The following is a 56,859-nucleotide window of genomic DNA, read 5'->3' as shown; positions in this document are numbered from 1 at the left end:
TCGAGGTGCTCGGTGAAGACCCCGGCCTGGTCGGTCATCCGCTCGTACTCCTCAAGCCTGGCCTGGGTGCGCAGCGGCGCCGCGTCGGCCATCGCCTCCACCAGCACCATGGCCAGGGCGAGAGGGCCTGCGTGCGAGTCGAAGACGAGCCGCTCGCCGACGGGGGCGGCCAGGACCACGTCCGCCGCGAAGGGCACGTCCCGCCGGTCGGTGATCACCGCCGTACGCAGGCCGAGGTGGCGGGCGTCCCGCAGGGCCTGCACGGCCTCGGCCGGGTAGCGGGGCAGGACGACGGCGACGAGCCAGGCCGCTCCCGCCCTGCGCGCGGCGTACAGGCCGTCGGCCAGCTCGGAGCCGCCGTGGGTGAGCAGGCGGACATCGGGGTGGATCCGCCGCGCGAAGTAGGCGAACGTGGTGGCGAGCCCGCTCGACACCCGCAGGCCGAGCACCGGCAGGGGCTCGCATCCCGCCAGGTTGGCGCCCAGCTCGGAGAGGTCGGAGGGGTCGCTCAGCGCGTCGCGCACGCTCCGCAGATTGTCGATCTCCACGTCGATCGCGGTCTGCAGCTCGTTGGCCCGCGACGGCCTCCTGCCGCCCACGACCAGGGGGCGCAGCGCCTGCCGCAGCTCGGGATATCCCCCGAAGCCGAGCACCATCGCGAACCTCGTCACCGACGGCTGGCTCACCCCGGCCCGGTCGGCGAGCTCCACGCTGGACAGGAAGACGGCCTCGGACAGGTGGTCGCCCAGGTAACGCGCGATCCGCCGCTGCACGGGCGACAGTCTCCGCCCCTCCAGAAGCCCATCGAGTCCGTCACCCACGCCCCCTCCAACCGCTCGAACCCCCACGAGCATTCCCCTCCCGTCCCGCCCCGCTGTCGTTCATACACCCGCGGAGACGAAAACGAGCGGCACCGGGGGAATTCGCGCACCGCGATCGGGACGCGGCACGCGAATCGGCACCCGTACGTTCCCGCGGCGCCCCGGTCGCGGCGCGTCCGGTCAGGACTCGCGCATCGGGACGCGCACACCCCGCTCCTCGGCCACGGTGACGGCCTCGTCGTACCCGGCGTCGACGTGGCGGATGACGCCCGTGCCCGGGTCGTTGGTGAGGACCCGGTTGAGCTTCTCGGCCCCCAGCCTGGTGCCGTCGGCCACGGTGACCTGCCCCGAGTGGATGGAACGGCCGATGCCGACACCGCCGCCGTGGTGGATGGAGACCCACGCGGCGCCGGAGGCGACGTTGAGCATCGCGTTCAGCAGCGGCCAGTCGGCGATCGCGTCGGAGCCGTCCGCCATGCCCTCGGTCTCCCGGTACGGGCTCGCGACGCTGCCGCAGTCGAGGTGGTCACGGCCGATCACCAGCGGGGCCTCGATCTCCCCCGAGGCGACCATGTCGTTGAACCGCTCCCCCGCCAGGTGACGCTCGCCGTACCCGAGCCAGCAGATGCGGGCGGGCAGCCCCTGGAAGTGGACCTTCTCCCCGGCCATCCGGATCCACCTGGCGAGCGGCTCGTTGTCGGGGAACAACTCCAGGATCGCGCGGTCGGTCTTGGCGATGTCGGAGGCGGCGCCGGACAGCGCGGCCCAGCGGAACGGGCCCTTGCCCTCGCAGAACAGCGGCCGGATGTAGGCGGGCACGAAGCCGGGGAAGTCGAACGCGCGGGTGTAGCCCGCGAGCAGCGCCTCGCCCCGGATCGAGTTGCCGTAGTCGAAGACCTCGGCCCCGGCGTCCTGGAAACCGACCATCGCCTCCACGTGGGCGGCCATGGACTCGCGAGCCCTGCGGGTGAAGCCCGCCGGGTCCTTCTCGCGCTCGTCGGCCATGTCCTCGAAGGCCACGCCGACCGGCAGGTACATCAGCGGGTCGTGGGCGGACGTCTGGTCGGTGACGACATCGATCTCGGCGCCCCTGCGCAGCAGTTCCGGCACGACCTCGGCCGCGTTGCCCTCGACCCCGATGCTCAGCGGCTCGCGCCGGTCGCGGGCCTCGTACGCCAGGCGCAGCGCCTCGTCGAGGTCGGCGGCGCGGACGTCCAGGTAGCGGTGCTCGATGCGCCGGTCGATCGACCTGGGGTCACAGTCGACGCAGATCACCACGCCGCCGTTCATCGTCACGGCGAGCGGCTGGGCGCCGCCCATGCCGCCGAGCCCGGCGGTCAGCGTGATCGTCCCGGCGAGGCTCCCGCCGAACCGCTTGGCGGCCACGGCCCCGAAGGTCTCGTAGGTGCCCTGCAGGATGCCCTGGGTGCCGATGTAGATCCAGGAGCCGGCCGTCATCTGCCCGTACATGGTGAGCCCGGCGGCCTCCAGACGCCGGAACTCCTCCCAGTTGGCCCAGTCGGGCACCAGGTTGGAGTTGGCGATGAGCACCCGGGGCGCCCACTCGTGGGTGCGAAACACCCCGACGGGGCGGCCCGACTGCACCAGCAGCGTCTCGTCGCCCTCCAGGGTGGTCAGCGTACGGGTGATCGCGTCGAAGGAGCGCCAGTCGCGGGCGGCCTTGCCCGAGCCGCCGTAGACGACGAGCTGCTCAGGATGCTCGGCGACCTCGGGATCGAGATTGTTCTGGATCATGCGGAGCGCCGCCTCCTGCGGCCACCCCTTGGCGGTGAGCGTGGTGCCGCGCGGCGCGCGCACGATCCGGCTGCCGGACATGCCCGACCTCCCCCTCAAGAATGAATGAACGTATTCATACTTGGTCACCCGGAGGCCACCGGTCAACCCGGCAAAAGGGGTGCCGCGGGCAGCACGCCCGTGGCACCCCCTGATGTAGCCGTAACGATCGCCACGCCCCGGCTCCTCCGTCCCGCACGGACGGGACCGGGTGATCGAATGCGGCGCGCGCCCGATGGGCGCTCCGATGCGAAGGAGAGGCTTCGCACAGGCGGGGATGCCCGGTTCACCGGACGGCGAATCAGCCCCTCGACTCAGTGTCCGAATTATTCCTTTATGAACGATATGAATTTACGCAACCAAGCCGATCCCCGCAGGACCAGGTGGGAAAGGGAACGGGCAGGCGGCCTCAGCCGGGCAGCAGGAACTGGGTGGTGGCCAGCTCGCGGTAGAGGACGTCGTCGGCGAGCAGCTCGTCGTGGGTGCCCACGGCCCTCACCCTGCCCGCCTCCATCACCACGATCCGGTCGGCCCCCGCCACGGTGGAGAGGCGGTGGGCGATCACCAGCACGGTCGTCTCCGCCGCCACCTCCGCGACCACCTCCCGGAGCCTCAGCTCGTTGACCGCGTCGAGCTGGGAGGTGGCCTCGTCGAGCAACAGGAGCCGGGGACTGCGCAGTAGTGCGCGGGCGATGGCGACCCGCTGGCGCTCGCCGCCGGAGAGCATGATCCCTCGATGGCCGACCCGGGTCTCCAGTCCCTCGGGGAGCCGGGAGACCAGATCCTCCAGCCGGGTACGGGCGAGCACCCGCCAGATGTCGGCCTCGTCCACACCCGGCGCGGCGAAGACGAGGTTCTCCCTGAGCGTGCCGTCCAGCACCGGCGCGTCCTGCTCGACGTATCCGAGGCAGGCGCGCAACTCGGCGAGCGGCCAGTCCGCGATGTCGCGGCCGTCGATCGTGATCGTCCCCGCATGCCGCTCGTAGAAGCGCTCCAGCAGTGCGAAGACCGTGGACTTGCCCGCCCCTGACGGGCCCACCAGGGCGGTCAGGCCGCCCGCGGGCACCTCGAAGGAGACGGCGTCGTGGACGACCGGTCTGTCGTCGCCGTAGCGGAAGGCGACGTTCTCGAAGACGACCCCGGCGGGGGCCCTGCCGACCTCGTACGCCGCGCCGTCCGCTCTCTCGGCGGGAAGCTCCTCGATCTCGCGGATCCTCTTCACCGCGGCCAGGCCGTTCTGCACCTGCGTGAAGCCCTGGACCAGCTGGCCGATGGGGGCGACCAGATAGAACAGGTACAGCAGGAAGGCGATCAGCGAGGAGACCTCCAGCACGCCGGAGGTGACCCGCGCGCCGCCCACGCCGAGCACGGCCACGAACGCCAGTTGCGCGGAGACCCACGCCGAGACGCCGGCGATCGACGTCAGCCAGGCCACGGCGATCCCCCGGTCACGCGCCTCGCGGGCCGCCTCACCCACCGCGGCGATCTCCCGCTCCTCCGCGCCGCTCGCCTTCACGGTACGGAACGCCTGGAGCACCCGGTCGAGGACCGCGCCCATCTCGCCCACCGCGACCTGCGCCTGCATCGAGGCCCGCTGGATGCGGGGCATGATCAGGCTGACGAAGCCGCCGACCACGACCATCACTCCCAGCGTGATGAGCAGCAACATCCCGTCGATGAGCGCCATCATCACCACGGCGCCCACGAGCATGAACAGCGAGCTGACCGTCTCGACCACGCCGTTGGTGAACACCGCCCGCAGCAGCGTGGTGTCCGAGGTCACCCTGGACATCAGGTCACCCGGCTTGAGCCGATCGACCTCGGAGACCCGCAGCCGCAGCATCCGGTCGACGAGGGTACGGCGGGCGGAGAAGACGATGCCCTCGCCCATCCGTTCCAGCACGTAGTTACCCAGCGCGCCGATGACCGCGCCCAGGAGCACGGCGGCGGTCAGGCCGAGCACCGGACCGAGCAGGGAGCGCTGCTCGCCGAAGGCGTCGATGACCGTCTTGGCCAGGAGTGGCATCGCCAGCCCCGCCAGCGAGCCGACCAGGCTGAGCACCCCGCCCAGCAGCAGGGCCCTTCTGTGGGGCCGCATGTAGGCGACCAGCAACCGCCAGGAGGCGGACTTCGGCACGGTGCCGCCGAGTTGCCCCGGTTCGCCGGGGTCTTCAGTGTTTCCCGCGTCGTTTCCAGCGTCCCGTGATACGACCCCCGCCAACGTGTCCCCCTCAGAAACGACGCGATCGGCCTTCGGCCGCTTTTCCTGTCTACCGCGCACGAATCCATCTCGGGCGGCTCGCCCTGGTCTGAGATGAAAACGATGACGTCAATGTAGGTTGACACCCTCGAGGGTGTCAACCTACATTGACGTCATGCGCCGGAAAACCGATCGGAAGGGACTTGGCGAGCGGCAGGACACCCGGGGCGGGAGTCAGCGGCGGCGGACGCCGTACTCCCTGCGCATCTCCGCGACGGTGTCCAGGATCTCGTCCTTGGTCTTCAGAAGCTTCGCCTCGGCCTCCTCCGTCCTCGCCTCGGCCACCTTGCGGCGGTCACCCACCCGACCGGCCAGCTTCAGCTTGGCCTTGGCCTTCATTTCACGCAGGTTGAGCTTCTCCATAAGACCCATGATCAGCACCCTTCGGCAGAGAGGACCCTCACCTGCCCCGCGAGAGGCCGGGTATGCGTCACAGGAGCCCCTCACCCTCCTTGGGTCACCGGCCTCACCGGTTCAGGTCTTCTCAGTCGGGGTCGGGAACGTCGTCGTAGTCGACGTCGCCCTCCTCGGCGCGGCGGAGGCCGATGTCCTCCACCCAGGCGCGGGCGAACCGGCGGATCTCCGTGATCCGCTCGTCGTCCACGCCGTAGGCCTCGAAGTCCTCGTCCGCGATCAGGTCGACGAACTCCAGCCTCATCACCAGCTCGGCGAGCTCGAACTCCTCGTTGTGCAGGCGGGCGAGGTGTTCGAGCTCACGGAAGCCGTACAGGTGGGAGATCGAGGCGATGTCGATGACGTCGCGGGCGAGGCTGCGCTCGTGCAGGGCCCGCATCTTCAGGCCGACCGCGTCGTCCAGGGAGACGACGGAGATGTCGCCGACGATCACGGGCTGCTGCTGGAACGCCTCCCTGAGCAGGTCGAACTCGCAGCTCTGCTCGGTCACCGGGTCGCTGACCACGAGGCGGCCCATCCGGGGCGTCACCTCCGTCATGGTGACCTCCAGCCCGGCCTGCCTGAACGCCTCGGCCATTCCCTCCGCGACCTCGGGCAGCGGCGTCTCGGCGGCGGTGGCGAAGTCGAGGTCGTCGCTCGGGCGCTCGGTGAAGCCGTGGGCGTTCATCGCGTACCCGCCCGCCAGGACCAGCCCGAACCTGCCGCAGGCGGGTAGCGCGGCCTCCAGCATCCGCTGCTGGAACGGAGGCAGGATCACCGCTCCCACCCCGGCGCCGCGGCACCCGTCCCGGTTTCCGCCTCGGCGCCACGATCCGCCTCGACGCCCGTCCCGGTGCCCCACCCCAGGGCGGTGATCTTGGTCTCCCAGGCCCTCCGGTAACTCGGCCCGATGCCCCGGCGCAGGGTCGGCCAGTCGGCGACGAGATGCTCGGCGTTCAGATACGACTCGGCGTCGGAGCGGCCACCGCCGGTGATGACCGTGCGGTAGAGGCTCATCCGTAGCAGCGGGTTCACCAGATCGAACTCGGTGAGCCCGGACCAGCCGAGGTGGACGGGCAGGGCGACCGTCCCCGTCGCCGGGCCGCGCAGGTCGGCCAGCGATTCCGGGACGCGCCGCTCCACGCCGTCCCATCGGGAAGGAAGCGTACTCACGTCCCCCAGTATGCCCGCCGTTCGCCCGAGGTCCACGGGGCGCGCGGGCCCACGACGGACTCGGCGGCGGGCTCAGTGACGGGAACGAAGGCGGGTGGAGGGGAGGTCGTGGCGGCCGGAGAGGAACTCCTGGAAGGCGATCTTCCCGCGGATCACCGGGCGACGCCAGCGCTCCTCGCGGCCCTCCGCCCTCGCCATCTTGCGGGGCTGCGGACGCCGGGAGCCCGGCGCGAAGAACCAGTGGGCCCAGGGCGATCCCGGGCGGGCGAGCCGTATCGCGCCGGCCACCAGGAGGACCGGGACGAACAGCCCGACGAGCCCCGTCCAGATCTTGCCCTTGAGCAACGTGATCACGGCGAGCACGAGGTTGGTCACGATGAAGGAGATCGTGAGCCACATGCCCGGGGACTCGCCGGCGTAGTCCTCCCAGCCGAGGGGACGCAGGCCGATCAGGAGCAGGGCGGTGACCGCGACGGCGACGAACACGGCGTCGACCGAGGCTCTGCCCTCCTCCTCCCAGTAGACGTCGTGCAGGTGCAGGATGAGCGCGAACTCGTCCAGGATCAGGGCGGCCCCGGCGCCGAAGACGGCCGCCGTCACCGCGTACCAGCCTTCCGAGACCCCCGAGACGATGAGGCCGGCCACCCCGCCGAGCAGGGTGAGCACCACGCCGAACACCACGTGGTGGATGTGCATCTCGCCGACGTTGACGTTGCCGAACCAGCCGATCCTGGCACGGATGAGCCGGACGTTGATCCTGGTGAGCAGGAAGACGACGATCAGCGCGACGAAGAAACAGAACAGCGGCAGCCGCCCTGTGTCCATGATCCGCTCTCGGAACAAATCCCCCACCGTCCCCCAGGCTATGCGAGGAACACCGCAGGATCGGCGCGGGAGTCACCCGGCGTCACGACGGCACGGCGGTCTCCCCGGGCGCCCGCGAGGCGCCGTACGAAGCACAGGCCGCCCGTACGAGGCGCGCCGCGCGTCAGGCGAGGAAACCCCGCAGCAGCGCCGCGGTCCCCTCAAGGTGCTCGGCCACGGCGCGGCGCGCGGCCTCGGGGTCCCCGGCCAGGATGGCCGTCACGATCGCCTGGTGCTGGAGGGAGGCGTGCTCGATGTTGCGCTGGAGCACCGGGATCGCGTTGAGCAGGTCGGTGACCCGGAGCCTGGCGTCGGCGCAGGCCCCGGCGAGCAGGGCGGAGCCGGTGAGCTCGGCGATGGCGAGGTGGAAGGCCGTGTCGAGGCGGCGGTAGTCCTCGGGGCCCGCCGAGTTGACCTCGCGCAGCCTCTCGCGCAGGGTTTCGCGCCGCTCCGGGGTGAGGGGGGTGGTGGCGAGCACCTGGGCCGCGCCGCACTCGACCGCCATCCTGAAGGTGAGGGCGTCGGACAGGTCGTCGGTGCCCATGTCGGCCACGGCCCGGCGCAGGTCGTCCCGGTGCGGCTGCGGCGGGACGTTGTGGGTGAGGAAGGCGCCGCCGTACCGGCCGCGGCGGACCTCCAGATAGCCCGCCTCCTGCAGCTCGCGGATGGCCTCGCGCAGGGTGACCCTGCTGATGCCGAGCTGGGCGGCGAGCTCCCGCTCGGGCGGCAGTTTCTCCGACACCAGCCCCAGCTTGATGACCTGGAGCAGACGCTCCACCGTCTCCTCGAACGCGTTGCCGGCCCGCACCGGCCGCAACACGGCCGTCAACCGCGACAGCTCGTCCAATTATCTCCTCCGGCCCTTGACAACGCTCCCCCCGCTGCACGTCAATGGTCTAACACTAGCCCAATAAGACCCCGACGAGGAGGGCGTGTGGACGTCACCGAGCTTCAGGACGAGGTGCGGGCGGGGCGGATCGACACCGTACTGCTGGCGGTCGTCGACATGCAGGGCCGCCTCCAGGGCAAACGCCTGTCGGGGCGCTACTTCCTGGAGGAGGTGCTGCGGCACGCCTCCGAGGGCTGCAACTACCTGCTCGCGGTCGACGTCGACATGAACACGGTCGACGGCTACGCCATGTCGTCCTGGGAGCGCGGATACGGCGACTTTGTCATGAAACCCGATATGTCCACCCTGCGCCGCGTGCCGTGGCAGGAGGGGACGGCCCTGGTGATGGCCGACCTGGTGTGGGAGGACGGCTCCGACGTGACCGCCTCGCCGCGCCAGATCCTGCGCAGGCAGCTCGCCAGGCTGGACGAGCGGGGCTGGGGCGCCTTCGTCGGCACCGAGCTGGAGTTCGTCGTCTTCGGCGACACCTACGAGGACGCCTGGCGCCGCGGCTACCGCGACCTGACCCCCGCCAACCTCTACAACGTCGACTACTCCCTCCTCGGCACCGCGAGGGTCGAGCCGCTGCTGCGCAGGATCAGGCTCGGCATGGAGGGCGCGGGCATGTACGTCGAGTCGGCCAAGGGCGAGTGCAACCTCGGCCAGCACGAGATCGCCTTCCGCTTCGCCGAGGCCCTGGCCAGCTGCGACAACCACTCGATCTACAAGAACGGCGCCAAGGAGATCGCCTCCCAGGAGGGCATGGCGATCACCTTCATGGCCAAGCCGAACCAGCGCGAGGGCAACTCCTGCCACATCCACATCTCGCTCAGGGACGCGGGCGGGGAGCCGGTGATGGCCGGTTCCGGGCCGCACGGGCTGTCGGCGACGGGAGCGCACTTCATCGCCGGGCAGATCGCGCTGATGCGCGAGCTCACCCTGCTGTACGCGCCGAACATCAACTCCTACAAGCGGTACGTGCAGGGCAGCTTCGCCCCCACCGCGGTCAAGTGGGGCGTGGACAACCGGACGTGCGCGTTGCGCCTGGTCGGCCACGGCCCATCGCTGCGGATCGAGAACCGGGTCCCCGGCGGCGACGTGAACCCCTACCTGGCGGTCTCGGCGCTGATCGCGGCCGGCCTGCACGGTGTCGAGAACGAGCTGCCGCTTGAGGACGCCTTCACGGGGAACGCCTACTCCTCGGGCGCGGAGACCGTGCCGAGCACGCTGCGCGACGCGCTGGAGCTCTGGGAGACCTCCGAGTTCGCGGCGGACGCCTTCGGTGAGGACGTCGTGGCGCACTACGCGAACAACGCCCGGGTCGAGCTCACCGCCTTCGACGCGGCGGTGACCGACTGGGAGCTTTTCCGGGGATTCGAACGGATGTGAATGTGAAGATCATCAATCCGGCGACGGAAGAGGCGGTCGCCGAGATCGAGATGGCCGACGCCGCCGAGATCGACAGGGCCGTGGAGCGTGCCGGGCGCGCCTTCGCGCACTGGCGGAACGTCGCGCCGGGAGACCGTGCCCGGCTGCTGCGCCGTTTCGCCTCGCTGGTGCGCGAGCACGCCGAGGAGCTCGCCCTGCTGGAGGTCGCCAACGCCGGGCACACGATCGGCAACGCCCGCTGGGAGGCGGGCAACGTCGCCGACGTGCTCGACTTCTACGCGGGGGCGCCCGAGCGCGACCACGGCCTGCAGATCCCGGTGCCCGGCGGACTGGACGTCACCTTCAGGGAACCGCTGGGCGTCGTCGGCGTGATCGTGCCGTGGAACTTCCCGATGGTCATCATGACCTGGGGGGCGGCCCCGGCGCTGGCCGCGGGCAACACCGTGATCGTCAAGCCCGCCGAGTGGACGCCGCTCACCGCCCTGCGGGTGGCCGAGCTGGCGCTGGCCGCCGGCCTGCCCGAGGGGGTGTTGCAGGTCCTGCCGGGGGCCGGGGAGGTCGCGGGTGCCCGGCTGGTCGAGCACCCGGGGGTGGCGAAGATCGTGTTCACCGGCTCGACCGAGGTCGGCAAGCAGATCGCCGCCACCTGCGCCGGACAGGTCAAGCGGCTCACCCTGGAACTGGGCGGCAAGAGCGCCAACGTGGTCTTCGCCGACGCCGACCTGGAGAAGGCCGCGGCGACCGCGCCGTACGCGGTGTTCGACAACGCGGGCCAGGACTGCTGCGCGCGCTCCCGGATCCTGGTCGAGCGCTCGGTCCACGACGAGTTCCTCGCGCGGTTCGGCGAGGCGGTGCTGAACGTCCGAGTCGGCGACCCCCGCGACGAGGCCACCGAGATGGGCCCGCTGATCAGCGCCGAGCACAGGGAACGGGTGGCCTCCTTCGTCACCGAACCGCCCCACCTACGGGGCGTGTGCCCGTCGGGGCCGGGGTTCTGGTTCCCGCCGACGGTCCTGACGCCCCGGTCGGCCGACGACCGGGCGTTCACCGAGGAGATCTTCGGCCCCGTGGTGTCGGTGGTGCCGTTCGACGACGAGGCGGACGCCGTACGGATCGCCAACGACACCCCGTACGGCCTGAGCGGGTCCATCTGGACCCGCGACGTCGGCCGGGCGCTCCGGGTCGCCAGAGCGGTGGAGGCGGGCAACCTCAGCGTCAACTCGCATTCGAGCGTCCGCTACTGGACCCCGTTCGGCGGTTTCAAGCAGTCGGGCCTCGGCCGCGAGCTGGGTCCCGACGCCCTGTCAGCGTTCACCGAGACCAAGAACGTCTTCATTTCCGAGGAGTAGAAGCGATGCTGCGTTTGCAGGACAGGGTCGCCGTCATCACCGGCGCCGGAAGCGGGATCGGCCTCGCCACCGCGCGCCGGTTCGCCGCGGAAGGCGCCCGCGTCGTGTGCGTGGACCTGGACGAGACGACCGGTCCGGCGGCCGCCGAGGAGGTCGGGGGGCTGTTCGTGCGGGCCGACGTGACCGACGAGGACGACGTCGCCCGGGTGTTCCAGACCGCGTTCGACACCTACGGCAGCGTGGACATCGCGTTCAACAACGCGGGCATCTCGCCGCCCGAGGACGACTCGATCCTGGAGACCGGCATCGACGCCTGGCGCCGGGTCCAGGAGGTGAACCTCACCTCGGTCTACCTGTGCTGCAAGCACGCCATCCCGTACATGCGGCGGCAGGGCAAGGGGTCGATCATCAACACCGCGTCGTTCGTCGCCGTGATGGGGTCGGCGACGAGCCAGATCTCCTACACCGCCTCCAAGGGCGGGGTGCTCGCCATGTCCCGCGAGCTGGGCGTGCAGTTCGCCCGCGAGGGGATCCGGGTGAACGCGCTGTGCCCGGGGCCGGTGAACACGCCGCTGCTGCAGGAATTGTTCGCCAAGGACCCCGAGCGGGCGCAGCGCCGCCTCGTCCACATCCCGGTGGGCCGCTTCGCCGAGGCGTCCGAGATCGCCGCCGCGGTGGCGTTCCTCGCCTCGGACGACGCGAGCTTCATCACCGGCTCCGAGTTCCTGGTGGACGGCGGCATCTCCGGCGCGTACGTCACCCCGCTGTAGACCCGCTGCAGACCTCGCCCCGCCACCTTCGCGACCGGCGGTGGCGGGATTTGCCCAGGCCATACCCCGGCCCCGATAACGTGCGAGGACGTGGGCCCATCTCCCATGTCCCCGGCCTCCGCGTGAGAAAGAGATCATGTCCCGTCCCGTCATCGGCATCACCTGCTACGTCGAGCCCGCGCGCTTCACCGTCTGGGAGACGACCACCGCGCTCCTGCCGTACGACTACGTCGACCACGTGGCCCGCGCGGGCGGGCAGCCGGTGATCCTGCCCCCGGCGGGCGACCCCTGGGCGCTGGTGGGGCGCCTGGACGGCCTGATCCTGGCCGGTGGCGGTGACGTCGGCCCCGAGCGGTACGGGCGGGAGCCGCACGAGCGGACCGGCTACGTCCGGCCGTTCCGCGACGACGCCGAGCTGGGACTGGTCGAGGCGGCGCTGGAGCGGGGCACACCCTTCCTGGGGATCTGCAGGGGCATGCAGATCCTGAACGTCTCGCTGGGCGGCAGCCTCCACCAGCACCTGCCCGACGTGGTCGGCCACGCCGGGCACGCCCCGGCCCCCGGCCGGTACGGCAGGATGCCGGTGCGGCTCGCCCCCGGCAGCCACACCTCGAAGATCTTCGGGACCGAGACCGTGGAGGTGGCCCACTACCACCACCAGGCCCTCGACCGGCTCGCCGAGGGCCTGACCGTGACCGCCCACGCCGAGGACGGCACGGTCGAGGCCGTGGAGGTGGACGGCCACCCCTTCGCCGTCGCCGTCCAGTGGCACCCCGAGACCGACGACGAGTCGGCCCTGTTCGAGGCGCTGATCCGGCACGCCACCCCCTGACCGGCGCGGATCGGGGCCGCGAGGGGATTTCGCTCGGCCGGTGCGGGCGGTTAGGCTGGCCGACGACACCGATGAACCCCGTGCGGGAGAGCGTCCTGACAGCCAGGCCAGGACCCCTGAAGGAGCAAGCCCTCCCCGCGAACCTCTCAAGGCAAAGGACCGTGCGGGTAGGTGCCCTCTGGAAAGCAGGTCCCACGACCTCGCCGAAGGTGAAAGTCCGGTAAAACCCGGATGAAACTCTCAGGCACCCACGACAGAGGGGGAGGATGCTCTCATCTGTCCCTTGTCTGAGGTGCGCACATGTCCCGACCTACGCCGCTGCGCGGCGTCCACGAGTCCCTCGGCGCGACGCTGACCGACTTCGCGGGCTGGCTGATGCCGCTCCGCTACGGCAGCGAGTCGGCCGAGCACAACGCGGTCCGCCAGGCGGCCGGCCTGTTCGACCTCTCCCACATGGGGGAGATCTTCGTGACGGGGCCGCAGGCCGCCGAAGCCCTCGACTACGCGCTGGTCGGCCACCTCTCCGCGCTGGAGCCCGGCCGCGCCCGCTACACGATGATCGTCGACGCCGAGGGCGGCGTGCTGGACGACCTGATCGTCTACCGGCTCGCCCCCGCCGAGTTCATGGTCGTCGCCAACGCCTCCAACTACCCCCGGGTGGCCGCCGAGCTGACCGGCCGCGCCAAGGGCTTCGACGCCGCGGTGGAGGACCGCTCCGAGCGGTACGCGCTGGTCGCGGTCCAGGGTCCGCGCTCCGTGGAGATCCTGGGCTCGCTCACCGACGCCGACCTCGAAGGGCTCAGGTACTACGCCGGCCTGCCCGCCGTCGTCGCCGGTCGCGAGGCCCTCGTCGCCCGTACCGGATACACCGGCGAGGACGGCTTCGAGCTGTTCGTCGCGGCCGAGGACGCCGAGCCGCTCTGGGCCGCCCTCACCGAGGCGGGCGCGCCGCACGGCCTGATCCCCGCGGGCCTGTCCGCCCGCGACACCCTCCGTCTGGAGGCCGGGATGCCGCTGTACGGCAACGAACTGTCGGCCGCCCTGACCCCGTTCGACGCCGGGCTCGGCCGTGTGGTGAGGTTTGACAAACCGGGCGACTTCGTCGGCCGGGCCGCCCTCGAATCCCTCAAGGACGTCCCGCCGTCCCGCCGCCTGGTCGGCCTCGTCGCGACCGGCCGCCGGGTGCCCCGGCACGGGTATCCGGTGGTGGTCGCCGGTGACGGCGAGGTCGTCGGCGAGGTCACCAGCGGGGCGCCCTCCCAGTCACTGGGCAGGCCCATCGCGATGGCCTACGTGGACAACGGCCTGTCGTCAGGACTGGCCGTCGACATCAGGGGCAGCCACGAGCCGGTCGAGGTCGTCGCACTGCCTTTCTACAGGAGGAAAAAATGAGCAGCATTCCCGAGGACCTGCACTACACCAAGGAACACGAGTGGATCTCCGGCATCGATGACGGCCTCACCCTCACCGTGGGCATCACCGCCTACGCCGCCGAGGCGCTGGGTGACGTGGTCTACGTGCAGGTGCCCGAGGTCGGCGCGACGGTCGCCTCCGGTGACGCCGTCGGCGAGGTCGAGTCGACCAAGTCGGTGAGCGACATCTTCGCGCCGGTCGACGGCGAGGTCGTGGAGGTCAACCAGGCCGTCGTGGACGACCCCTCGCTGGTCAACAGCGACTCCTACGGTGAGGGCTGGCTGTTCCGCGTACGTCTTGAGGGCTCCGCCGACGACCTGTTGTCGCCCGAGGAGTACGCCGCGCTCACCTCGGGTGAGTCCTAAGCCTTTCCCCGCTCGCGTCACGGTCACGCGCGCCGGAGGGCGCGCGTGGCCGTCCACGCTGGAAGGATTCAGATGACGATCAGCGTCTTCGATCTCTTCAAGATCGGAATCGGCCCGTCCAGCTCGCACACCGGCGGCCCGATGGCCGCCGCCCACAAGTTCGCCCGCGGCCTCCACCAGGACGGGCTGCTGGAGAAGACGGCCCGGGTGCGCGCCGTCCTGTACGGCTCGCTGGGCCTGACCGGCAAGGGCCACGGCAGCGACAAGGCCGTGCTGCTCGGCCTGTCCGGCGAGAAGCCCGAGCTCGTCGACGTCGACGCGGTCGAGGGCCGGCTCGCCGCCATGCGCGAGTCGGGCACCATCTCCCTGTACGGCTCGCGCGAGATCCCCTTCGTCGTCGGCGAGGACCTCGTCTTCGAACGCAAGATCTCGCTCCCCGGCCACCCCAACGGCATGCGCTTCACCGCCCTGTCCGAGTCCGGCGAGACGGTCCGCGAGAAGGTCTACTACTCGGTCGGCGGCGGCTTCGTCGTCGACGAGAACGCCACCGGCGCCGACCGGATCAAAGCCGACGACACCGTCCTGCCCCACCCCTTCACCACGGCCGCCGAACTGCTCGCCCAGTGCGCGGAGACCGGGCTGTCCATCTCCGGGTTGATGCTGGAGAACGAGCAGGCGTTCGGCCGCACCGAGGCCGAGGTTCGCGACCGATTGCTCGTCCTGTGGCAGGTCATGAGCGAGTGCGTGCGGCGCGGCATCGACAAGGAGGGCATGCTGCCCGGCGGCCTGAAGGTCCGCCGCCGCGCCCACCAGCTCCACCGGCAGCTGCGCAGCGAGTCGGGAGAAAAGGACTCGCTGCAGACGATGGACTGGGTCTCGCTCTTCGCCCTCGCGGTCAACGAGGAGAACGCCGCCGGCGGCCGGATCGTCACCGCGCCCACCAACGGCGCCGCGGGCATCATCCCGGCCGTGCTCACCTACTACGACCGCTTCACGAAGGACGCCGACGACGAGGGCGTGATCCGCTTCCTGCTCACCGCCGGGGCGATCGGCGTGCTGTTCAAGGAGAACGCCTCCATCTCGGGCGCCGAGGTCGGCTGCCAGGGCGAGGTCGGCTCGGCCTGCTCGATGGCCGCCGCCGGGCTCACCGAGGTGATGGGTGGCACCCCCGAGCAGGTCGAGAACGCCGCCGAGATCGGCATCGAGCACAACCTGGGGCTCACCTGCGACCCGATCGGCGGCCTGGTGCAGATCCCGTGCATCGAACGCAACGCGGTCGCCTCGATCAAGGCCATCGCCGCCGCCAGGATCGCGATGCGCGGCGACGGCCGTCACTTCGTCTCGCTGGACAAGGCCATCAAGACGATGCGCGACACCGGCCGCGACATGCTCGACAAGTACAAGGAGACCAGCCGGGGAGGGCTCGCGGTGAACGTCATCGAGTGCTGACCTCGGAGTTTGGGCGGTGGGGCCTCTGACGGGCGCGCGGGAGACTCGGGACCGCGGAACCTTGACGACATACAACTCGATCGCTACCAAATTTCGCATCACGTGCAGCCTCCTCCGATCCCACGCCTATGCTGGGTGGCCATGCGCGGGATTCGGGAGGTCGCGGTGGTCACGGGAACGCCCCCGGCAAGCCGCTCCCGCCGCTCCCGCCGCTCTCCTGCTCCGGAGACTCCTTCCCGCTCCCTGCGGACGCTCCGCTTCCTCGGATCGCACTGGCTCTTCATCACCGCCCTGCTCGCGGGTGGCGGCCTGCGCCTCCTCGCCATGCTCGGCTACCGGCCCGCCCTGTGGTTCTGGGCCGACTCCTTCGTCTACCTGAACGCCGGGCTCGCCCCCCGCCCCCTGGAGTCCCGCCCCGCGGGTTACTCGCTGTTCCTGTGGATCCTCAAGCCGCTGTCCAGCATCCCCGCGGTGGTCGCGGTGCAGCACCTGCTCGGACTGGTCGTGGCCGTCTGCGTCTACCTGCTGCTGCGCAGGCTGGGCGGGCTGCCGGGGTGGGGTGCGACGCTCGCCGCGCTGCCGGTGCTGTTCGACGCCTACCAGATCCAGCTCGAACACCTCGTCATGGCGGACCTGCTCTTCCAGTTCCTCGCGGTGCTCGCGGTCACGCTGCTGCTGTGGCGGCGACGCCCGGCGGCGTGGGTCGCCGCGCTGGCCGGGGCGCTGCTCGCCGCGGCGACCGTCACCCGCACGATCGGGTTGCCGCTCATCGCCGTGGCGCTGGTCTGCATGGTGATCCGCCGAGCCGGGTGGCGGGCGGTCCTCTCCGCGACGCTCGCCGCCGCGATCGGCCTGGGCTCGTACGCGGCCTGGTTCAGGGCCGAGCACGGCAGTTTCGCTCTGACCAGGGGAAACACCTTCCTCTGGGCCCGGACGATGACCTTCGCCGACTGCGCCGCAATCCAGCCGGCCGGCCCCGAGGCGGCCCTGTGTCCCGTCGAGCCGCTGGGGCAGCGCGCGGCGCCGCCCGTCTACATCTGGGACGGCGAGTCGCCGCTGAACAAGGTCAAGGGCAGCTGGGCCGAGCGCGACGCCCTCGCGGGCGCCTTCGCCACCCAGGCGATCATGGCCCAGCCGTTCGACTTCCTGCGGGCGGGTCTGGAGGACGCGGCCCACATCTTCGACTGGACTCGGCGCGTCTACCCGGCTCCCGGCCCGCAGAGCGCCTACGTCTTCCCCGACACCGTGCGGCCCTTCACCTCCGGTGCCGCCTCGCAGGGCAAGACCGCAGAGCAGCTGACCGTGGCCTACCAGGGCTCGTCGGGAGCGCCGACGATGGCCGAACCCTACGCGGGCCTGCTGCGTAACTACCAGGAGTACGGCTTCGTGCGGGGTCCGTACCTCGCGGTGATCCTGCTGGTCGGCCTGGTCGGCGTGCTGATGCGGTTGCGAAGGTTCGGCGGCGCGGTGCTGCTGCCCTGGGCGGCGGGGACGATACTGCTCATCCTGCCGCCCTTCATCGCGGCCTTCGACCACCGCTACGTCGTCCCCGCCCTCCCGCTGCTCTGCCTGGCCGCCGGACTGGCCTTCGGCGTCAGGCACGAGAAGCACGAGGAGAGGGCGCCCGAGGTCGCGGCGGGAAGAGCGGACGAGGAGTCTTCGGACGAGGGACCCGGCGACGAGGACCCCTCGCACGGCGCGACGGCCGAGCGACCGGTGTACGCGAGCCCCTTCGACGAGACGGCGCACGGGTCGTACGACGGGCGGGCTCCCGAGGAGAGCACGTCCGCGAGGACCTCGTACGGCGAGGCGGCGGACCGGCCGAGGTACGGCACGACGGGCGAGACACCCGCGTACGGAAACACGGCGGACCGGATGGTGTACGGAGGGACGGGTGAGCGCCCGGCCTACGGGGAGCCGGAGCGACGGTCGGCGTACGGGGCGACGGATGAACGACCCGTGTACGGGGGGACAGGCGAACGGTCGGCGTACGGAGGCGCGAGTGAGCGGTCGGCGTACGGAGGCACGGCAGGCTCGCCGGAGTACGGGGAGTCAGCGGCGGCGAACGTGAAGGCGAACCACCACGCCGAGTTCTACCTCCCCGAGCGCCCGTCGGACCTTCCCCACCGCGTCTCTGTTCAGCCGGGACACGAGTCTGCCGACATCGGTCGCGGGCGCGCAGCCCACCCCGATGCGCAGCCGCTCGTGCCGTACGTACCTGACGCGGACACGAGTGAGCCCTTCGACTTCTTTAAGAGCGACTCCAAGCATGGCGGTCCCCGTCCCGGTCCGCCTGCCCCACCGTCCCCATCCCAGGGCGTGTAGCAGCCACCGCAGCGCCGCGAGAGCGAGCGTCACCAGCAGCAGCGCGACCAGCCAGCCCGGCAACGGATGCGCGGCCAGCCACCCGGGGAACCCTCGGGGCACGAGCCTGGCACCGGGCGCCTGTCCCGGCAGGTCACCGCGTCCCCGCAGGAAGGCGTAGAGCCCGGCGCACACCAGCACCGTCCCCGTGACGGCCAGGCCGATCCGGTTGCCCAGGTAGGGCCTCATCAGGCCCCCTTCCTGCGCAGCCGTACGACGACCTCTCCCGCGCACATCGCGCCCAGGCCCCCGAGCCGGTCGCCCACCGCCGCACCCACCCGGCGCAGCACGGGGCCTGTCCGCTCGGCGTCGGTGAACACGGTGACCTCGACGATCCGCGACGTGAGCCGGACCCGTGCCCCGTTCACCTCCTCAACCGACTCGGCGGCCTCCCGCAGCGTGCGGCGGAGTCCGGACCTGGTGATGCCGATCACCATGTGCGGGTCTCCCGCCTCCAGCGGCACCAGCCGTGACCGCCCCGGCAGCGCGGCGAGCGCGAGCATCACCAGGCCCACCGCGACGGCGAGCGCCGAGGCGGCGAACACGGCGGGATCCGACCAGTTCCACGCGCCGACGCCCTTGACGATCCGCCGGTAGGGCACCCGCGCGAGCGGAGAGTCCATGAGCAGGCCCACCGTCACCGCGGCCGAGGCCGCCAGCACGGCGGACACCGTCAGCGCGGTGGGGACACCCGCGAGGGTCCTGCCCGGCCTGAGCATCCGCACCGACCTGCGCCGGACGTCCTGGAACCGCTCAGCCCCCGCCTTGCCTCCCGAGCCCGCGGTGTTCCCCGCGGCACCGGTGCCCCCCGAGCCCGCCAGGACGTCCTGGAGAGTAGTCGTCATCCGGCCATGTGTACGCGTTCCTGCAGGGCCGGGCCGGGGATCAACCGCCCACTTGCACGATCTTGAGCCCTCCCTGGGGGGAGCATTGATCACCGACAGGGCAACATGAACAATACTCATCTTTGTCGTATCGGAGTTATCCTGCGGACATGGACGACCGCCAGCGCTACGACCGGGCCACAGCGCACCTGGACCCTCCCTTCGCCGTCCTCGACCTGCGGGCCCTGCGCGCCAACGCCGAAGGCATGGCCCGCCGCGCCCGGGGCAAGCCGATCAGGGTCGCCAGCAAGTCCATCAGGTCCCGAGCCGTGCTCGAACGCGTCCTCGCCATGGACGGCTTCACCGGGATCATGGCCTTCACCCTCCCCGAAGCCCTCTGGCTCGTCTCCACCGGGATGCGCGACGTGCTCGTCGCCTACCCCACCGTCGACCGCGCCGCGCTCGCCGAACTCGCCGCCGAGCCGATCGCGGCGCGGGAGATCACGATCATGGTGGACCGGGTCGAGCACCTGGACCTCGTCGAATCCGCCGTCGCCGGAGTTCGCGACCGCCACGAGATCCGGCTCTGCCTGGACGTCGACGCCGGCTACCTCGCCCTCGGCGGCCGGTTCAGGGCGGGCGTCCGCCGCTCCCCTGTCCGCGAGGTCGACCAGGCCGCCGACCTCGCCACCGAGATCGCCAAAAGGCCCGGCTTCCGGCTCGTGGGCCTGATGGCGTACGAGGCCCAGATCGCCGGGGTCGGCGACGACCCGCCGGGCAACCCCGCCCTCACCCGGGCCGTCCGCCTGATGCAGGCCAGGTCCCGCCGCGAGCTGATCACCCGCAGGGGCCGGATCGTCCAGGCCGTCCGCCAGGTCACCGACCTGGAGTTCGTCAACGCCGGCGGCACCGGCAGCATCGAGAAGACCACCGAGGAGAAGGCCGTCACCGAGATCGCGGCCGGATCCGGTTTCTTCCATCCCCGCCTGTTCGACTTCTACCGGGGATTCACCGGCCGGCCCGCCGCCCTGTTCGCCCTGCCCGTCGTACGCCGCCCCGCCCCCGGCGTCGTCACCGTCCTCGGCGGCGGCTACCCCGCCTCCGGCGCCCCCGGCGACGACCGTCTGCCCCAGCCCTACCTGCCGTGCGGACTGCGCTACGACTCCAACGAAGGGGCCGGGGAGGTCCAGACCCCCCTCGTCGGGCAGGCCGCGGAAGACCTGCGCATCGGCGACCGGGTCTGGTTCCGGCACGCCAAGGCGGGCGAGCTCTGCGAGCGCTTCGCGAGCCTGCACCTGATCGACGGGGACGAGGTCGTGGACGAGGTCCCCACCTACCGAGGCGAGGGCCGCACCTTCCTCTGACGCGAAACGGGCACCCGCCGTCTCACCGGCGAGTGCCCGTTCCCCTCACATCTCGGTCCCGTCCTCCGGGCCCGATGGCCCGCGGTGCTCCCGGCCTCGGAGAGATCTCAGAAGCCCAGGTCGAGCTCTTCCCACCTGCTGCACTTGTAGGTCGACCAGGTACGGTACTTGACCTGGCAGGTCTTGACCCGCACCTCGCTCACGTCGTGCGCCGTGACGCGGAAGCGCTTGGTGTCGTCGTAGCTGCACAGCCTGTCGCGCTTGGCAACGTCCCAGTCCTCGTCCTCGGACGAGGTGACCTGCACCTCGACGTAGGCGCAGCGACCCCCCTGGCGGAGGGTGCGCCTGTCACCGTCGTACAGTTCGCCCCGCAGCCTGAAGGTGTTGTCCTCCTCGTCGTCACCCCTGACCGAGTACACGGCCTCAAACGTGGCCAAGCCGTTCCTGGACTCCTGCTCGAAGCTGTCGTCGAAGTCTCGCGCCGAGGACGCCGAGGAGGCGGCCGAGGCGGACGTCGGTGTCGCGGCGAAGGCGGCCGGAGCCACGGTCAGCATGACGCCCGTGGTCGCCACCACCGCGATCGCAGCGCGAATGATGTTTTTCATGGATTTACCCCTCCTTTTTCCTACTCGCGATGGTCCGCGAGCGGGAAAAAGGTCACATGAGTAAACCCCTACTCAATTCCGGGCAGCCGATCGGTCACCGGCGACATTCGCTCCCCCGGCCGGTGACGGTCAGCGACGACGGCGCCGCCACAGCATGACCACCGCGCCGAGCGCCAGCGCCGCCCCCACCCCGATCAGGATCGGCGCCAGGTCCGGCCGCTCGTCCGCCCACAGGTCCTCGGGCTCGCCGGCGAGCCTGACCGGCTTCGGCCCCGCCGCGCCCCCCACCAGGTCACCGACCTGAGCGGCGAGATGCTCCGCGTTCGCCCGGACCTTCGCCACACCACGCGCCGCGACCCGCTTGGGGCTCACCCGGTCCGCGATGGCGTCCACCGTCTGGGCCAACTCCGCGCGCGTGCGCTCGATCTGTCGTTCCAACTCCGCGGGATCGGTGTCCGCCATGGCTATCCTCCCCTACTCCTTGACATTGATCAGTCTGTCAGGTCCTACCTACCCACGGCACTTCGGGCAGGCCGGTAAGTTGACCGGGGAACCATTCCTCGGAGGAACACCATGAAACTTGAGCCGGGCGACGCCGCCCCGGACTTCACCCTTCCCGCCGCCGACGGCACCACCGTGTCGCTGGAGAGCCACCGCGGTAAGCGCGTCATCCTCTACTTCTATCCCGCCGCGATGACCCCGGGCTGCACCAAGCAGGCCTGCGACTTCCGCGACAGCCTCGCCTCGCTCACCTCGGCCGGATTCGTCGTGCTCGGCGTCTCGAAGGACAGCCCGGCCAAGCTCGCCAAGTTCGTCGAGCACGACGCCCTCACCTTCCCGCTCCTGTCCGACCCCTCCCTTGAGGTCCACAAGGCCTACGACGCGTACGGGGAGAAGACGATGTACGGCAAGACGACCCTCGGGGTCATCCGCTCCACCTTCGTCATCGACGCGGACGGCAAGATCGAGAAGGCCCTCTACAACGTGAAAGCGACCGGCCACGTGGCCCGCCTCCGCCGCGAACTAGGCGTCGACTGACACCCGATTTTCGCCATTTAATATGACATGAGCACGCCCCAAGAATTGTCGGTCCCATTACCTAGACTTGGGGCGTGCCCACCAAATACAAATACACCCCGGAAATGCTGGCGGAGGCCGCGGCCGCATCCCTCAGCATCGCCGACGTTCTCCGCCGCCTCGGCATCACCATCGCGGGCGGCAACCACGCTCATATCAGCCGCCAACTGAAGCGCTTCGGAATCGACACCTCGCACTTTCGCAGGGTCTCCCCCAACAGAGGGAAGCCCTCGCCGCGACGCAGTCGTCCGGAACAGGTTCTCGCCATGCGACCGGAGGGCGGTCCACGCCCGGACCCCGGGCAGCTCAGGCGCTGCCTGATCGAGACCGGGATGCCATACCGCTGCGCGGGATGTAGGATCGAGGGCGCCTGGCGAGGTCAGGCATTGACGCTGCACGTTGACCATATCAATGGCAACTGGCTGGACAACAGAAAAGAAAACCTGCGTTTTCTCTGCCCCAATTGCCATTCACAGACAGAGAATTTTGCAGGAAAAAATAGGGGTCGTAGCCCAACGGTAGAGGCAACGGTTTTAGGTACCGTCCAGAGCGGGTTCGAATCCCGTCGACCCCACAAAACAATCAAGAATCAATCGATCGACATAAAGTCGACAGACACCAGCGTGACAATATCGGCCCAGGATCTATTTTTCATAGAATACTGTCGGAGCGAAAGACGCTTCGCGTCGAGATCCGCGGTCATACGCAGAGCCATTCAATTACTGCGCGAATCCGTCCTCGCGGAGGACCGTGCCGTCGCGTCCGATCCGGCGGGTTGAGGCCGGGGACGCGCGTTCGGCCGGCTTCGCCGTGGGTGGTGCTTCGGTGAGTCGCCCGCGTGGGCCCGGATCGACCGCCCGAGGGACCGGCGTCGCCCGGTGCCGCACGAGACGGCACGATGTTCACCGCCGGACGGGAAGACCCTCGTGGATCCGCACGGGTAAGCGGGTAGGCAGGTGAGCGAGCAAGCCGACGATCCCGGTGAGGCCGCCGAAGCGTCCGAGAAGGCGCCGAGCGGTATGCGGCGAGGGAGCTCTGTCCGATGTGGCGGCTATCCGTCGCGGCGGGGGAACGGGAGAGAAAACGTCAGGTCGCGCGGCCTGTCTTCTTAGCCGCGCGACCCGGCGTCGTTGTGATTGATCACCACAAACTATCTCCCTTTACTCACCCCGGAGGGCGCTCCCAGAAACCATGGTGCCCCAAAGACCGTAAAGGCTGTGTAAGCCAAGCCGAATGTGCGGCTCGATGTGCGACCTGAGTCGTACATCGACCTCCACCTTGAGGGGGAAGGGCTCTGATCTGCGCATACGTATCGTAGTGATGTGTTCGGCAGATTGCGCGCCTGGAGCGTGCGCCATCCCAGGATCACGGACGCCCTGTGGCTGACCCCGTTCCTGCTGGTCTCGCTGCTCAATGTCTGGGCCGTCGGGGTGGTCGACCTGGTGGCCTGGGGGGCGGAGAGGCTGGGGCTGTGGGGGTTCGCGGGGCTGACGCTGCTGTTGTTCGTGCCGCTGTTCTGGATGCGCGAGCGTCCGGTCGCGGTCTTCGCGATCGTCTCGTTCGCCTCGTTCCTCCAGTGGCTCGCCGGGGTTCCGCCCCTGTTCTTCAACGTCTCCGTGCTCGTCGCCATGTACGGGGTGGCGTCGCGGCGCCCGCTGCGCTGGGCGGTCGGGGCGGGGCTGGTGGTGGAGCTGGGGTTGTTCCTGGTGTTCGGGCGGGTGCCTCAGGGACTTGACCTGCGTGCCTTCGCCACGGCCTCGGCGTTCGCGGCCGCGATCTGGATGACGGGGATCTACGCGAACACCCGCCGCCGTTATCTGGAGGGTCTGGAGGAGCGGGCCGAGCGAGCGGAACGCGATCGCGATCAGCAGGCCAGGCTGGCGGCGGCCGCGGAGCGGGCCAGGATCGCCCGTGAGCTGCACGACGTGGTCGCGCACAACGTGAGTGTGATCATCGTTCAGGCCGACGGGGCGGGGTACGCGATCGACCGCGATCCTGAACAGGCGCGCAGGGCGATGGAGGCGGTCTCGGCCACGGGCCGCAGGGCTCTGGCGGAGATGCGGCGGATGGTGGGCGTGTTGCGGGCCGACGGTGTCCAGGAGGAGTACGCTCCGCAGCCGAGCCTGTCGCAGTTGGACGATCTGGTGACGCAGGTGCGGGAGTCGGGTTTGCCGGTGGAGTTGCGGGTGTCCGGTGTTCCCGCGGAGCTTCCCGAGGGGGAGCAGCTCACGGTTTACCGGATCGTTCAGGAGGCGCTCACCAATACCCTCAAACACGGTGGCCCGGACAGCAGGGCCACGGTGGAGATGGAGTACGGCGTGCGGGAGCTGCTCGTGCGGGTGACCGACGATGGTCGTGGCGCGGCGACGCCGGAGCGTGAGGGTGGGCACGGCCTGGTCGGCATGCGCGAGCGGGTCGCGATGTTCGGCGGGAGTGTGAAGGCGAGCCCCGTTCCCGGTGGCGGGTTCCAGGTGGTGGCGCGGCTGCCGATCGGCGATACCGGGGCGGGGCGGGCGGCTTGACGGAGCACACGGTGGGTGACCAGGTGATTCGGGTGATGCTGGTCGACGATCAGGAGTTGCTGCGCACCGGTTTCCGCATGGTTCTCGACGCCCATCCCGGCATCGAGGTCGTCGCGGAGGCGGGTAACGGGGCCGCGGCGGTGGAGGCGGTGCGGACGGTCGCCGTGGACGTGGTGCTGATGGACGTGCGGATGCCGGTGATGGACGGGGTGGAGGCGACGCGGCTGATCCGTTCGACGGCCGGTGGGCCTCGGGTGCTGATCCTGACCACGTTCGATCTGGACGAGTACGCGTTCGCGGCGTTGAAGGCGGGCGCGTCGGGGTTCCTGCTGAAGGATGTGCCGCCCGCCGATCTGGTGAGCGCGATCCAGTCGGTGCACAGCGGGGACGCGGTGGTGGCGCCGAGTACGACGCGGCGGCTGCTGGAGCGTTTCGCGGTGCATCTCCCCTCCGCGGTGGCCGAGCCGGCGGTGCTGACCGGGCTGACCGCGCGGGAGCGGGAGGTGCTGGTGTTGGTGGCGAGGGGGTTGTCGAACACGGAGATCGCCGGTCGTCTGGAGCTGGCGGAGGCGACGGTCAAGACGCATCTGGGCCGGATCCTGGCGAAGCTGAGCCTGCGGGATCGAGCACAGGTCGTCGTATATGCCTATGAATCGGGAATCGTAACCCCGCATTCCGCCGATTAGCATCGTCGTATGACGAACCTTGACGGTCGGCTCCGCGCGTCGCACTCCGATCGTGACGCGGTCATCGAGCGGTTGCGCGTGGCCACCGGAGAGGGACGGCTCTCCCTGGAGGAACTGGAGGAGCGGATCGAGCGGACGCAGGCGGCGAGGACGTACGACGACCTGAGGGCCATCACTGCCGACCTGCCGCGAGACGACGCGGGGCTCGCCATGCTGGGCACCGGGGGTGCCGGGGGCGTCGGAAGCGGAGTCCTGGAGCTGCAAACGAAGTACGGGGCGGTGCAGCAGAAGGACTACTGGGTGGTGCCCGCGCGCATCGTGGCGAGTTGCGGCTCGGGCAGCGTGAAGATCGACTTCACCGGGGCCGTGTGCTCGCACCGCGAGGTGTTGCTGGAGGCGACCTGCGGGATGGGCAACATCCTGGTGATCGTGCCACGGGGGTGGACCGTGCGGATCGACTCTCTCACGACGAACATGGGCACGATCACCAACAAGGCCACCGAACCGGGACACCCTGACGCGCCGGTGCTGCGTGTCACCGGCAAGGTCGGCCTGGGCACCTTGAAGATCAAATACCCGCGGAGGTAATACCGGTTGAGGGCCGGGAACCTTCCCCGCCGGAGACAGGAACCGCGCGAGTCTCCCCGTCGGACACGAGAACCGCACGAGCCTTGGCCGAAGGCGAGAGCCTCGGCCGGAGACAGAGCCCCGGGTCGGGGGCGAGAGCCCCGGGTCGGGGGCGAGAGCCCCGGGTCGGGGGCGAGAGCCCCGGGTCGGGGGCGAGAGCCCCGGGAGAACCCCGCTGGATCAGAAACCCGCGAGCGCCCCGGCCTTCGGGCAGGAATCCCATCGAGGGTGAGGCCCCGTTCGCCTCGCCCGCCTCGTCCGAATGGCCGAGGCCGCACTACGGCGGAGGTCGCGTCCCTCCTTCTCCCGACCCCCTCCGTATCGCCATAAGTCAGGCCTAACGCCTGATGGATCCCTCTTTCCCCATCAATACCGTTTGGTGCGTCATAACATCACACGTTGTTGAGGAGAGCTGTCGTGACCATCACCGGAGAGGTCGGCGCGTGGGACGCGCGGGAAAGCGCGGCGCCGGCCGTGACGGCCAGAGGTCTCACCAAGGTGTACGGCCGGGGGGACACCGCCGTGCACGCGCTGCGCGGAGTGGACGTCTCCTTCGCGACGGGCGCCTTCACCGCGATCATGGGTCCCTCGGGGTCGGGCAAGTCCACGCTGATGCACTGCCTGGCCGGACTCGACACGGTGAGCGGCGGGCAGGTGCGCGTCGGGGACGTGGAGCTGACCGAACTCAACGACAAGAAGCTCACCATGCTCCGCCGCGATCGGATCGGCTTCGTCTTCCAGGCGTTCAACCTGCTGCCGACACTCACCGCCGAGCAGAACATCCGGCTCCCGCTGGAGATCGCCGGGCGGCTGGCCGACCCCGCGCTGTTCGACCGGGTCGTGGAGACCGTGGGCCTGCGCGACCGGCTCGGCCATAAGCCCTCGGAACTGTCGGGTGGCCAGCAGCAGCGCGTCGCGGTCGCCCGCGCCCTGATCAGCAGGCCTCAGGTCATCTTCGCCGACGAGCCCACCGGCAATCTCGACTCGCGCAGCGGTGCCGAGGTGCTCTCCTTCCTGCGGACGTCGGTGCGCGAGCTCGACCAGACGATCGTGATGGTCACCCACGACCCGGTGGCGGCCTCGTACGCCGACCGTGTGGTCTTCCTCCGCGACGGCCTGCTGGTGAGCGAGCTGACAGGGCCGACGCCGCAGTCGGTGCTGGACACGCTGATGAAGCTGGAGGCGTGAGGTGCTGAGGACGACGCTGGCCGGGTTGCTCGCGCACCGGCTGCGCCTGATGCTGACGTCCCTCGCGATCGCGCTGGGGGTCGGCTTCATCGCGGGGACGTTCGTGCTGACCGACACCATCGACGCGGGGTTCACCGAGAAGTTCTCCGCGGCGGCCGACAAAATCGACGTCGCCGTACTCCCTGCGCCCGGGGGGAACGGCGACGAGCCTCCTGTGATCTCCGAGGCCGCCCTGGAGAAGGTGCGCGCCGTGGACGGGGTGGCCGACGCACAGGGGCTGGTACGGGGCACATCCGCCCTGATCGGCAAGGACGGCAAGGCCGCCGGTGACTTCCCCACCGCGGGAATCTCCCTGCCCGAGGGCGACCTGAACCGTATGCCGATCGTGAGCGGTACGGCCCCGAAGACCGCGACGCAGGCCGTGCTCGACGAGGGCACCGCCAGGACCAGGGGCTTCAAGGTCGGTGACACCGTCGCGGTGCTCGACGCGAGCAACGCCAGGCACGAGTTCACGCTGGTGGGCCTGTTCGACGTCGGCCTGGACCAGGAGCTCGGATACTTCGGCGCGGTCGGCTACACCACGGACACCGCCAGGAAGATGACCGGGCAGCAGGGGTATCGGGAGATCGACGTCGCCGCCGCCGAGGGGGTCACCCAGGAGGCGCTGCGCGGCTCGGTCGCCTCGGCCGTGGGCGCGGGTCACGAGGTCAAGACCGGTGAGCGCTACGCGGCGGACCTCGCCAGGAACAACGGCGCCAACGGCGACTTCCTGAAGCTGGGCCTGCTGCTGTTCGGCGTGGTGGCGATGTTCGTGGCCGCGCTGGTCATCTACAACACCTTCAACATCCTGGTGGCCCAGCGGACCCGCGAGATGGCGCTGCTGCGATGCGTCGGGGCGACGCGCGGGCAGGTCTTCACCTCGATCATGCTGGAGTCGGCGGTGGTCGGCCTGCTGTCGTCGGTGTTCGGCCTGCTGCTCGGCTACGGCCTGGGTGCGGGGGCGCTCTCCGTGCTGGCGGCGTTCGACGCGCCGCTGCCCACGGCCGCCGCCGCCACCCTGACGCCGACCACCATCGTCCTTGGCCTGGTCATCGGCCTGACGGTCACGGTCGGCGCGGCACTGCTGCCCGCGCGGGCCGCGACGCGGGTGGCACCGATCGCGGCGCTGCGCTCGCAGACCGAGGAGCGGACCTTCAGGACCGGCCTGGTACGAATGATCTTCGCGGGACTGTTCCTGCTCGCGGGCGTGGGCATCGTGGTGGCGGGGATCTCCACGGATCCGGGCGAGACCGCCCTGGTGACGGTGATGGCCGGATGCTCGTCCGTCTTCCTCGCGGTGCTGATCCTCGGGCCGGTGATCGTCAGGCCGCTCTCCGCCTTCGCGGGGTGGGTACCGGCCAAGCTCTTCGGCGTACCCGGCAGGCTGGCCGTGGACAACTCCCGGCGCAACCCGAAGCGGTCGGCGACCACCACCGTGGCACTCACCGTGGGCGTGACGTTGATGACGGTCATCTCCGTCGTCACCGGCACCGTCCGGGTGACGTTCACCCAGCAGCTCGACGAGCAGTTCCCCTTCGACTACATGGTGCAGACCCAGGGGCGCGACTCCGGCCTGCCCCGCGCGATCGCCGAGGACCTCCGAGGCCGGTCCGAGCTGGACTCGGTCATCGCCTTCCGCGAGACCGGCGCGAGGCTCGCGACCGGCACCACGCGGTACGACGTGGGAACCTTCACCCCGACCCCGGGCTTCAAGCCGCCGCTCGACGCGGGCTCGCTCGACCGGCTCGTGCCGGGGACCGCGCTCGTCACCGACCGCGTCGCCGAGCGGCTCGCGCTCGGGGTCGGTGACCGGATCACCGTACGGACGGCGAAGGCGGGCACGGTCGATCTCTCGATCGTGGGCATCTCCGGTGTCGACGCGAGCCTCTCCGACGTGACGGTGCCCGAGCGGGAGTTCGACCGCTACTTCGGCGAGGTCGGCGACAACCGAGTGATGATCAAGCACCGTGACGGCGTCGACCCGGACCGGGCGCTCGCGGCGGTCGAGGCGGCGACGGAGGCGTACCCGACGGCGAAGGTGGCGAGCTCGACGGAGATGCGGGGCCAGTTCGACGAGGCGCTCGACATGATACTGATGATCATCACGGGGCTGCTCGGTCTGGCGGTGCTCATCTCCCTGCTGGGCATCGCCAACACACTCTCCCTCTCGGTCCACGAGCGCACCCGCGAGTCCGCGCTGCTGCGTGCCCTCGGCCTGACCCGGCCCCAGCTGCGGCGGATGCTCTCGGTCGAGGCGCTGGTCCTGGGCCTCATCGGCGCGCTGGTCGGCGTGACGCTGGGAGTCGCGTTCGGCTGGGCGGCCGCGCAGACGATGACCGACAACGTCGTCTTCCAGCTGCCGGTGCCGCAGATCCTGTCGTTCGTCGCCCTGTCCGGCCTCGCCGGGGTGCTCGCGGCCGTCCTGCCCGCCCGGCGCGCGGCCCGCGCCTCGGTCGTGGGCTCACTCGCGAGCGGCTGAGCACCGGACGGCCCGAGCCGGACGGTGCGCCCCCCGCTCCGGCCCGGCAGGACAGGACCGGCGGGGCCGGACCGGGACGGTCGGGACGCCGGGAGTGCCGGGCCAGGTCGGGCCAGTTCATACATGGTGGCCGGGACGCCTCGCTATCGGGGGCGGCGTCCCGGCCACTGCTCCGCCACGGTCTCGGGGTTGAGCAGCGGCCGGATCACGATCTCGCCGGTGGCCCTGTCGATCACCACGCAGCCGGACCCGACGGTGTCGGGCAGCACGCTGGGATCGTCGGGCTCGGGCTCGTTCGCCCAGGCGACATAGCCCTCTTGAAAGGCATAAATCCTGATCTCGACGGCGGCACCCGCGCCCCGGACCCCGTTGAAGTACTCCTCCGCCACGGCCCTCGCCTGGTCCGGGTTCACAGACGTCGTCCCTCCCTGTCGATCACGACGCAGAACACACCCGTCACCGACTCGTACGGCGGCTCCACCGCCATGTGCCCCCGCTGCGCGTCGATCCAGATCACCTCGCCGTCGAAGTTCACCGCGTTCCACGCGTGGCTGCCCCCGGCCGGCCAGCGGTTGACGATGAGCGCCGAGGAGCCGTGCCCCCCGGCCAGCAGCGCCTGCGCGATCGGCAGGTAGGCGTGACGTCCCTGCCCCACATAGTGGAAGCGCTGCCCCAGCCACCGCTCCGCCCTCGCCACTCCCCCGGCCTCCCCGGTGAGCAGCGGCCTGCCCACCCTGTCGTACTCGGGCCTGCGCGGCGCGGCCACCGCGGGAGTGCCGTACCAGGTGGAGAGCACCGACAGCGCGCAGTCGATCGCGTTGGTCGCCCGGAACGGATCGTCGGCCGGGCCGCTCCCGTTGATCAGCCTGATCCACATGCCGCGCGGGTCGGGGAAGCGGCGCGGGGTGCCCTGCTCGGTGAGGGGAACGGCCCGCAGCATGTCCTCCTCGGTCTGCGGATCGGGCCTGGCCAGCCCGCCCGCCAAGCCGTACGGCCTGCACTGGTCCAGCCGCGCCGGACCCCAGCGCATCCGCTCCCGCTCGCTCTCGCGCGGCGCCGGTGCCACCACCGGCACCTGGACCTCCAGCTCGAAGTCCCGCCACCGCTGCCCGTCCATCGTCACCACGGGGTTGTAGACCCCCGACGCCAAACTCCACTCGTTCACCGGCTCCCCCGTCCCCAACCCCTGGGAGCCAGATAGTAGGGCGGCCCACCCGCCCGGCACGAAGGAGTTGACCATTTAAAGGCTCAGTCCCCGTCTGTCGTTCCAGTACCGGTCACAACGGCATCGAAGTCGGCGATCGCGAAGCGCCTTTCGAAACGCATCGGCGTCACGGTCACCCGTCCCCTGGCCCTGCGCCTGCTTCCCCTGGCCGGGAGCGGGGCGACTCCGGTGCATACCTGTCGTACGGCCAAAGAGGCCGTGGTGATCTACGCAATCATCCAAAATCAGCAGATCACCTGGCTCCGCACTCCCCCGCCAACTACGATCAAGATCGGCGGTTCCTGCCGCATGCACTTGATAAAAAACCGAGCCTCACGCCTACAAAGACCCAGGTCACAAAGTGTCGGCCCCGCACACGCGGGGGTGATCCTGAAGAGTGACGGTGCTTTCATCTTTGAAGGGAGTCGGACCCGCACACGCGGGGGTGATCCCTCCTTGCACCAGACCGGCGTCATCACCGACGTGTCGGACCCGCACACGCGGGGGTGATCCAACGAAGAGCGCGAAGGTGCGTGAGGCGATCAGGTCGGACCCGCACACGCGGGGGTGATCCCGACGGCATGAAGTTCCCCGTGGCGGTCGGAACGTCGGACCCGCACACGCGGGGGTGATCCGATCGGCCCGTAGGCGCCGTCACCTTCGAACGGGTCGGACCCGCACACGCGGGGGTGATCCTATGGGGCCAACGACCGTGGGGATCTCAATGGAGTCGGATCCGCACACGCGGGGGTGATCCCGCTCGCCGCCGGCCGAACCGGTGGGGTGTGTCGTCGGACCCGCACACGCGGGGGTGATCCGCAACGAACACCGGCTACGGCCGCAAGGTGCTGGTCGGCCCCGCACACGCGGGAGTGGTCCCAGGGCGAGGAACACGTTGCCGTCGGAGTACAGGTCGGTCCCGCACACGCGGGAGTGGTCCCGGCCCCACGTTCGTGCCGGTGAACTTCGGCTCGTCGGTCCCGCACACGCGGGGGTGGTCCCCACACCGGCACCCAGGCCGCGTCCACGATCAGGTCAGCCCCGCACACGCGGAGTGGTCCCATCGTGGCGCAGATCGACCCGGCCGGGTTCTTGTCGGCCCCTCGCCCGCGGGGGTGGTCCCATCGTGGTCCACCGGTCCAGCGCCTTGGGGTCATCGGCCCCGCACACACGGGGGTGATCCGAGCGTGATGCCCTGGCTGGTGTGGGCGATGGTGTCGGCCCCGCATACGCGGGGGTGGTCCCTTGTGGCTCTGGGTGAAGTTGATTCCGCAGGGGTCGACCCCGCTCACTCAGGATTTTCCCTCCAAAGGTGCGGCGACGCGGATACGGGAAGGGCACGTCGCCGCACCGGCTTTCAAGGGGTGCGGCGACGCGGCCGGTGACCGGAGTGGCGGGGTTGGATCACCAGGAGGGCGTCGCTGAGCACGGTGATCGTGATGGAGTCGGCTGCTGAGAACTCGCAGCAGAGCGCGATGGGATAGACGAGGGCATCCCACCAGCGCTGCCCCCCGGCGAGCGGCTCAAGGCCGGTGACGCGGCCCCACAGCAGGCCCGGCAACCGGTGCCCCTGCCGTCGCCACTTCTCGCCCCGTACCGGAGTGGTCACGAAGGGCCTGTCCGGATCGCGCTCGAACAGCAGGGCGTGGCCGTTGCGCAGGTCGCCTGCGGGCCACACGACGGGGCCTTGGTCAGGGGCGTCCGCAGGAGCGGCGAGGTCCTCGATACCGGCGATCACGACCGCATCCCCGGTCGCGCCGCGAGGATCAACTCCACCACCAGCTCGGGATATCCGCCCCGCACGACCCGAGGGTCGGATCCGCCCCGCAAGCAGACCAGGTAGCAGCCCGAACGAGGCCCGACGGTCACCACGGCCACCCGCCGCCCCCCAGGGCCGAGCACGGCCAGTTCGGGCGGATATCGGTCCAGCCGCGACCGAGGACGAGGCCGATCCGGACAGATGAGAGCGTCCAGGCGGTTGCCGTGAAGCGACAGACAGATCGTCTGATGGCGATGAGCACGGATGCCCCGCTCGATCAGCAGCAGCTGCACGACCGCCAGCGCCCTGTCATGACTTTCCGCCGTGGCCTCATCGACCACCTCTTGAGATTCAACCGGTGCCTTGCGCCGTATCACCCGTCCTCCAAAGGTCGAATTCGGAAAGCGATTGATTGACCACTCGCTGTTACCGTGACCTTAGAAACGGTCAAGGGGGCTGCTGTGCACAGCTTGTGCACAGCAGCCCCCTTGACGCGGCGCCCCTTCAGACGGCCATGCGACCTTGCAGCGCCCGCAGCGGCTCCGGAATCTTGCGATGGACTCGTACGAGCTGGCGGACCGTCTCTCTTGCCGAGGGATGGAAGCGTGTCATCTGCGGCGCGACCTGCTCAGCGTTGATCATGCGCTTGAGCGCCCTGTCGTTGTCGTTGACCCACAGATGAGCCCTTGCCATGTCGATCTCATGGTGCGCTCGGCGTTCGTCATTGTTGTCCGGCCCGGACAGGTCGACGCCTTGGTCCAACCGGATGGCTTGATCAAAATCACCCAGCTCGACAGCCACCGCACACCCGTGAATTGAGACATTCCCCGGGTTCATCTGCAGACCATAGGGATCGCGACGATCTCTCGGGTTGATCCGTGCCGCTGCCTCGGTCGCGGCCCCGTGGTGCTCCCAGGCATCCGCCGTTTTCCCCGCTCTCGCGGCGGTGATGGCCGCGTTCAGATGCAGCGCCCCGAAAACCTCTGTTGACACCGGGTTATCCTGATCGATTTCATTCATGGCCCGCTGGACCATCTTGAGGGCGACATCCCAGGAACCCATGGTCATCAGCAATCGCGACCGGCCCAGAGTGACCACATGCGGCAGATATGGATCTTCCGCACGTTGCGCGGAGACCGTCGTTCGTTCCACCACAACCTGTGCCAGGTCGTTGTAGCCGAGACGGCGTACCAGGGATCCAGCGAGCGCTTGAGCGCGATTAAGCAGACGCCAGGCACGAACCGTATCCAGCTCCATGACCTGAACCGTCAACTCCTCCAGGAGCGCAGGAAGCAGAGCACCGAGCTGGGCATACGACACGGACCTCTGAAGCTTCTGAAGCGCGACCACCTCAGCGGCCAGCTCGTCGAGCGTGCGGGGAGGCATGCCCAGGTCGGGGGCGACGTCCACGTAGGCCAAGGCCACCCGAATGGCGGGAATCGCCGCGTGCACGGCGTCGCTGCGCTCGTCGGTCCCCCGGTACGGCTGCCCGTTGATCTCCGCTGGATCCACCGAACAGGCTCGTGCGACAGCGGCGACGAGAGACGGGGTGGCGGGCCTGACGCCCGACTCAACCTTGGCTATCAGGCTTCGAGAGACATGCGCGAGCCCGGCCAGGCCTTCCTGGGTAAGGTTTCTGAGCTTCCGTGCCTTGGCTATTCGCTGTCCGGTGTACTCGTTGCGCTCGGGGTACGCCAGGTCTGGGTTCCAGTCGTTCTCGCTCATCTCGGTGCCCTCCTCGCGACTGCGCGGCGTCTCCACGATAACCAGCCGCCGCTTGCCGCAAGGGAACATTCCCTCTTCAGCCAGCCCTTCAACGAGGTCAAAGCACTACCGGGGATACCAAAAAGCACTCGGTGGTCGTCACCTGGTCCCCTCCGAGCGCGGCTTGGCAGCCGATGCCCTCCGATCGAAGAGCTTCCTTACGGCCTGGCCAGGGTGAGGAGACCGCAGCCATAGGCTTTCGCTCTGCCTATGCCTGTGGTGAAGCCCTCCCAGAAGGCATCGGGGTCGGTGATCGCGAGGCGACCTTCGAAGCGCACCGGTGTCACGGTCACCTGTCCCCTGGCCCTGCGCCCGCTTCCCTTGGGGAGAGCGTTGACTCGGATGTCCGCCGCCCCCGAACCGCTCTTCTCGATGTGAAAGCCGTGTCGCTCGCCCTGCTGGCTCAACCACTGAAGCTGTCCCTCGGGATCTCCGATGGGAACACGCTTGCCTCGCGGTCTGTCCGTTTCGGAGATCCGCTCGCTCGGGATGCTCCGCGTCGCGCTGGCGACCAGCCGGAACGAGAATCGACGACCCGCGTGCAGAACGTTCCGTATCTCGCTGAGATCCCGCGTCCTGGCCTGCTCCGCGAGATAACCGACAGGCAGCCGCGACCAGTCGGGCAGAGTCGCCGACTGCACATAGATCACAGGGGTACGCCCGGGATCCGCGTCCCAACGCCAAAGAACGCCATGCGCCAGACGACCGGGGCCTTCGGCGTCATCGAATCCCTCCATCACACGTCGATGAACCTGCTGAAGGTCGGCGAGATCACGCAGAACATCGGGAGAGACCAGGTTGGGAGCGAGACGACTCAGGTGCATGCCTGTTCCTTGAGGCTGGGCAGCAGGCCGGAGGTGAGGGGCACAAAGTCCGTACGAACGTAGCGGGGGGCGAATTTCCTGGCGGCCCAGGCGAAGGAGACCGGGTGGTCGTACCGCATGTGGACGCTTGGACCCGGCTCGCTGTCGCAACTGATCCGGAGCATCTGCGGCTTACCTTCATCGGCGTCGCGACGCGCTTTCTGAACGATCCGCCCTCGCCGTTCGAGCCATACGTGCTTCCTGACCGCCTCCGTGGCGGACAGCTCGGTCAGCCCCAGGAACAGATCCGGTGGGGCGGCGAACGCCTTACGGCCGAGGAAGAGAGGGAACACTGGCTTGCGCAGGCCTTCCGCCGCCTCCTCGATGTGCTCCGCCGCCCCCTCCAGCGCCACGAGGAAGCACGCATCGGCGAGATAGTGCCGTTCGGAGACGATGGTTCGGGATGACCTGCCGTCGGTGGTGGGCACGTTCTGCGTGGTGTGATAGTCACGCTCCACCTGCCCCTCACGGTCACAACGGACAGCCATGCCGAAGGCGGCTAGGTGCCTGATGTCTCCGTCACGGGGGATTCCGAGCGCGGCGGCCAGCAGACCGACGATGCCCGACTTGCTGGGCTCGATGCCTGTGTCACGGCGTTCGAAACGCGACTGCACCCCCCACGACTGGAGCGGTGCGTCGATGCCGAGCAGGAGCGTCGCGGTGTTCATGCCAGTGCCTGGATGACGTCGTCAACCAGCTCGGTCACCGTGCGGACCTGCACCAGATCGGTGTCCACCTTGGCGTCGATGGAGAGGAGTCGGGTGGCGACGATGTTCTCGTCTCCGTACGCGGTGGCGATCCGGTCGAACTGGCTCAGGAACGCTTCGGCAGACGCCTGGATGATGCCCTTCTGGAAGGTTCCCTTGACCGGGTCGGCGAAGGCGTTCGCCAGGTTCCAGACACCGTGTCGGCGGACGACGGCGAGGATCAGCGAGGGCGGGTTGTGCGCGGCCATCGAGTTCTGCTTGCCGCTGGGGATCGCGTGGATGAACGCCTGGAGCCAGGCGCGCGCCGCGTGGTGGACGAGGTCGGGGTCTTCCGGCAGGTTCTTGCTGAACTGCGCCAGGTCCAGGTTCGCGTAGCGGTAGTAGCAGGCCGCATTGAACTCGACGGTTCCGATCATGTCCGCGCCGCTGTCGCCATCTCGCTGGAGGTCGTCGACGGCGGTGAAGTAGTCGTACTCGCCGGCGACCGCGTGGGTGGAGATGGCGTGGGCGACCTGGCTGGCCGCGTCCACGTTGAAATCCTTGTTGTTCGCGATCATGCGTCCGAACAGGGCGATGTCGACGGCCTTGGAGGCGTCGATCAGGTCGTGCAGCCCGGCGATCTCACTCTTCTTCCTGCTCTTGGTCTTGGAGGCGCCGGCCTTCGCCTCCTTGGCCTTCTGCGGAACAAGGGTGAGCAGCGCGTCGTAGTTGCTGTCGCACACCTCCGCGAGGAGTTCCACGGCATTGGAGCGGAGGAAGAGCGAGTATTTGCTGTTGTTGTCCTTGTCGGTCGGCAGCCCCAATTCCTCCAGGGCCGTACCGGCCACGGCGCGCGCCTCGGCGAGGTCGCGCCCCCGAGCCGCGAGAAGATCTGCGGCCTTGTCCGCGAAGTCCTTGCTCCGCTTGCCGATGATGACGCCGTAGTCGGGCAGGAGAAGGCGGGCCGACCTCTTGAGGCACTGGCTGGAGATCCGTGCCCGGCGCACGTCACCGAAGACGGCCGATTTGGGCGCTCCGCTGTCGTCCCTGTTCAGGTTCGATGGAGCGAAGGACTGGAGAATGTGCAGTTCGATGATCATGATGTCTCCTTGTCGTCGGAGAGGCTGACGGATCGGGCGTATGCCGTGTGTGCCATGCGGTCGTAGTCGCGAAGCCAGCGCAGGCGGAGGCTCTCCGCGTAGGTGAGCCCGTCGTGCCGGAATCTGGTGTTCTCCCAGTTCAGGACGTCGCGGAGCAGCTGCGCATAGTTGACGGAGATACCGTCGAGCAGAGCGATGGCCTGGCGGAGGTGGTGGCCGAGGCCTGCCCGGGGAGATCCGAGCAGGACTTTGAGACGGGTGTCCGTGGGGCAGGAGTCGACGTCGCCATGCTTCTGGGCTCTGTACGCGCCGAGAGACGCCCCGAGGCTCCGATGCATGGCGGAGTGTTCACGATGGTCGGCGAAGAGCCCTGCCGTAAGGAAGACATCGGCCATCTGCTTCTCCGTGACCCAGTCCGGCAGCACCGCCAAGAGGGAAGAGGCGGCCCCGACCGAGGGAATCTGCCCCTTCGTGTAGCGGCGCAGTTCGGCCAAGGCCCCCAGGTCCCCCTTGCCTCCTCGCGCCTGAACCAATGCCTTGAGAGCCCCGGCGAAGCGCTCCTCCCACCGGTCGGTCTGAGAATCATCACTGGTCATACGGTCACTCCAGGAACAGCTTCGAGTTGAGCGAGGGCCTGACGGAGCCGGAAAGTGACGGTGCTCGCCACCTTGGCGCGGATGGCGAGGTTGCGCGTGCTGGTGGTGCCGGTGGCCAGCATCCGGTTGAGCGCTTTGATCGCGGCGGCCTCCACCGCACGGCTCCAGGACCGCTTCGCCTCCTCGTACTCTCCCTCGGCCAGCAGGTGAGCCAGGCGGTCGTACTCGGGAGTGAGAGCGGCCCAGTAACTGGTGAGCTGGACCGGCCTCCAGTCCTTTTTCTTCTCTTCTTGGAGCTCGATGCGGGTCTTGAACTCACCACGTAGCCGCCGCGCCTGCTCGAAGAGCAGGCTTCCGACCTCCTCGGCGGCCCGGAGAGCGGACTCAAGCGCGGTCGCGGCCTCCGTCTCAGCGGGGTCAAGCAGACGCGCAGGCAACACGATGTCCTCGGCGGCCCAGGTAATGAGCTTGGACTGTTTGTTGACCAGGCCGTAGGCGGTGACCGGGATGAGTTGCGGCAACCTCAGCCCTGCCGCCTTCTCTGTCTCCAGCAGCCACCCGAACGTCCTCGGCGGGACGCCGTGGCGAGGTTCGAGTGCACCCGAACGCGCGGCCAGGGCGTTGGCACTCCTCCAGAGCGCCCGTTCACGGTCAATCCGGAGTGGCGTCACCTTGTCGCCGTAGAAGGCCATGTGCTGGTCGACATGGCTGAGCTGAAAATCCTTGTGCAGGGAGTCACCGGGACAGATGACGACCTCGCCGATCGCGACGCTTCCGTCCTCGTTCTGCGTACGGCGAAGCCAGACCCGGCGCGACTGCCAGGTGAGCAGGTCGGTCCACCCTCTCGGGACGGCGGCTTTACGGGGCATGGCCGAAAGCTGCGGACGCTCCCACACGGGAGCATCGCGGGCCGAGGTGCCCATCGGCCGACGGCCTGGCTCGTATGCGGGGAGGTTGAACATAAGAGTCTCGAAAACCGTCGCACCTCTCACGAGGAAGACCGCTCCGCGGGCGCAAGGCGCGGCGGTCGATGACTTGTCCGGTGACGCCCCCGGAGTCTTGGTCCCGCCGAGGTCGAAGGCCTGCACGGTGACCAGCCAGCGGAAGGCTTCCGCAGGGGTGAGCGTCACACGAATGTCCGAAGTCGTGTGGTCGAACAGAGTGACGTTGTTCCCGGACGACTTGTAGGGCACCAGCAGCGCCGCCGAATTGGGCTTGACCGTCGCGAGATCACGGCACTGGTAGAACGGCTCGTCCCCGAACAGGTCGAACCTGTGCCTCCACAGATCCAGATAGTCAACGATTCGCTCGACAGGGAACTCCCGGGCCTGCCAGATCCGTTTCCAGGCGTCACCGTCGACAGGCCCGAGTGAACGATGGAGCACCGCGATGGCCAGCCGGTAGAGGGCCGCCGTCATCGTGGGCGACTCACCCCCGATTCCCGACAGCTCGTCCGCCTGGGTGAGCAGGTCCATCAGGGAGACTTCGTCGTCTTGACCGAGGATGGGAACGCACCGCTGGTCGAGCGGATTGAATGAATTCATGCCTCTGTTCTCAAGGAGTCATGGATAAGAAAAGAAGGATCTACATCGGCAGGTTAGAGATGTCCGGTGTGAGGAAGCTTCGAGAATGCCGAAACGCTCTGTCCGCTTGACCTCTCGATTCCGCCGCTGTATAGATCAGCACCAACCCCTGTGGGGGTGTGGACCAGAGTCGTGGATCGTGCACGCACCAGAATCCGAACGCGCCCCGCAGTGCGGGGGTTTCACGAGGGAGCCTTCGCCGCTCCCGTCGCCTGGAGTCCGAGGATCTCGTCGTACGTGACCTCGTAGCTCCCGATCTGTGCCCGACCTCCTTTGAGGACGAGAGCTCTGTGATCGCGGAGCCATGACGTCCATCGCCAGGCCGAGCAGGGTTCTCGGTCGAACAACTCCCTGGCGAACGCGACTGGCGTCGACACCGACAGCGACGACTGGATGAGAGCCTGCTCCAACTTACGGTTAGGGCTCTTGTTAAGCGAGAAGGCATCACCACCCGTGACCGGGCGGACCACGCCTTCGCTCACTTCCTCCAGAAGGACGATGTTCACAGATGGCATGCCCAGGCGGGTCACCTGCGAGTCCTTCTCCTCGTTCTCGGCAAGTTCGGTCATCAGGTGGAGCTTGTCCCCGTCCGGGCCGGGAACGCACCGGTTTCCGGCCAGCAGTTCCTCGACGTCGCGCTTGCTCTCCTCCTCCTCGACCGCCACCGCGTAGGCATCGACGTCCGCTGGACGGAGGTTGGGTGGCGGATCCCCGCCGTAGACCTCCTCGGTCAACGTACGGATGTCGCCGGGCAGGTTGATCTCCGCGCGTCCCTTCTCCCGAAGGTTCTTCAACGCGTACCAGGACGCGATGAGCAGCCGGGAGCCGTAAATCATCGTGCTCCCCGTCGGAAAGCCGACCGGATCCACCCCCGACACGCCAGTGACAACGATTCTGGGAGCGACGAAGCCATGTCTGGCCTCCGGCGCACGATCGTGGCGGTGCAGACGACCGGCCCGCTGGAGAAGGAGATCGACGGGAGCATGGTCAGTGATCATGAGATCGAAATCAATGTCGAGGCTCTGCTCGACCACCTGAGTGGCGATGACGATCTTCTTCTTCGGGCGCCTTCCCTTCTTCCCGAACAGCCGCAGCACCTGCCGTTCCAACTCGTGCCGCCGGGCGTGTGGGAAGCGCGCGTGAAAAAGGATCAGGTCCCTCTTCCGGACACCCGCTGCGCGTAATGCTTTGTAGAGCGACTGTGCCCGGCCCACCGTGTTGCGGATCACCGCCACACACCCACCGTCGGCAGTTACCGTGGCCAGCCAACGGGCGAGTTCCTTATCGCTGTCGTACGCGTGGCTGAAGTCGAGGACGACCGAACTGTCCTGCGGCGGATCCGGCTGGCGAAAACTCGACGTGGTGGCCGTACCCCAGCTGACCAGCGGGTACGGCGCCTTGTCGGGCTCCTCCGACTCGGCGGGGGGAAGAGCCTCCCTACCGGCGCCTCGTTGCCAGGCCCTCATCAGCTCCAGCCGACGGCGAGACGGGAGGGTGGCCGACAGCAACACCACTGGGACACCCTGACGGCCCAGCCACTCAAGAACCCGGTCAAGGATCGTGGACATGTAGAGGTCATAAGCGTGCACCTCGTCGATTACCACCACCTTGCCGGACAACCCGAAGTGAAGAACGGCGTTGTGCCGGATCCGCAACCCGGCGCGGAGGATCTGGTCCACGGTGCCCACCCCGCAGGGAGCGAGAAGCCCTCTCCACCGGGCCGTGAACCATCGGGAGGCCGTCACGTCCACACCGGTGTTACCGGCTGCCTTCGGGCCTTCCTGAGCATGGACGCTGGAGGGGTTGATCTGCGCGCGGACACGAGGATCGTCCTGCGCGAGGAGCTTGAGGAACTCGTCGTTGAGTCCGGCGGCACCGTGAACAAGGTGGAGGAGGGCGTCCGAAGCCGAGTGCAGTCCGAGGAAGGTCTGCAGCCGGTCGAGCATCTGGTTGCTGGTCGCCTGGGTCGGAAGAGCGAAGAAGAAACCGCTCAGTCCGAGCCTGCGAGTCCACTCGGCCACAGCGTACTGCGCGATCTCGGTCTTCCCACCGCCCATGGCATCTTCGACGATCACGATGCCCGGCTCGTCGAACATGCCCTCGTCGGCCATCTCCATGACCGTTCGCTGAGCAGCGCGCGGCCGCGCGTTCTTCGGCAGGAGATCCGGAAACGCCCGCCGAGCCGGCCGCCACCGCGCCCACCCCAGCGCGTCGATCGCCTCTTCGGCCCGTTTCTTGCTGGCCCGCATGTAATCGTCGAGGTCAACCTCCGCACCGACGTACGGAAACCGGCGCTCGTCCGAAGCGATCCAGTCGCTCACGGCCGTCAGGCCTGTAAGAAGCACCGCGTCTGGAACGTCCGGCTTCCAGGCGGACAGCGATGTGTCATCGACCCCCAAGCGCTCCGCGAGCTCCCCGAGCAACCGATCACGAAGCTGAGCCCAGTCGGCACCGCCAAGCACCACTCCGTCGCCGGTGGTGTTCTTCAGCAGGTTACGGCGCCCCTCGTTGAAGAACTCGCCGTGATGACCACCGGCCGCCGTCGCGAGCAGATCCGCCGTATCAGGAGCGAGCCCGAAGCGCTCAACGAGCCAGCCACGCAGGTGGACATCGGTCATCAATCCATGAGGAACCTTCCCTTTCAGGGATTCCCAGAGCGCCTGCGGAATCCGTGACGGCGCCTCTGTAGGAAGGAGGTCATCACGCTTCATCTGCCAGCACGAGCACTTGCCGATGTCATGCGCCCCGGCGACGAACGCGATCGCCAGCTTCGCAGCGGGCTCCTCGACACCCCTACTGAGCCTGCCACCAAAGGATCCCGGCAGCCCCGCCTCAAGCAGCCGAAGCGCGACGTGTGCCGTATCGATCATGTGACAGATCAACGGATGCGGGATATCCCCCTTCCCCGCCTTCCCCCAGACCCAGCGCATCGCCCCTCCCGCAGGTAGCCGAACCCATGACCACGTGCGGGAGACCGTATTGCCCGGCACCGACATTTCCGGGGCCAGAGCGCCCTATACGGCAAAAGAGGCCACAGTGATCTACGCGATCATCCAAAATCAGCAGATCACCTGGCCTCGTACTCTCCCGCCAACTACGATCAAGATCGGCGGTTCCTGCCGAATGCACTTGATAAAAAACCGGGCCTCACGCCCACAAGGCCCCAGGTCACAAAGTGTCGGCCCCGCACACGCGGGGGTGATCCCTCGTACAGGTAGATCATCTGGTCGACGTCCAGGTCGGCCCCGCACACGCGGGGGTAATCCCTCTAATCCAGGGATTATCGCGGAAGAGATTGGGTCGGCCCCGCACACGCGGGGGTGATCCGGTGACGGCGCCGCCGGGGCCGATCAGGATGCGGTCGGCCCCGCACACGCGGGGGTGATCCCAAGCACCACGACCGGCCAGAGGGCATGCAAGGGTCGGCCCCGCACACGCGGGGGTGATCCTGCCGGTACTCCTCAACGAACTCGGGCAGCTCCGTCGGCCCCGCACACGCGGGGGTGATCCCCCCGACGACAGCCGATATGCGATCAGCATCGTGTCGGCCCCGCACACGCGGGAGTGATCCATCCTCGTCGTAGTCGCGGTGCACGAGTTGCGCGTTGGCCCCGCACACGCGGGGGTGGTCCCTTTCCGTCCGAGCGGCGCGGGTGAAGGTCCTCGTTGGCCCCGCACACGCGGGAGTGGTCCCAGCGCGTTCGTCCCGATGATCTTTAGCTTCGGGTCGGCCACACACACGCGGGGGTGGTCCCGAGTCTCTGGCCGCCTGCCCGTACCTGCGCAGGTCGGCCCCGCACACGCGGGGGTGGTCCCGAGGCAGCCGTACAGGGCATCCACGCCGCTCACGTCGGCCCCGCATACGCGGGGGTGGTCCGCACTATAAGTTCTCGCCTCCTGCGGTGGGCGGGTCAGCCCCGCACACGCGGGGGTGGTCCGCGCGGGCCCCCCTTGGTGGTGTTGGTGCACAGGTCGGCCCCGCACACGCGGGGGTGGCCCTTGGCCCCACTTGGCGTTGGGTTGTCCAGCGTGTTGATCCCGCACACGCGGGGATGGTCCCGCCCAGCACTGGCCGCTCGTCGCCGAAACAGCGCCGGCCCCGCACACCCGGGAGTTTCCTTCCCAAGATCGGCCATCTCGGGATACAGCCAGTGTGACCTTCTGCCGGCGACATGCGAGGATCGCCGATTCACCATCCCTATCTCCGTGGCCCAAGACTACTGATCGAGAATTATCGGGACGGTTTGAATACAGCCAGGGTCAGCCGACCCGTACCCGGATGGTGTGCCAGCCGGTGGCGCCGTCCGGGGCGACAGAGGCGCGCTCGGCGGTCTGGGTGTAGCCGGTGGTGTCGGTGGCGCGGACCTCGATGGTGTGTTCGCCGGGGGTGGCGTCCCAGTCGTCGAGGACCCACTGGCGCCAGGTGTCGGCGGTGGGGGCCTCGGCGAGGCGGGCCTGGCGCCACTCGCCCTGGTCGACGCGGACCTCGACCGCGTCCACGCCCTTGTGCTGTGCCCAGGCGACCCCCGCGACGACGGTCTTGCCGGCGGGGACGCTCGCGCCGTCCCTGGGCAGGTCGATGCGCGACTGGGTCTTGATCGGCCCCTTCGCGGACCAGCCTCTGGGCGTCCAGTAGGCCTCGTCCTGGTCGAAGCGGGTGACCTTGATGTCGGTGACCCACTTGGTGGCCGAGACGTAGCCGTAGAGTCCGGGGACGACCTGGCGGACCGGGAAGCCGTGGTCGACGGGGAGCACCTCGCCGTTCATGCCGAAGGCGAGCAGGGCGTCACGGCCGTCCATCACGACGTCGACCGGGGTTCCCGCGGTCCAGCCGTCGGCGGAGGTGCTGAGCAGCATGTCCGCGTCCTTCTGAACGCCCGCGTCGCGCAGCACCGCGGCCAGGCTCACGCCCAGCCAGCGGGCGTTGCCGATGTAGGGGCCGCCGACCTCGTTGGAGACGCAGCAGAGCGTGACGTCGGCCTCGACCACGGCGCGTTTCATCAGGTCGGCGAAGGTGAGCTCCACGGGCCTGTCGACCATGCCGTGGATCGTGAGGGTCCAGTCGCGCGGGTCGACCTGGGGGACCGACAGGGTGGTGTCGACCCGGTAGAAGTCGTTGTTGGGGGTGACGAACGACGACAGGCCCCTGATCCTCAGGTCGGTCCCGGCGGGCAGCGCGGGGAGGGGTTTCGCGGGCAGGGGCAGTGTGATGCCGCTGCGCGCCGCGTTCACCTCGGCCCGCCCGGAGAGCGCGCGCCCGGCCAGACCCGCCACCCCCGCGAGAGCCACGCCGCCGACCGCGCCGGTCAGCAGGCCCCGGCGGTCGAAGGCTCGCAGGTCGTTCCCCGCCCGCATGACGGGCGGTACCTGCGGTCCGGTCCGCTCCCCTGCCTCCGATGAGGACTCGGGCGAGACCGGTCGCAGGCGCTCCGGCCCGGTGTCGTGCGAAATCTCTTCCTGGCGACCCGGCCCGGTGTCGTGCGCGGCCCCCGCGGCCCCCGCGGCACCCACGACATAGGCGCCACCCGACACCCCCGCGTACGACCCGGCCGAGGCGTCGTCGGGTACGAGGGCGCGACGGACGAGCCACCGCAGAACGAGCATGCCGGTGCCCACCCCGACGAGCGTCGGGACGACGTCCACCGGCCCGGAACCCGGCCGGGTCAGCACGGCGACGACGCCGACGAGGCCGAACGCGGCCAGACCCGCCATCCCGTACCGGAGGTCGCGGACGGCGGCCCTTCCCAGCGCGACGGCGATCGCGGCCATGACCAGGAGGATCCCGGCGAGCAGCACGGTCTTGTCGTTCTCGCCGAAGGTGCGGATCGCCCATTCCTTGAGCGGCGCAGGGGTGAGGTCGACGACGGAGTTGCCGACCGCGACGACCGGGAAGGCGGCGGGGTTCACCAGGCCCGCCACGAGCAGTGACACCGCCACCGCCACCGCGCCGGACACCAGGCCGATCAGCGCCGGGGCCCAGGAGGGCACACGCTTGTTGCTCTGCATACCCCCGACGCTACGCCCATAAGGGGCCGCGGGTTCTTACGCGCTGATTACAGGCGCGACCTGGACGTCTCGGGCTCCTCGGCCGTCGTCCGCGCGGCTCTCGCCGTCAGGCGATCATCTCGGCGATGACGGGGGCGAGGGCGCGGAAGGCGCGGCCACGGTGGCTGATCGCGTCCTTCTCCGCGGCGGACAGCTCGGCGGTGGTGCGGGTCTCGCCCTCGGGGACGAGGATCGGGTCGTAGCCGAAGCCGCCGCTGCCGCGCGGGACGTCGATGATCACGCCGCGCAGTGCCCCTTCGGTCACCCGCTCCTCCCCCGAGGGGAGTGCGAGCGCCGCGGCGCAGGCGAAGTGCGCGCCCCGGTGCTCGGCGGGCACGTCGGAGACCTGGGCGAGCAGCAGGTCGAGGTTGGCTTGGTCGTCGCCGTGCCTTCCCGCCCAGCGGGCGGAGAAGATGCCCGGCATGCCGTTCAGGGCGTCGACGCAGAGGCCGGAGTCGTCGGCGATCGCGGGCAGGCCGGACTGCTGTGCGACCGCGTGTGCCTTGAGCAGCGCGTTCTCCGCGAAGGTGAGGCCGGTCTCGGCGACGTCGCCGATCTCGGGGAACTCCTCAAGCCCGACGATCTCGACCGGGATCCGGGCGTCGGCGAGGATCCGGCGCAGCTCGGCGATCTTTCCCGAGTTCCTGGTGGCGAGGACCACACGGGCCGCACCGGACCGGGCCGCACCGGTCTCGATCTCGGTCGTACCGGACTCGCTCATGCCGACCGCCTCGTTCCTGAACGATTCACCGTGAGAAAGCGGCTCATGCCAACGCCTCCCGCTGGAGGCGGGTGAGCTCGGCGCAGCCGGCCGCGCCGAGGTCGAGCAGCTCGTCGAGGGCGGCGCGGTCGAACGGCTTGCCCTCGGCGGTGCCCTGGACCTCGACGAACTCGCCGGAACCGGTCATCACCACGTTCATGTCCGTCTCTGCGGCGACGTCCTCGGTGTAGCAGAGGTCGAGCAGCGCCGTGGAGCCGACGACGCCGACGGAGACCGCCGCGACCGAGTCGACCAGCGGGTCTCCGCCGCACATCTTGCGCTTGCGCATCCACGCGACCGCGTCGACCAGCGCCACGTACGCGCCGGTGATGGCGGCGGTGCGGGTGCCGCCGTCGGCCTGGAGCACGTCGCAGTCGATGACGATCGAGTTCTCGCCCAGCGTCTTGTAGTCGACGCAGGCGCGCAGGGAGCGGCCGATCAGGCGGGAGATCTCGTGCGTACGGCCGCCGATCTTGCCGCGTACCGACTCGCGGTCGTTGCGGGTGTTCGTGGCGCGCGGCAGCATGGCGTACTCGGCGGTGATCCAGCCCTGGCCGCTGCCCCGGCGCCAGCGCGGGACGCTGTCCTGCACGGAGGCGGCGCAGAGCACCTTGGTGCCGCCGAACTCGACGAGCACCGAGCCCTCGGCGTGCGCGAGCCAGCCCCGGGTGATGGTGACGGGGCGGAGTTGATCGGGAGTACGTCCATCTGCGCGAGCCATGACGTTCACCCTAGGTCATACCGGGCCCCGCTCCGCGCCAGTTCCATCCGTCCGGCGAACCCCCCGCGGGAGGCGTCCTCCATGACACGGTCGCGGTCGTTCCAGGGCACCAGGTGGGTGAGGACGAGGGTGTCCACGCCCGCCCTGGCCGCGTGCTCGGCCGCCTGGCGGCCGTTCAGGTGCAGGCCGGTGGGGAGTCCTGGCTCGTCGAGGTACGACGCCTCGCACAGGAGCACGTCGGCTCCCGAGGCGAGCTTGACCAGTTCGGCACTCTCGCCGGTGTCCCCGGAGTAGGCCACCGAGCGCCCGCCGTGGGAGACCCTGAACCCGTAGGTCTCCACGGGGTGGTTCACCGGGGCGGCCGTCACCTCGAAGGGGCCGACCTCGAACGTCCCCGGCATCAGGCTCACGAACTCGAAGGCCTTCTCCAGCGGCGGCTCGTCGGGCATCGCGTAGGCGGAGTTCAGGCGCTCACGGGCGTCGGAGGGCGCGTACACCGGCACCTTGGGCAGCGGGCCGCCGGGCGAGTAGGTGCGCACCACGTGGTACGGGCACATGTCGAGACAGTGGTCGGCGTGCAGGTGCGACAGGCAGATCGCGTCCACGTCGTACAGGCCGATGTGCCTCTGCAGCGCGCCGAGCGCGCCGTTCCCGAAGTCGAGCAGCATGCGGAACCCGTCGGCCTCCAGCAGGTAGCAGGAGGAAGGGCTGTCGGGCCCGGGGAAACTCCCCGAGCATCCAATGATCGTCAACTTCACGGCGGCCTCCTACGGTTACTGTGCGGCGCCGCGTGTCACGGCGCGGGCGCCGGTGGCCGGTGTCCGTCCCCCTTCGTCCGCCGATCCCCGGCGCTCCCCCTACGGAGCGCCCGGGCACCGTCACACGCGATGCCCGTTGTTCGGAACATCCCCTACCACCGCCACCTCGACCGCCTCGATCTCCGGTCCGAGGAACCGTCGTCCGAGGTCGGTGAAGAGCCCCGCGTCACCGGTGGCGCGGAAGCGGTGCCTGGGCGCGTCCCCAACGGCGGCCAGGCCCCGGTCGTGCAGGACGCGGTAGACGTCCTTGGCCGTCTCGTCGGCGCTGGACACCAGCGTCACGCCGTCTCCCACCACGTAGGAGATCGGCCCGGTGAGGAGCGGGTAGTGCGTACACCCCAGGATCAGCGTGTCGCACCCGTCGGCGAGCACCGGCTCCAGGTATTCGCGGATGACGTCGATGAGCTCGTCGCTCATCGTCTCCCCCCGCTCGACGAACTCCACCAGGCGCGGCGCGGCCACCCCGGTGAGCCGGACGTCGGGAGCGGCGGCGAACGCGTCGTGGTAGGCCATCGACTCGATCGTGGCCCTGGTCCCGAGCACCCCGACCCTGCCGTTGCGGGTGGCCCGCACGGCGCGGCGGGTGGCCGGCTGGATCACCTCGACGACCGGGACGGCGTAGCGTTCCCGCGCGTCGCGGAGCACCGCCGCGCTCGCGCTGTTGCACGCGATCACCAGCATCTTCACGTCGCCCTCGACGAGGTGGTCCATCACCTCCAGCGCGTAGGCGCGGACCTGTGCGATGCTCTTGGGGCCGTACGGCTGCCTCGCCGTGTCGGCCACATAGAAGATCGACTCGTTGGGCAACTGGTCGATGATCGCCCGAGCCACCGTGAGGCCACCGACACCGCTGTCAAAGATTCCAATGCTCGCTTGCGACACAGTTCCCCAGGCTAGGCGACCCGGGGCGGCCGATCACGGTAAGAATCCTCACAACGCCGAATACCAGCTCAGCCATGTATTTTTCATGACATTCAGTCGTACGGTGTCTGTTACTACGTCCCGTAGCGCGGACGTCAGCCCCGCCCGACGCGGGCCAGCTGACGGGACTGGGCGACCAGGCGGCCCGCGGAGTCCCACACCTCGACCTCCTCGTCGAACCAGCCGTCACTGATCAGGCGACCCCCGCCCAGGAGGGTGAGCCAGCCGGGTGCGGGCAGGGCACGCAGGTGCCAGGTGAGGTCGACGGTGGGTGCCCAGCCGCGCGCCCCCGCGGAGAACACCACCGGCGGGAGGGCGTCGACGGCGAGCGCCAGCACGTACGGGTCGGGGTCCTGCGGCTCGGCCAGCCGGAAGTAGGCGCGGGCCTCGGGCCTGCCGGTGGGACGGCCGTCGACCCAGCCGACGGTGGGAGGGTCGAAGGCGAGTTCCACCTGGGCGCTGAACGTCAGGTTCGACGCGTCCTTGGGGGCGGGCAGTGAAACGCATCGCTCGATCGGCGGCATCACCGCCGAGGGCCCGTCCGTCCAGTCGGGGACGGCATCGCTGAGCGTCGCGGTCGTGACGAGCCCTTCGATGAAGGACGTCCCTTCCTGGACGAGGGTCACCCTGGTCATCGTGGCGGTGCGGCCGGTCTTGATCTGCTCCAGGCGCACCCGCGCGGGGCCGGGCCTCGCCGCCCGCAGGAACTGGACACTCGTGCTCACCGGGTGCTCGTGGGGGGAGGCGTCCACGACCGCGCGCAGCAGCACGGCCATCAGATAGCCGCCGTTCAGGGGGCCGCCGATGGAGTATCCGGGGTCGAGGCACGCGTCGTAGGTGGTCTCGTCCACCTTGGTCACCGCTGTCGCCTCGTCGAACTTCGCCATCCACGCTCCCGAATCTTGTTCTAGAGGGGTTACTTTACCCATTCCGTGCGACCGTCGCCTCCCCGGGTCCTCGGCGCTCTCTTCCCGGGAGCCGCCAGGGCGCCGGAGCCACCGGGGAAACAAGCTCCGCGGTAAGGAAGGGACGACAGTGACCTGCGGGAACAAGGCGACAAAGATCACGATGGGCGAAGAAACCGCACTGAGCAGGGGCTGATCCCGCTTAGACGTGACAATCACATAGTTAGTTCAATGCAAGCGGGTTGCTAGCAGCGTGCACTAACTTCTCCCTATCCGCGAAGTCCACCTTGTGAGTGATCATGCCTGCCAACAATCCCCCTAACCAGTCGCCCGATCCGGGTCAGCAGCCCGACAGGACGATCGCCTACCGTTGGAACGAGGGCGCACAGCCGAACGACCAGCCGCGCACGCAGGCCTATCCACAGAACGGCCAGCCCGGATACCCACAGTCTTCCGGCGGTTACCAGCAGGGGCAGCCCTACCCGCAGCAGGGCCAGCCCTACCCGCAGCAACAGCAGCCCGGCCACCAGCAGCAGGGCTACGGCCAGCAGCCGTACGGACAGCAGAACTACGGCCAGCAGGCCGGTCAGCCGTACGGGCAGCAGGCCGGCCAGCCGTACGGCCAGCAGCAGGGCTACGGCCAGCAGGCGTACGGGCAGCAGGCGGGGAACTGGCAGCAGGGACCCGACTTCCTGAGCGCCGGGCCTCCCCCGGGACCTCCCGCGCGCAAGGGCGGCAAGGGCTGGCTGCTCGCGGTGGTCGCCGCGCTGGTCGTCGCCCTCGTGGGCGGTGGCGGCTTCTTCGCGATCAACCTGCTCAGCGGCGGCGGCGCGCAGCCGCACGACGTGCTGCCCGGCAACGCCGTCGGCTACATCCGCCTCGACCTCGACCCGGCCGCGAACCAGAAGGTGGCGCTGTTCAACATCGCCAGGAAGTTCACGACCACCAAGGACTCCTTCAGCGGCGAGGACCCGCGTAAGGCGATCTTCGACCTGATCAAGAAGGACGCCGACGACCTCGGCAAGGTCGACTACGCCGCCGACATCGAGCCCTGGCTCGGCGTCCGCGTCGGCGTGGCCGCGCTGGCCCCGGCCAAGGCCGGCGCCGAGCCCGGCGTCGTGGTGGCCGTCCAGGTCACCGACCAGGACAAGGCCACGGCGGGCATCGCGAAGCTGATGGGCAAGGAGAAGTACGGCATCGCGTTCCGCGACGACTACGCGCTGCTCACCCCGACCCAGGCCGAGGCCGACAAGGCCGCCGCCGCCGAGCCGCTGTCGGGCAACGCCAACTTCTCCGACGACCTGAGCGCCCTCGGCGAGACCGGTGTGCTCTCCTTCTGGGCCGACGCGGGCAAGCTCGCGGGAATGGCCCCCGAACTGGCCGCCCAGGACCCCACCGTCCTCGCCCAGGTCAAGAACGCCCGCGTGGCGGGCGCCCTCCGCTTCGACAGCGAGTACGTCGAGCTCGCGGGCATCAGCCGCGGCGTCGAGAACCTGGACATGGGCGATCCCGAGCCCTCCAGGATCAGCACGCTTCCCGCCTCCACCGCCGGCGCGATCTCGATCTCGGGTCTCGGCGAGGTGGTCGGCAAGCAGTGGGCGCAGCTCATGAAGTCGGCCGACCAGGCCGCGGGCGGCGGCGTCCAGCAGTTCGCCGACCAGGCCAAGCAGAACTACGGCCTCGCGCTCCCCGACGACCTGGTGACGCTGCTCGGCAAGAACATCACCATCGCCCTCGACTCCAACGGCCTCGACGGCAACCAGCCGAAGTTCGGCGCGAAGATCGTCACCGACCCGGCCAAGGCGCAGGAGGTCGTCGGCAAGATCGAGAGGTTCCTCGCGGACTCCGGGACGGCCGTCCCGCAGCTCGCCAAGGTTCCCGGCGACGGCGTCTTCGTCCTGGGCAGCGCGCAGGACTACGCCGCCGAGCTCAACAAGGACGGTGCCCTGGGCGACAGCGAGACCTTCCAGCTCGCGATCCCCAACGCCGGTGAGGCGACCTTCGCCCTCTACGCCGACCTGGACAAGGTGGAGAACCTCTACCTCGGCAGCCTCCAGGGTGACGAGAAGGCCAACCTCCAGGTGCTCCGCGCCGTGGGCGTGAGCGGCACCCAGTCGGGCAGCGACGGGACCTTCTCGATGAGGCTGCTGTTCAACTGATCCACCCGGGCTCCCCGATCTCGTTCGGATCGGGCCTCCCCAGATCCCCGGCAGGGCTCCGGCCCCGCCGGGGATTCGCTTTTTCTCGGGCGGCGTTCAGGCCCAGAGCTGGCCTTCGAGCCGCTCCTCGGCCTCGTCGAGCGTCCCCTCGTAGGCGCCGGTGGACAGGTATTTCCAGCCGCCGTCCGCGACCACGAACACCACGTCGGCCCGCTCCCCCGCCTTGACGGCCTTCGCCGCCACACCGAGCGCGGCGTGCAGGGCGGCACCGGTGGAGACCCCCGCGAAGATGCCCTCGCCGGACAGCAGCTCCCGGGTGCGGCGCAGCGCGTCGGCCGAGGAGACCGAGAACCGCGTGGTCAGGACGTCGGCGTCGTACAGCTCGGGGATGAAGCCCTCGTCCACGTTGCGCAGCCCGTACACCAGCTCGCCGTAACGCGGCTCGGCGGCGACGATCCTCACACCGGGAACGTGCTCGCGCAGGAACCTGCCGACGCCCATCAGGGTGCCCGTGGTGCCCAGACCGGCCACGAAGTGGGTGACGGACGGCAGATCCTCCAGGATCTCCGGCCCCGTCGACTCGTAGTGCGAGCGCCAGTTGGCCGGGTTTCCGTACTGGTAGAGCATCACCCAGTCGGGGTTCTCCTCCGCCAGGCCCTTGGCGACCCGCACCGCCTCGTTGGAGCCGCCCGCCGCGGGCGAGGAGATGATCTGCGCCCCCCACATGCGCAGCAGCTGGCGACGCTCCTCCGAGGTGTTCTCCGGCATCACGCAGATCAGCTTGTAGCCCTTGAGCCTGGCCGACATCGCGAGCGAGATGCCGGTGTTGCCGCTCGTGGGTTCGAGGATCGTGCAGCCCGGCTGGAGAAGCCCGTCCTTCTCCGCCTGCTCGATCATCCACAGCGCCGGACGGTCCTTGATCGAACCTGTCGGGTTGCGGTCTTCGAGTTTGGCCCAGATCCGTACGTCCTCCGAGGGCGAGAGCCTGGGCAGGCCGACCAGCGGGGTCCGGCCGACCGATTCGATCAGTGAGTCAAAACGCATGGTGTACGGCTTCCGCCTCGGGTTGACCTTGTGATGACAGACCTGGCGCCTCGGGGTGACAGCCCGAAAACCGCGGCGCGCGCCGCCCGGCCCGGGAGAGCTCTCCGATCTCGCGAAAGATCACGGAACTCCCGCGGTGCGGGCGGCGCCACGCGGCTAGCGGGATCCGCCGGCCACGGCGGGCAGGACGGTGACCGTGTCGCCGTCGGCGACCGGGGTCTCCAGCCCGCCCAGGAAGCGGACGTCCTCGTCGTTCAGGTAGACGTTCACGAAGCGGCGCAGCGCGCCCTTGTCCACCAGGCGCTCCTTCAGCCCGGGGTGCCGGACCTCCAGATCGCCGATCAGCTCCTCGAGCGTGGCGCCCTTGGCGTCGACGGCCTTGGCGCCGTCGGTGTAGGTGCGCAGGATGGTCGGAATGCGAACCTCGATGGCCATCGCGGGTCAGTCTCCTTGTGTCGTCATGGGAGTGAGAGGCCCACCGGATCAGAACACCGGTGAGCACCGGAGGATTCCAGAAAAGCCGGTCAGCGACAGTCGTAGACGACGACGAAGGGCGTGTGCGCGAACAGGAAGTTCTGCACGGGCGCGACACCCGCGCGCCGTGCCCGAGGGCCGGGACGCGAGAGCACCACGTCCTCCTGGCTCGGGGCGGCGGTCAGCATGCCCACCAGCTTACCCAAAGGGTTCATTCGTCCCACGGCCGTACCGGACACCGGCCCCGTACGAATCCCGGATGCCACCCGAACACGGAGACGAGGGAGCCGGGACACCAGGGCATGGAGGTAAGGTCCCCACCCCGGAGGCCCCGGCGCCAGGACCCGAAAAGGTGCCGGTCACCCGGAGGTGATCGTCACCTCCTCCTCGCTCACGACGCCGTCGATGATCCGGTACGAGCGGAACTCGGCCTTCTCCCCCAGCTCCTCGCGGGTGGAGACCAGCACGTAGTGGGCGTTCGGCTCGGCGGCGTAGGAGATGTCGGTGCGGGAGGGGTAGGCCTCGGTGGCGGTGTGGGAGTGGTAGATGACCACCGGCTCCTCGTCGCGGTCGTCCATCTCCCGCCAGACACGCAACTGCTCCAGCGAGTCGAACCGGTAGAACGTCGGCGACCGCTCGGCGTTCTCCATCGCGATGAAGCGTTCGGGGGAGTCGGAGCCGACGGGCCCGGCGATCACGCCACAGGCCTCGTCGGGGTGGTCCGCCCGAGCGTGCGCGATGATCCTGTCAACCAGTTCCCGAGAGATGGTGAGCATGACTGGAAGTTACCAAAGGGCGCGGACCAGGGTGTCCTGGAGGTAGGTGAGCCAGTCGTAGATGACGTACGCCGGATAGCGGGGATCGCTCTCCGGCATGTCGGCGATCTCGTCGTGCACCTCCTCGGTCACCTCCAGCCGGGTGCCGAGCGCGAGGCGCACGTCGTTCAGCGCGCGCATCCACGCCTGCGCCTGCTCCCTGGTCAGCTCGACCCTGCCGGCCTCCGCACTGTCGAGCATCGCCTTGGCGTCGGCCCGCTTGCCCTCACGCAGCGTCGCCTCGGTGTATCTGCGGAACTCGGCGGCCGCCTCGCCGTCCTCGTACGCCGAAGGGAAGAGCCGGGCCAGCACCGGATCGTCGGACTGCTCGGAGGGGCCGATGCCGAGTGCCTTCTCCAGGGGGTCGTCGCCGGTCTCCCCCGGCTCGATCAGGCCCAGGATCTGCGTGACCAGCGAGCGCAGGATCGACACCTCGGCGGCGTCGAAAACCGTGATCACACCGCCCTCGTGCCCCGGCTTGAACCCCGAACTCATCTCTCGCCCACCATTTCTCGCGGGCACCGCCCGAGACCCGCCCGCCGTTTCGAGTCCTGCCGCTTCGGGCCCGGCCGGTCACCACGCGACGACAGATGGCGGCCGGCCGCTCGCGCGCTCACGAATCCCGCTGGACGGTGGCCCACAGCCCGTACGAGTGCATGATCTGCGCGTCGCGCTCCATCTCCTCGCGGGTGCCGCTGGAAACCACGGCCTTGCCCTTGTGGTGCACGTCGAGCATCAACTTCTCCGCCTTCTCCTTGGAGTATCCGAAAACGGACTGGAAGACGTACGTCACGTAGGACATCAGGTTGACCGGGTCGTTCCAGACGATCGTCAACCATGGCAGATCGGGCCGTACGTCGATTGACGGACGCTCGACCTCCGTTGGAGCGGTGCTACCCACATTCACCAGTCTGCCCTACCCCGGGCTTAGTCTTCGACTCGTGACAAAGAGCATGAGCACCGCGTTGCTTACCGATCACTATGAGCTGACGATGCTTGAGGCGGCGCTGAGAAGCGGGGCCGCCTCCAGACGGGCGGTTTTCGAGGTGTTCGCGCGCCAGCTGCCCGGCGGGCGGCGCTACGGGGTCGTGGCGGGAACCGGCCGGGTGCTGGACGCGCTGGAGTCCTTCCGCTTCGAGGAGGAGTCGCTGGCATTCCTGCGGGACAACGAGGTGGTCGACGAGCCCACCCTGGAGTTCCTCGCCGGATACCGGTTCTCCGGGAAAGTGGACGGCTACGGCGAGGGCGAGTGCTACTTCCCCGGTTCCCCGATCATGACGGTGGAGGGCACGTTCGCCGAAGCCGTGCTGCTGGAGACCGTGATCCTGTCGATCCTCAACCACGACTGCGCGATCGCCAACGCCGCCACACGCATGATCCGCGCCGCCGGGACCAGGCCCCTCATCGAGATGGGCTCGCGGCGCACCCACGAGGCGGCGGCGGTGGCCGCGGCGCGGGCCGCCTACCTGTGCGGGTTCTCCTCCACCTCCAACCTCATGGCGGGCCACGAGTACGGCATACCGACCGCCGGGACCGCCGCCCACGCCTTCACCCTGCTCCACGACTCGGAGGAGCAGGCCTTCCGGGCCCAGATCGCCTCCCTCGGCGCCGACACCACGCTGCTCGTGGACACCTACGACGTGGCCGAGGCCGTGCGGACCGCGGTGGAGCTCGCCGGCCCCTCCCTCGGGGCGGTCCGCCTCGACTCCGGCGACCTCGGCCAGGTCGCCCACGAGGTCCGCGAGCAGCTCGACGCGCTCGGCGCCCACAAGACCCGCATCATCGTGACCAGCGACCTCGACGAGTACGCCATCGCCGCGCTCGCCGCCGCGCCCGTGGACGGCTACGGCGTCGGCACGTCGCTGGTCACCGGCTCCGGCTCGCCCACCGCCGCCCTGGTCTACAAGCTCGTCGCCCGCGAGGACGCCGAAGGGGTCATGCGGCCGGTGGCCAAGAGGTCGGTGGGCAAGCCCAGCCGGGGTGGACGCAAGGAGGCGTTCCGCGAGCTCGACGCCGAGGGCACGGCGGCCGCCGAGGTGGTCACCGTCTCCGGCGAGCACCCCTCGAACGCCCGCCCGCTACAGGTTCCGCTGGTCAGGGAGGGGGAGGTCGTCGGCCGCGAGAAGCTGGAGGAGAGCCGCGCGCGGCACCGCGAGGCCGTCGCCGAGCTGCCCTCCAACGCCTATCAGCTGTCCCGGGGCTACGCCGCGATCCCAACCGTGTTTGACTGATCGCATGCCAACAGCACTGATCATCGTCGACGTCCAGAACGACTTCTGCGAGGGCGGGAGCCTCCCGGTCGGCGGCGGCGCGGAGGTGGCCGCCGCCATCTCGGCACACGCCGCCTCGCACGGCTACGACCACGTCGTGGCCACCCGTGATCATCACATCGACCCCGGCTCCCACTTCGCCGCCGAACCCGACTACGTGACCACCTGGCCCGCCCACTGTGTCGCCGGGACACCCGGCTCCGACTTCCACCCCGCCTTCGACACCTCACGCGTCGAGGAGGTCTTCAGCAAGGGTGCCCACAGCGCCGCCTACAGCGGCTTCGAGGGCGTCACCTCCGACGGGACTTCTCTGGCCGACTGGCTCGGCGAACGCGGCGTGGACGCGGTGGACATCGTCGGCATCGCCACCGACCACTGCGTGCGGGCCACCGCCCTGGACGCGGTCGCGCACGGGCTGTCCGTTCAGGTGCTGCTGGACCTCACCGCCGGGGTGTCCGCCCCCACCACCGAGACCACCCTCGCCGAACTCGGCTCCGCCGGAGCCCGCCTCACGGGAACCCCCGTGGTCCGATCGGCCTGACGATCTTTCAGCTCTTCGGCATCCCCAGAAAGAGGATCATCCGGTCGAGCTTCCCGTCCATGGTCCTGTAGTTCTCCTTGAGCTCGCCGATGTCGTACGCCATGGCCCTCATGTCCTGCTTGACTCCCACGACCTCCTCCTTGACCTCGGCGAGCTCCTCCTTGGTGGCGCACTTCGCCACATCGAGCCGAAGCTCGGCCACCTCCTCCTTGACCTCCGCGAGCCCCACCTTCAGCTCGGCCACCTCCTCCTTGACCTCCGCCACCTCGGCCCTGAGCTCAGCGACATCCCGCTA

At 69.3% G+C, this 56,859-nt stretch carries 53 protein-coding genes, 1 tRNA gene, 1 pseudogene, 1 CRISPR repeat array and 2 riboswitches (1 of these 58 cut by a window edge); of the genes and pseudogenes, 20 read left to right on the top strand and 35 right to left on the bottom strand.

The window, feature by feature from the left end; genetic code table 11:
• From AB0B96_RS10930 to AB0B96_RS10895, 8 genes are all read right to left on the bottom strand, one after another.
• Positions 1-821, bottom strand: partial view of a MurR/RpiR family transcriptional regulator gene (locus AB0B96_RS10930; RefSeq protein ID WP_362897653.1) — the 5' portion only. 4 nt of this gene lie to the left of the window's left edge; only the first 821 of its 825 coding nucleotides appear in the window; the start codon lies at positions 819-821; the stop codon falls past the left edge of the window.
• A 180-nt stretch (positions 822-1,001) separates the two neighbouring features.
• Positions 1,002-2,657 carry a urocanate hydratase gene (hutU, locus tag AB0B96_RS10925; RefSeq protein WP_362897651.1) on the bottom strand — a complete coding sequence of 552 codons (1,656 nt, stop codon included), beginning with the start codon at positions 2,655-2,657 and terminating at the stop codon, positions 1,002-1,004.
• 367 nt (positions 2,658-3,024) lie between these two features.
• Positions 3,025-4,836 (bottom strand): ABC transporter ATP-binding protein, encoded by a 1,812-nt coding sequence (locus tag AB0B96_RS10920; protein WP_362897649.1) that lies wholly within the window; start codon positions 4,834-4,836, stop codon positions 3,025-3,027.
• A 213-nt stretch (positions 4,837-5,049) separates the two neighbouring features.
• Positions 5,050-5,247, bottom strand: a complete 198-nt coding sequence (locus AB0B96_RS10915; protein ID WP_362897647.1) for a hypothetical protein — start codon at positions 5,245-5,247, stop codon at positions 5,050-5,052.
• A gap of 112 nt (positions 5,248-5,359) precedes the next feature.
• Complete coding sequence (locus AB0B96_RS10910) at positions 5,360-6,046, bottom strand: nucleotidyl transferase AbiEii/AbiGii toxin family protein (protein ID WP_362897645.1); 687 nt, start codon at positions 6,044-6,046, stop codon at positions 5,360-5,362.
• Complete coding sequence (locus AB0B96_RS10905; RefSeq protein WP_362897643.1) at positions 6,043-6,441, bottom strand: hypothetical protein; 399 nt, start codon at positions 6,439-6,441, stop codon at positions 6,043-6,045. Before AB0B96_RS10905 ends, AB0B96_RS10910 begins: the two co-directional genes overlap by 4 nt.
• A gap of 72 nt (positions 6,442-6,513) precedes the next feature.
• Positions 6,514-7,293 (bottom strand): hypothetical protein, encoded by a 780-nt coding sequence (locus AB0B96_RS10900; RefSeq protein ID WP_362897641.1) that lies wholly within the window; start codon positions 7,291-7,293, stop codon positions 6,514-6,516.
• Positions 7,294-7,429: 136 nt separating this feature from the next.
• Positions 7,430-8,152: an FCD domain-containing protein gene (locus tag AB0B96_RS10895; RefSeq protein WP_362897639.1), complete on the bottom strand. Its 723-nt coding sequence runs from the start codon at positions 8,150-8,152 to the stop codon at positions 7,430-7,432.
• Between the two features lie 87 nt (positions 8,153-8,239).
• On the opposite strand from AB0B96_RS10895, the gene AB0B96_RS10890 reads away from it, so the two are divergent.
• From AB0B96_RS10890 to AB0B96_RS10855, 8 genes are all read left to right on the top strand, one after another.
• Positions 8,240-9,583 (top strand): glutamine synthetase family protein, encoded by a 1,344-nt coding sequence (locus tag AB0B96_RS10890; protein WP_362897637.1) that lies wholly within the window; start codon positions 8,240-8,242, stop codon positions 9,581-9,583.
• A gap of 2 nt (positions 9,584-9,585) precedes the next feature.
• Positions 9,586-10,932, top strand: coding sequence for an aldehyde dehydrogenase family protein (locus AB0B96_RS10885; RefSeq protein WP_362897635.1), 1,347 nt, complete (start codon positions 9,586-9,588; stop codon positions 10,930-10,932).
• Positions 10,933-10,937: 5 nt separating this feature from the next.
• Entirely contained in the window at positions 10,938-11,702 is a 765-nt protein-coding gene (locus AB0B96_RS10880; RefSeq protein ID WP_362897633.1) for a 3-oxoacyl-ACP reductase, read from the top strand.
• A 136-nt stretch (positions 11,703-11,838) separates the two neighbouring features.
• The gene (locus tag AB0B96_RS10875; protein ID WP_362897631.1) at positions 11,839-12,534 is read left to right on the top strand and encodes a gamma-glutamyl-gamma-aminobutyrate hydrolase family protein; all 696 of its coding nucleotides are present in this window, start codon (positions 11,839-11,841) and stop codon (positions 12,532-12,534) included.
• A 73-nt stretch (positions 12,535-12,607) separates the two neighbouring features.
• A riboswitch (glycine riboswitch) is annotated at positions 12,608-12,706 on the top strand.
• A riboswitch (glycine riboswitch) is annotated at positions 12,707-12,801 on the top strand.
• Between the two features lie 33 nt (positions 12,802-12,834).
• A complete protein-coding gene (gene gcvT / locus AB0B96_RS10870; RefSeq protein WP_362897629.1) occupies positions 12,835-13,926 on the top strand; it encodes a glycine cleavage system aminomethyltransferase GcvT in 1,092 nt (363 codons plus the stop codon).
• On the top strand, positions 13,923-14,312 hold the full coding sequence (gcvH, locus tag AB0B96_RS10865) for a glycine cleavage system protein GcvH (RefSeq protein WP_350949822.1): 390 nt from the start codon (positions 13,923-13,925) through the stop codon (positions 14,310-14,312). Before gcvT ends, gcvH begins: the two co-directional genes overlap by 4 nt.
• A 72-nt stretch (positions 14,313-14,384) precedes the next feature.
• The gene (locus AB0B96_RS10860; RefSeq protein ID WP_362897627.1) at positions 14,385-15,761 is read left to right on the top strand and encodes an L-serine ammonia-lyase; all 1,377 of its coding nucleotides are present in this window, start codon (positions 14,385-14,387) and stop codon (positions 15,759-15,761) included.
• A 141-nt stretch (positions 15,762-15,902) separates the two neighbouring features.
• Positions 15,903-18,086 carry a hypothetical protein gene (locus AB0B96_RS10855; protein ID WP_362897625.1) on the top strand — a complete coding sequence of 728 codons (2,184 nt, stop codon included), beginning with the start codon at positions 15,903-15,905 and terminating at the stop codon, positions 18,084-18,086.
• Positions 18,087-18,313: 227 nt separating this feature from the next.
• Here the strand turns inward: AB0B96_RS10855 and AB0B96_RS10850 are convergent, their stop codons facing one another.
• A complete protein-coding gene (locus tag AB0B96_RS10850) occupies positions 18,314-18,970 on the bottom strand; it encodes a DUF6286 domain-containing protein (RefSeq protein ID WP_362897623.1) in 657 nt (218 codons plus the stop codon).
• 149 nt (positions 18,971-19,119) lie between these two features.
• On the opposite strand from AB0B96_RS10850, the gene AB0B96_RS10845 reads away from it, so the two are divergent.
• Positions 19,120-20,313: an amino acid deaminase/aldolase gene (locus AB0B96_RS10845; protein ID WP_362897621.1), complete on the top strand. Its 1,194-nt coding sequence runs from the start codon at positions 19,120-19,122 to the stop codon at positions 20,311-20,313.
• 107 nt (positions 20,314-20,420) lie between these two features.
• Here AB0B96_RS10845 and AB0B96_RS10840 read toward each other — a convergent pair whose 3' ends face one another.
• Both AB0B96_RS10840 and AB0B96_RS10835 read right to left on the bottom strand, forming a co-directional pair.
• Positions 20,421-20,918 (bottom strand): hypothetical protein, encoded by a 498-nt coding sequence (locus tag AB0B96_RS10840; RefSeq protein WP_362897619.1) that lies wholly within the window; start codon positions 20,916-20,918, stop codon positions 20,421-20,423.
• A gap of 129 nt (positions 20,919-21,047) precedes the next feature.
• Positions 21,048-21,380 carry a DUF3618 domain-containing protein gene (locus AB0B96_RS10835; RefSeq protein WP_350949828.1) on the bottom strand — a complete coding sequence of 111 codons (333 nt, stop codon included), beginning with the start codon at positions 21,378-21,380 and terminating at the stop codon, positions 21,048-21,050.
• A 111-nt stretch (positions 21,381-21,491) separates the two neighbouring features.
• Between AB0B96_RS10835 and bcp the strand changes: the two genes are divergently transcribed.
• From bcp to AB0B96_RS10795, 8 genes and pseudogenes are all read left to right on the top strand, one after another.
• Positions 21,492-21,956 (top strand): thioredoxin-dependent thiol peroxidase, encoded by a 465-nt coding sequence (gene bcp / locus AB0B96_RS10830; protein ID WP_350949829.1) that lies wholly within the window; start codon positions 21,492-21,494, stop codon positions 21,954-21,956.
• 104 nt (positions 21,957-22,060) lie between these two features.
• Positions 22,061-22,468: pseudogene (locus tag AB0B96_RS10825) on the top strand (HNH endonuclease signature motif containing protein); the annotation flags it as partial.
• A 28-nt stretch (positions 22,469-22,496) separates the two neighbouring features.
• Positions 22,497-22,569 (top strand) — tRNA-Leu (locus AB0B96_RS10820).
• Positions 22,570-23,317: 748 nt separating this feature from the next.
• Entirely contained in the window at positions 23,318-24,517 is a 1,200-nt protein-coding gene (locus AB0B96_RS10815) for a sensor histidine kinase (RefSeq protein WP_362897617.1), read from the top strand.
• A gap of 23 nt (positions 24,518-24,540) precedes the next feature.
• A complete protein-coding gene (locus AB0B96_RS10810) occupies positions 24,541-25,203 on the top strand; it encodes a response regulator transcription factor (protein WP_350949859.1) in 663 nt (220 codons plus the stop codon).
• A gap of 9 nt (positions 25,204-25,212) precedes the next feature.
• Positions 25,213-25,791, top strand: a complete 579-nt coding sequence (locus tag AB0B96_RS10805; RefSeq protein ID WP_362897615.1) for a DUF1707 domain-containing protein — start codon at positions 25,213-25,215, stop codon at positions 25,789-25,791.
• Positions 25,792-26,247: 456 nt separating this feature from the next.
• Positions 26,248-27,018: an ABC transporter ATP-binding protein gene (locus AB0B96_RS10800; protein ID WP_362897613.1), complete on the top strand. Its 771-nt coding sequence runs from the start codon at positions 26,248-26,250 to the stop codon at positions 27,016-27,018.
• A gap of 1 nt (position 27,019) precedes the next feature.
• Positions 27,020-29,536, top strand: a complete 2,517-nt coding sequence (locus AB0B96_RS10795; RefSeq protein WP_362897611.1) for an FtsX-like permease family protein — start codon at positions 27,020-27,022, stop codon at positions 29,534-29,536.
• A gap of 143 nt (positions 29,537-29,679) precedes the next feature.
• Here AB0B96_RS10795 and AB0B96_RS10790 read toward each other — a convergent pair whose 3' ends face one another.
• From AB0B96_RS10790 to AB0B96_RS10710, 17 genes are all read right to left on the bottom strand, one after another.
• Positions 29,680-29,949 carry a hypothetical protein gene (locus AB0B96_RS10790; RefSeq protein WP_350949834.1) on the bottom strand — a complete coding sequence of 90 codons (270 nt, stop codon included), beginning with the start codon at positions 29,947-29,949 and terminating at the stop codon, positions 29,680-29,682.
• Positions 29,946-30,701 carry a toxin glutamine deamidase domain-containing protein gene (locus AB0B96_RS10785; RefSeq protein ID WP_362897609.1) on the bottom strand — a complete coding sequence of 252 codons (756 nt, stop codon included), beginning with the start codon at positions 30,699-30,701 and terminating at the stop codon, positions 29,946-29,948. Before AB0B96_RS10785 ends, AB0B96_RS10790 begins: the two co-directional genes overlap by 4 nt.
• Before the next feature lie 402 nt (positions 30,702-31,103).
• A CRISPR array of direct repeats spans positions 31,104-31,984; the repeat unit is 28 nt; unit sequence GTCGGACCCGCACACGCGGGGGTGATCC.
• A 113-nt stretch (positions 31,985-32,097) separates the two neighbouring features.
• A complete protein-coding gene (locus AB0B96_RS10780) occupies positions 32,098-32,478 on the bottom strand; it encodes a hypothetical protein (RefSeq protein ID WP_362897607.1) in 381 nt (126 codons plus the stop codon).
• Positions 32,475-32,840: a hypothetical protein gene (locus tag AB0B96_RS10775; RefSeq protein ID WP_362897605.1), complete on the bottom strand. Its 366-nt coding sequence runs from the start codon at positions 32,838-32,840 to the stop codon at positions 32,475-32,477. Before AB0B96_RS10775 ends, AB0B96_RS10780 begins: the two co-directional genes overlap by 4 nt.
• Before the next feature lie 163 nt (positions 32,841-33,003).
• Complete coding sequence (locus tag AB0B96_RS10770) at positions 33,004-34,224, bottom strand: helix-turn-helix transcriptional regulator (protein ID WP_362897603.1); 1,221 nt, start codon at positions 34,222-34,224, stop codon at positions 33,004-33,006.
• Positions 34,225-34,421: 197 nt separating this feature from the next.
• Positions 34,422-35,087, bottom strand: coding sequence for a type I-E CRISPR-associated protein Cas6/Cse3/CasE (gene cas6e / locus AB0B96_RS10765; RefSeq protein ID WP_362897601.1), 666 nt, complete (start codon positions 35,085-35,087; stop codon positions 34,422-34,424).
• Positions 35,078-35,794 (bottom strand): type I-E CRISPR-associated protein Cas5/CasD, encoded by a 717-nt coding sequence (gene cas5e / locus AB0B96_RS10760; RefSeq protein WP_362897599.1) that lies wholly within the window; start codon positions 35,792-35,794, stop codon positions 35,078-35,080. The genes cas6e and cas5e overlap by 10 nt, the downstream gene beginning before the upstream one ends.
• A complete protein-coding gene (gene cas7e, locus AB0B96_RS10755) occupies positions 35,791-36,912 on the bottom strand; it encodes a type I-E CRISPR-associated protein Cas7/Cse4/CasC (RefSeq protein ID WP_362897597.1) in 1,122 nt (373 codons plus the stop codon). The genes cas5e and cas7e overlap by 4 nt, the downstream gene beginning before the upstream one ends.
• Positions 36,909-37,508 (bottom strand): type I-E CRISPR-associated protein Cse2/CasB, encoded by a 600-nt coding sequence (casB, locus tag AB0B96_RS10750; protein ID WP_362897595.1) that lies wholly within the window; start codon positions 37,506-37,508, stop codon positions 36,909-36,911. The genes cas7e and casB overlap by 4 nt, the downstream gene beginning before the upstream one ends.
• Entirely contained in the window at positions 37,505-39,052 is a 1,548-nt protein-coding gene (gene casA, locus AB0B96_RS10745) for a type I-E CRISPR-associated protein Cse1/CasA (protein ID WP_362897593.1), read from the bottom strand. The genes casB and casA overlap by 4 nt, the downstream gene beginning before the upstream one ends.
• Before the next feature lie 221 nt (positions 39,053-39,273).
• Positions 39,274-42,021: a CRISPR-associated helicase Cas3' gene (gene cas3 / locus AB0B96_RS10740; RefSeq protein WP_362897591.1), complete on the bottom strand. Its 2,748-nt coding sequence runs from the start codon at positions 42,019-42,021 to the stop codon at positions 39,274-39,276.
• Positions 42,022-43,351: 1,330 nt separating this feature from the next.
• Positions 43,352-45,097, bottom strand: coding sequence for a molybdopterin-dependent oxidoreductase (locus AB0B96_RS10735; protein ID WP_362897589.1), 1,746 nt, complete (start codon positions 45,095-45,097; stop codon positions 43,352-43,354).
• A 106-nt stretch (positions 45,098-45,203) separates the two neighbouring features.
• Positions 45,204-45,857 (bottom strand): XTP/dITP diphosphatase, encoded by a 654-nt coding sequence (locus AB0B96_RS10730; protein ID WP_362897587.1) that lies wholly within the window; start codon positions 45,855-45,857, stop codon positions 45,204-45,206.
• Between the two features lie 43 nt (positions 45,858-45,900).
• Positions 45,901-46,617, bottom strand: coding sequence for a ribonuclease PH (gene rph, locus AB0B96_RS10725; RefSeq protein WP_350949838.1), 717 nt, complete (start codon positions 46,615-46,617; stop codon positions 45,901-45,903).
• Positions 46,618-46,622: 5 nt separating this feature from the next.
• On the bottom strand, positions 46,623-47,375 hold the full coding sequence (locus AB0B96_RS10720; RefSeq protein WP_362897585.1) for an MBL fold metallo-hydrolase: 753 nt from the start codon (positions 47,373-47,375) through the stop codon (positions 46,623-46,625).
• A gap of 120 nt (positions 47,376-47,495) precedes the next feature.
• Positions 47,496-48,317, bottom strand: a complete 822-nt coding sequence (gene murI, locus AB0B96_RS10715) for a glutamate racemase (RefSeq protein WP_362897583.1) — start codon at positions 48,315-48,317, stop codon at positions 47,496-47,498.
• A gap of 134 nt (positions 48,318-48,451) precedes the next feature.
• A complete protein-coding gene (locus AB0B96_RS10710) occupies positions 48,452-49,243 on the bottom strand; it encodes a thioesterase family protein (RefSeq protein WP_362897581.1) in 792 nt (263 codons plus the stop codon).
• Positions 49,244-49,560: 317 nt separating this feature from the next.
• Between AB0B96_RS10710 and AB0B96_RS10705 the strand changes: the two genes are divergently transcribed.
• Positions 49,561-51,420 carry a DUF3352 domain-containing protein gene (locus tag AB0B96_RS10705; RefSeq protein WP_362897579.1) on the top strand — a complete coding sequence of 620 codons (1,860 nt, stop codon included), beginning with the start codon at positions 49,561-49,563 and terminating at the stop codon, positions 51,418-51,420.
• A gap of 96 nt (positions 51,421-51,516) precedes the next feature.
• On the opposite strand, the gene AB0B96_RS10700 is transcribed toward AB0B96_RS10705, so the two are convergent.
• The 6 genes from AB0B96_RS10700 to clpS all read right to left on the bottom strand — a co-directional run bounded on the left by AB0B96_RS10700 (position 51,517) and on the right by clpS (position 54,654).
• A complete protein-coding gene (locus AB0B96_RS10700) occupies positions 51,517-52,464 on the bottom strand; it encodes a cysteine synthase (RefSeq protein WP_350949843.1) in 948 nt (315 codons plus the stop codon).
• Positions 52,465-52,620: 156 nt separating this feature from the next.
• Positions 52,621-52,899 (bottom strand): MoaD/ThiS family protein, encoded by a 279-nt coding sequence (locus tag AB0B96_RS10695; protein WP_350949844.1) that lies wholly within the window; start codon positions 52,897-52,899, stop codon positions 52,621-52,623.
• A gap of 89 nt (positions 52,900-52,988) precedes the next feature.
• A complete protein-coding gene (locus AB0B96_RS10690; RefSeq protein ID WP_362897577.1) occupies positions 52,989-53,126 on the bottom strand; it encodes a hypothetical protein in 138 nt (45 codons plus the stop codon).
• 171 nt (positions 53,127-53,297) lie between these two features.
• Entirely contained in the window at positions 53,298-53,714 is a 417-nt protein-coding gene (locus AB0B96_RS10685) for a M67 family metallopeptidase (RefSeq protein WP_350949846.1), read from the bottom strand.
• Between the two features lie 9 nt (positions 53,715-53,723).
• Entirely contained in the window at positions 53,724-54,248 is a 525-nt protein-coding gene (locus AB0B96_RS10680; protein ID WP_350949847.1) for a DUF2017 domain-containing protein, read from the bottom strand.
• 118 nt (positions 54,249-54,366) lie between these two features.
• Positions 54,367-54,654: an ATP-dependent Clp protease adapter ClpS gene (gene clpS / locus AB0B96_RS10675; protein WP_329091067.1), complete on the bottom strand. Its 288-nt coding sequence runs from the start codon at positions 54,652-54,654 to the stop codon at positions 54,367-54,369.
• Positions 54,655-54,694: 40 nt separating this feature from the next.
• On the opposite strand from clpS, the gene AB0B96_RS10670 reads away from it, so the two are divergent.
• Positions 54,695-55,984 carry a nicotinate phosphoribosyltransferase gene (locus tag AB0B96_RS10670; RefSeq protein WP_362897575.1) on the top strand — a complete coding sequence of 430 codons (1,290 nt, stop codon included), beginning with the start codon at positions 54,695-54,697 and terminating at the stop codon, positions 55,982-55,984.
• Between the two features lie 4 nt (positions 55,985-55,988).
• On the top strand, positions 55,989-56,564 hold the full coding sequence (locus AB0B96_RS10665) for an isochorismatase family protein (RefSeq protein ID WP_350949849.1): 576 nt from the start codon (positions 55,989-55,991) through the stop codon (positions 56,562-56,564).
• Positions 56,565-56,571: 7 nt separating this feature from the next.
• Here AB0B96_RS10665 and AB0B96_RS10660 read toward each other — a convergent pair whose 3' ends face one another.
• Positions 56,572-56,829 (bottom strand): hypothetical protein, encoded by a 258-nt coding sequence (locus AB0B96_RS10660; protein ID WP_362897572.1) that lies wholly within the window; start codon positions 56,827-56,829, stop codon positions 56,572-56,574.
• Positions 56,830-56,859 lie beyond the last annotated feature (30 nt).

The organism is Streptosporangium sp. NPDC049046 (genome assembly GCF_040649155.1).
Taxonomy (GTDB): Bacteria; Actinomycetota; Actinomycetes; order Streptosporangiales; family Streptosporangiaceae; genus Streptosporangium.
The sequence above is the reverse complement of the archived record's forward strand: the minus strand, read 5'-3'. Positions and strand labels throughout refer to the sequence as shown.

Coding starts and splice junctions, on each gene's coding strand:
- hutU (WP_362897651.1), bottom strand. CDS start 2,657: ATGTCCGGCAGCCGGATCGTGCGCGCGCCGCGCGGCACCACGCTCACC.
- AB0B96_RS10915 (WP_362897647.1), bottom strand. CDS start 5,247: ATGGGTCTTATGGAGAAGCTCAACCTGCGTGAAATGAAGGCCAAGGCC.
- AB0B96_RS10880 (WP_362897633.1), top strand. CDS start 10,938: ATGCTGCGTTTGCAGGACAGGGTCGCCGTCATCACCGGCGCCGGAAGC.
- AB0B96_RS10875 (WP_362897631.1), top strand. CDS start 11,839: ATGTCCCGTCCCGTCATCGGCATCACCTGCTACGTCGAGCCCGCGCGC.
- gcvT (WP_362897629.1), top strand. CDS start 12,835: ATGTCCCGACCTACGCCGCTGCGCGGCGTCCACGAGTCCCTCGGCGCG.
- gcvH (WP_350949822.1), top strand. CDS start 13,923: ATGAGCAGCATTCCCGAGGACCTGCACTACACCAAGGAACACGAGTGG.
- AB0B96_RS10860 (WP_362897627.1), top strand. CDS start 14,385: ATGACGATCAGCGTCTTCGATCTCTTCAAGATCGGAATCGGCCCGTCC.
- AB0B96_RS10855 (WP_362897625.1), top strand. CDS start 15,903: ATGCGCGGGATTCGGGAGGTCGCGGTGGTCACGGGAACGCCCCCGGCA.
- AB0B96_RS10850 (WP_362897623.1), bottom strand. CDS start 18,970: ATGACGACTACTCTCCAGGACGTCCTGGCGGGCTCGGGGGGCACCGGT.
- AB0B96_RS10845 (WP_362897621.1), top strand. CDS start 19,120: ATGGACGACCGCCAGCGCTACGACCGGGCCACAGCGCACCTGGACCCT.
- AB0B96_RS10840 (WP_362897619.1), bottom strand. CDS start 20,918: ATGAAAAACATCATTCGCGCTGCGATCGCGGTGGTGGCGACCACGGGC.
- AB0B96_RS10835 (WP_350949828.1), bottom strand. CDS start 21,380: ATGGCGGACACCGATCCCGCGGAGTTGGAACGACAGATCGAGCGCACG.
- bcp (WP_350949829.1), top strand. CDS start 21,492: ATGAAACTTGAGCCGGGCGACGCCGCCCCGGACTTCACCCTTCCCGCC.
- AB0B96_RS10805 (WP_362897615.1), top strand. CDS start 25,213: ATGACGAACCTTGACGGTCGGCTCCGCGCGTCGCACTCCGATCGTGAC.
- AB0B96_RS10770 (WP_362897603.1), bottom strand. CDS start 34,224: ATGAGCGAGAACGACTGGAACCCAGACCTGGCGTACCCCGAGCGCAAC.
- cas6e (WP_362897601.1), bottom strand. CDS start 35,087: ATGCACCTGAGTCGTCTCGCTCCCAACCTGGTCTCTCCCGATGTTCTG.
- cas5e (WP_362897599.1), bottom strand. CDS start 35,794: ATGAACACCGCGACGCTCCTGCTCGGCATCGACGCACCGCTCCAGTCG.
- cas7e (WP_362897597.1), bottom strand. CDS start 36,912: ATGATCATCGAACTGCACATTCTCCAGTCCTTCGCTCCATCGAACCTG.
- casB (WP_362897595.1), bottom strand. CDS start 37,508: ATGACCAGTGATGATTCTCAGACCGACCGGTGGGAGGAGCGCTTCGCC.
- casA (WP_362897593.1), bottom strand. CDS start 39,052: ATGAATTCATTCAATCCGCTCGACCAGCGGTGCGTTCCCATCCTCGGT.
- cas3 (WP_362897591.1), bottom strand. CDS start 42,021: ATGCGCTGGGTCTGGGGGAAGGCGGGGAAGGGGGATATCCCGCATCCG.
- AB0B96_RS10735 (WP_362897589.1), bottom strand. CDS start 45,097: ATGCAGAGCAACAAGCGTGTGCCCTCCTGGGCCCCGGCGCTGATCGGC.
- AB0B96_RS10730 (WP_362897587.1), bottom strand. CDS start 45,857: ATGAGCGAGTCCGGTACGACCGAGATCGAGACCGGTGCGGCCCGGTCC.
- rph (WP_350949838.1), bottom strand. CDS start 46,617: ATGGCTCGCGCAGATGGACGTACTCCCGATCAACTCCGCCCCGTCACC.
- AB0B96_RS10710 (WP_362897581.1), bottom strand. CDS start 49,243: ATGGCGAAGTTCGACGAGGCGACAGCGGTGACCAAGGTGGACGAGACC.
- AB0B96_RS10705 (WP_362897579.1), top strand. CDS start 49,561: ATGCCTGCCAACAATCCCCCTAACCAGTCGCCCGATCCGGGTCAGCAG.
- AB0B96_RS10700 (WP_350949843.1), bottom strand. CDS start 52,464: ATGCGTTTTGACTCACTGATCGAATCGGTCGGCCGGACCCCGCTGGTC.
- AB0B96_RS10695 (WP_350949844.1), bottom strand. CDS start 52,899: ATGGCCATCGAGGTTCGCATTCCGACCATCCTGCGCACCTACACCGAC.
- AB0B96_RS10690 (WP_362897577.1), bottom strand. CDS start 53,126: ATGCTGACCGCCGCCCCGAGCCAGGAGGACGTGGTGCTCTCGCGTCCC.
- AB0B96_RS10685 (WP_350949846.1), bottom strand. CDS start 53,714: ATGCTCACCATCTCTCGGGAACTGGTTGACAGGATCATCGCGCACGCT.
- AB0B96_RS10680 (WP_350949847.1), bottom strand. CDS start 54,248: ATGAGTTCGGGGTTCAAGCCGGGGCACGAGGGCGGTGTGATCACGGTT.
- AB0B96_RS10665 (WP_350949849.1), top strand. CDS start 55,989: ATGCCAACAGCACTGATCATCGTCGACGTCCAGAACGACTTCTGCGAG.